56 protein-coding genes and 3 pseudogenes (1 of these 59 running past the window's edge) are annotated in these 57671 nt (G+C 43.1%); 37 read left to right on the top strand and 22 right to left on the bottom strand.

Features of this window, described 5'->3' with window-relative positions:
- Positions 1 to 101 precede the first annotated feature (101 nt).
- A pseudogene (locus HMPREF9145_RS14195) lies at positions 102 to 209 on the top strand (tetrahydrofolate synthase); the annotation flags it as partial.
- A gap of 75 nt (positions 210 to 284) precedes the next feature.
- Here the strand turns inward: HMPREF9145_RS14195 and HMPREF9145_RS13810 are convergent.
- Entirely contained in the window at positions 285 to 464 is a 180-nt protein-coding gene (locus tag HMPREF9145_RS13810; RefSeq protein WP_196809771.1) for a DNA-directed RNA polymerase, read from the bottom strand.
- Positions 465 to 579: 115 nt separating this feature from the next.
- On the opposite strand from HMPREF9145_RS13810, the gene HMPREF9145_RS13815 reads away from it, so the two are divergent.
- Positions 580 to 738 carry a hypothetical protein gene (locus tag HMPREF9145_RS13815; protein ID WP_196809772.1) on the top strand — a complete coding sequence of 53 codons (159 nt, stop codon included), beginning with the start codon at positions 580 to 582 and terminating at the stop codon, positions 736 to 738.
- Between the two features lie 77 nt (positions 739 to 815).
- Positions 816 to 938: a hypothetical protein gene (locus HMPREF9145_RS14200; RefSeq protein ID WP_021826370.1), complete on the top strand. Its 123-nt coding sequence runs from the start codon at positions 816 to 818 to the stop codon at positions 936 to 938.
- A 298-nt stretch (positions 939 to 1236) separates the two neighbouring features.
- On the opposite strand, the gene dusB is transcribed toward HMPREF9145_RS14200, so the two are convergent.
- The 4 genes from dusB to HMPREF9145_RS10180 are packed head-to-tail and all read right to left on the bottom strand — an operon-like array spanning position 1237 to position 5120.
- On the bottom strand, positions 1237 to 2244 hold the full coding sequence (gene dusB / locus HMPREF9145_RS10165) for a tRNA dihydrouridine synthase DusB (protein ID WP_021826366.1): 1008 nt from the start codon (positions 2242 to 2244) through the stop codon (positions 1237 to 1239).
- 26 nt (positions 2245 to 2270) lie between these two features.
- On the bottom strand, positions 2271 to 3398 hold the full coding sequence (dprA, locus tag HMPREF9145_RS10170; protein ID WP_036907405.1) for a DNA-processing protein DprA: 1128 nt from the start codon (positions 3396 to 3398) through the stop codon (positions 2271 to 2273).
- A gap of 13 nt (positions 3399 to 3411) precedes the next feature.
- A complete protein-coding gene (locus tag HMPREF9145_RS10175; RefSeq protein ID WP_007134892.1) occupies positions 3412 to 3825 on the bottom strand; it encodes an acyl-CoA thioesterase in 414 nt (137 codons plus the stop codon).
- The gene (locus HMPREF9145_RS10180) at positions 3822 to 5120 is read right to left on the bottom strand and encodes a DUF2851 family protein (protein WP_021826352.1); all 1299 of its coding nucleotides are present in this window, start codon (positions 5118 to 5120) and stop codon (positions 3822 to 3824) included. The genes HMPREF9145_RS10175 and HMPREF9145_RS10180 overlap by 4 nt, the downstream gene beginning before the upstream one ends.
- A gap of 316 nt (positions 5121 to 5436) precedes the next feature.
- On the opposite strand from HMPREF9145_RS10180, the gene dapB reads away from it, so the two are divergent.
- From dapB to HMPREF9145_RS10200, 4 genes are read left to right on the top strand one after another with little or no spacing between them, the layout of a single operon-like run.
- Complete coding sequence (dapB, locus tag HMPREF9145_RS10185; RefSeq protein WP_021826398.1) at positions 5437 to 6192, top strand: 4-hydroxy-tetrahydrodipicolinate reductase; 756 nt, start codon at positions 5437 to 5439, stop codon at positions 6190 to 6192.
- A 5-nt stretch (positions 6193 to 6197) separates the two neighbouring features.
- Positions 6198 to 7646 (top strand): signal peptidase I, encoded by a 1449-nt coding sequence (gene lepB, locus HMPREF9145_RS10190; RefSeq protein WP_021826315.1) that lies wholly within the window; start codon positions 6198 to 6200, stop codon positions 7644 to 7646.
- Between the two features lie 28 nt (positions 7647 to 7674).
- Positions 7675 to 8118, top strand: coding sequence for a S26 family signal peptidase (locus HMPREF9145_RS10195; RefSeq protein WP_021826388.1), 444 nt, complete (start codon positions 7675 to 7677; stop codon positions 8116 to 8118).
- A gap of 39 nt (positions 8119 to 8157) precedes the next feature.
- Positions 8158 to 8805, top strand: a complete 648-nt coding sequence (locus HMPREF9145_RS10200; RefSeq protein WP_021826321.1) for a WbqC family protein — start codon at positions 8158 to 8160, stop codon at positions 8803 to 8805.
- A 294-nt stretch (positions 8806 to 9099) separates the two neighbouring features.
- On the opposite strand, the gene HMPREF9145_RS13820 is transcribed toward HMPREF9145_RS10200, so the two are convergent.
- Both HMPREF9145_RS13820 and HMPREF9145_RS13550 read right to left on the bottom strand, forming a co-directional pair.
- The gene (locus tag HMPREF9145_RS13820) at positions 9100 to 9276 is read right to left on the bottom strand and encodes a hypothetical protein (RefSeq protein ID WP_081697757.1); all 177 of its coding nucleotides are present in this window, start codon (positions 9274 to 9276) and stop codon (positions 9100 to 9102) included.
- 485 nt (positions 9277 to 9761) lie between these two features.
- On the bottom strand, positions 9762 to 9998 hold the full coding sequence (locus HMPREF9145_RS13550) for a tetrahydrofolate synthase (RefSeq protein ID WP_155945307.1): 237 nt from the start codon (positions 9996 to 9998) through the stop codon (positions 9762 to 9764).
- A 1133-nt stretch (positions 9999 to 11131) separates the two neighbouring features.
- Between HMPREF9145_RS13550 and HMPREF9145_RS10205 the strand changes: the two genes are divergently transcribed.
- The 7 genes from HMPREF9145_RS10205 to HMPREF9145_RS10235 all read left to right on the top strand — a co-directional run bounded on the left by HMPREF9145_RS10205 (position 11132) and on the right by HMPREF9145_RS10235 (position 19790).
- The gene (locus HMPREF9145_RS10205) at positions 11132 to 11623 is read left to right on the top strand and encodes an MgtC/SapB family protein (RefSeq protein ID WP_007134880.1); all 492 of its coding nucleotides are present in this window, start codon (positions 11132 to 11134) and stop codon (positions 11621 to 11623) included.
- Positions 11620 to 12318 (top strand): M15 family metallopeptidase, encoded by a 699-nt coding sequence (locus HMPREF9145_RS10210; RefSeq protein WP_021826332.1) that lies wholly within the window; start codon positions 11620 to 11622, stop codon positions 12316 to 12318. Before HMPREF9145_RS10205 ends, HMPREF9145_RS10210 begins: the two co-directional genes overlap by 4 nt.
- Positions 12319 to 12387: 69 nt before the next feature.
- Positions 12388 to 13575: a THUMP-like domain-containing protein gene (locus HMPREF9145_RS10215; RefSeq protein WP_021826355.1), complete on the top strand. Its 1188-nt coding sequence runs from the start codon at positions 12388 to 12390 to the stop codon at positions 13573 to 13575.
- Between the two features lie 61 nt (positions 13576 to 13636).
- Entirely contained in the window at positions 13637 to 14785 is a 1149-nt protein-coding gene (locus HMPREF9145_RS10220; protein WP_036907409.1) for a hypothetical protein, read from the top strand.
- Between the two features lie 43 nt (positions 14786 to 14828).
- Positions 14829 to 16811: a DNA topoisomerase IV subunit B gene (locus HMPREF9145_RS10225; protein ID WP_021826379.1), complete on the top strand. Its 1983-nt coding sequence runs from the start codon at positions 14829 to 14831 to the stop codon at positions 16809 to 16811.
- A gap of 49 nt (positions 16812 to 16860) precedes the next feature.
- On the top strand, positions 16861 to 18477 hold the full coding sequence (locus HMPREF9145_RS10230; RefSeq protein ID WP_021826312.1) for a S41 family peptidase: 1617 nt from the start codon (positions 16861 to 16863) through the stop codon (positions 18475 to 18477).
- 38 nt (positions 18478 to 18515) lie between these two features.
- Entirely contained in the window at positions 18516 to 19790 is a 1275-nt protein-coding gene (locus HMPREF9145_RS10235) for a helix-turn-helix transcriptional regulator (RefSeq protein WP_021826392.1), read from the top strand.
- Between the two features lie 420 nt (positions 19791 to 20210).
- Here the strand turns inward: HMPREF9145_RS10235 and ybeY are convergent, their stop codons facing one another.
- From ybeY to HMPREF9145_RS13555, 5 genes are all read right to left on the bottom strand, one after another.
- Positions 20211 to 20642 carry an rRNA maturation RNase YbeY gene (gene ybeY / locus HMPREF9145_RS10240; RefSeq protein WP_021826368.1) on the bottom strand — a complete coding sequence of 144 codons (432 nt, stop codon included), beginning with the start codon at positions 20640 to 20642 and terminating at the stop codon, positions 20211 to 20213.
- Between the two features lie 29 nt (positions 20643 to 20671).
- Complete coding sequence (coaD, locus tag HMPREF9145_RS10245) at positions 20672 to 21136, bottom strand: pantetheine-phosphate adenylyltransferase (RefSeq protein ID WP_021826317.1); 465 nt, start codon at positions 21134 to 21136, stop codon at positions 20672 to 20674.
- 436 nt (positions 21137 to 21572) lie between these two features.
- A complete protein-coding gene (locus HMPREF9145_RS10250) occupies positions 21573 to 24203 on the bottom strand; it encodes a thiol protease/hemagglutinin PrtT (protein WP_021826313.1) in 2631 nt (876 codons plus the stop codon).
- 329 nt (positions 24204 to 24532) lie between these two features.
- Entirely contained in the window at positions 24533 to 24793 is a 261-nt protein-coding gene (locus HMPREF9145_RS10255) for a membrane protein (protein WP_007134868.1), read from the bottom strand.
- Positions 24794 to 25178: 385 nt separating this feature from the next.
- The gene (locus tag HMPREF9145_RS13555) at positions 25179 to 25322 is read right to left on the bottom strand and encodes a hypothetical protein (RefSeq protein ID WP_021826400.1); all 144 of its coding nucleotides are present in this window, start codon (positions 25320 to 25322) and stop codon (positions 25179 to 25181) included.
- 69 nt (positions 25323 to 25391) lie between these two features.
- On the opposite strand from HMPREF9145_RS13555, the gene HMPREF9145_RS10260 reads away from it, so the two are divergent.
- A complete protein-coding gene (locus HMPREF9145_RS10260; protein WP_036907413.1) occupies positions 25392 to 26678 on the top strand; it encodes a Gfo/Idh/MocA family protein in 1287 nt (428 codons plus the stop codon).
- A 407-nt stretch (positions 26679 to 27085) separates the two neighbouring features.
- On the opposite strand, the gene HMPREF9145_RS10265 is transcribed toward HMPREF9145_RS10260, so the two are convergent.
- Positions 27086 to 27592, bottom strand: coding sequence for a hypothetical protein (locus HMPREF9145_RS10265; protein ID WP_021826385.1), 507 nt, complete (start codon positions 27590 to 27592; stop codon positions 27086 to 27088).
- Positions 27593 to 27799: 207 nt separating this feature from the next.
- Here HMPREF9145_RS10265 and HMPREF9145_RS10270 point away from each other — a divergent pair, with 207 nt between their 5' ends.
- The 3 genes from HMPREF9145_RS10270 to HMPREF9145_RS10280 are packed head-to-tail and all read left to right on the top strand — an operon-like array spanning position 27800 to position 30683.
- Positions 27800 to 28699 (top strand): helix-turn-helix transcriptional regulator, encoded by a 900-nt coding sequence (locus HMPREF9145_RS10270; RefSeq protein ID WP_021826384.1) that lies wholly within the window; start codon positions 27800 to 27802, stop codon positions 28697 to 28699.
- A gap of 6 nt (positions 28700 to 28705) precedes the next feature.
- Complete coding sequence (locus HMPREF9145_RS10275) at positions 28706 to 29446, top strand: hypothetical protein (protein WP_036907415.1); 741 nt, start codon at positions 28706 to 28708, stop codon at positions 29444 to 29446.
- On the top strand, positions 29427 to 30683 hold the full coding sequence (locus HMPREF9145_RS10280) for an MBL fold metallo-hydrolase RNA specificity domain-containing protein (RefSeq protein ID WP_021826353.1): 1257 nt from the start codon (positions 29427 to 29429) through the stop codon (positions 30681 to 30683). The genes HMPREF9145_RS10275 and HMPREF9145_RS10280 overlap by 20 nt, the downstream gene beginning before the upstream one ends.
- Before the next feature lie 216 nt (positions 30684 to 30899).
- Here the strand turns inward: HMPREF9145_RS10280 and istB (HMPREF9145_RS14275) are convergent.
- The 3 genes and pseudogenes from istB (HMPREF9145_RS14275) to HMPREF9145_RS14320 form a co-directional block, all read right to left on the bottom strand.
- Positions 30900 to 31633, bottom strand: a pseudogene (gene istB, locus HMPREF9145_RS14275) (IS21-like element helper ATPase IstB).
- Positions 31634 to 31637: 4 nt separating this feature from the next.
- Positions 31638 to 32222 carry a Mu transposase domain-containing protein gene (locus HMPREF9145_RS13825; protein WP_021826284.1) on the bottom strand — a complete coding sequence of 195 codons (585 nt, stop codon included), beginning with the start codon at positions 32220 to 32222 and terminating at the stop codon, positions 31638 to 31640.
- Complete coding sequence (locus tag HMPREF9145_RS14320; protein WP_021826319.1) at positions 32176 to 32859, bottom strand: hypothetical protein; 684 nt, start codon at positions 32857 to 32859, stop codon at positions 32176 to 32178. Before HMPREF9145_RS14320 ends, HMPREF9145_RS13825 begins: the two co-directional genes overlap by 47 nt.
- A gap of 285 nt (positions 32860 to 33144) precedes the next feature.
- Between HMPREF9145_RS14320 and HMPREF9145_RS14020 the strand changes: the two genes are divergently transcribed.
- Both HMPREF9145_RS14020 and HMPREF9145_RS10305 read left to right on the top strand, forming a co-directional pair.
- The gene (locus tag HMPREF9145_RS14020) at positions 33145 to 33354 is read left to right on the top strand and encodes a hypothetical protein (RefSeq protein WP_231369791.1); all 210 of its coding nucleotides are present in this window, start codon (positions 33145 to 33147) and stop codon (positions 33352 to 33354) included.
- A 133-nt stretch (positions 33355 to 33487) separates the two neighbouring features.
- Positions 33488 to 34294 carry a BRO family protein gene (locus HMPREF9145_RS10305; protein ID WP_021826294.1) on the top strand — a complete coding sequence of 269 codons (807 nt, stop codon included), beginning with the start codon at positions 33488 to 33490 and terminating at the stop codon, positions 34292 to 34294.
- A gap of 194 nt (positions 34295 to 34488) precedes the next feature.
- Here HMPREF9145_RS10305 and HMPREF9145_RS10310 read toward each other — a convergent pair whose 3' ends face one another.
- On the bottom strand, positions 34489 to 35631 hold the full coding sequence (locus HMPREF9145_RS10310) for a phage head morphogenesis protein (protein ID WP_231369792.1): 1143 nt from the start codon (positions 35629 to 35631) through the stop codon (positions 34489 to 34491).
- A 378-nt stretch (positions 35632 to 36009) separates the two neighbouring features.
- On the opposite strand from HMPREF9145_RS10310, the gene HMPREF9145_RS10315 reads away from it, so the two are divergent.
- From HMPREF9145_RS10315 to HMPREF9145_RS10390, 17 genes and pseudogenes are all read left to right on the top strand, one after another.
- Positions 36010 to 36249, top strand: coding sequence for a DUF4248 domain-containing protein (locus HMPREF9145_RS10315; protein WP_021826346.1), 240 nt, complete (start codon positions 36010 to 36012; stop codon positions 36247 to 36249).
- Positions 36250 to 36392: 143 nt separating this feature from the next.
- On the top strand, positions 36393 to 37703 hold the full coding sequence (locus HMPREF9145_RS10320; protein WP_036907420.1) for an AAA family ATPase: 1311 nt from the start codon (positions 36393 to 36395) through the stop codon (positions 37701 to 37703).
- A 6-nt stretch (positions 37704 to 37709) separates the two neighbouring features.
- Positions 37710 to 38507, top strand: coding sequence for an RloB family protein (locus HMPREF9145_RS13200; protein ID WP_021826339.1), 798 nt, complete (start codon positions 37710 to 37712; stop codon positions 38505 to 38507).
- Positions 38508 to 38746: 239 nt separating this feature from the next.
- Complete coding sequence (locus HMPREF9145_RS10330; RefSeq protein WP_021826325.1) at positions 38747 to 39187, top strand: HU family DNA-binding protein; 441 nt, start codon at positions 38747 to 38749, stop codon at positions 39185 to 39187.
- A gap of 131 nt (positions 39188 to 39318) precedes the next feature.
- Complete coding sequence (locus tag HMPREF9145_RS10335) at positions 39319 to 39789, top strand: N-acetylmuramoyl-L-alanine amidase (protein WP_021826347.1); 471 nt, start codon at positions 39319 to 39321, stop codon at positions 39787 to 39789.
- An 18-nt stretch (positions 39790 to 39807) separates the two neighbouring features.
- Positions 39808 to 40272, top strand: coding sequence for a hypothetical protein (locus HMPREF9145_RS10340; RefSeq protein WP_021826341.1), 465 nt, complete (start codon positions 39808 to 39810; stop codon positions 40270 to 40272).
- Positions 40265 to 40621 carry a hypothetical protein gene (locus HMPREF9145_RS14025; protein ID WP_231369793.1) on the top strand — a complete coding sequence of 119 codons (357 nt, stop codon included), beginning with the start codon at positions 40265 to 40267 and terminating at the stop codon, positions 40619 to 40621. The genes HMPREF9145_RS10340 and HMPREF9145_RS14025 overlap by 8 nt, the downstream gene beginning before the upstream one ends.
- 395 nt (positions 40622 to 41016) lie before the next feature.
- Positions 41017 to 41382, top strand: a complete 366-nt coding sequence (locus HMPREF9145_RS12510) for a hypothetical protein (protein WP_021826343.1) — start codon at positions 41017 to 41019, stop codon at positions 41380 to 41382.
- Positions 41330 to 41806 carry a hypothetical protein gene (locus HMPREF9145_RS13560; protein ID WP_155945308.1) on the top strand — a complete coding sequence of 159 codons (477 nt, stop codon included), beginning with the start codon at positions 41330 to 41332 and terminating at the stop codon, positions 41804 to 41806. Before HMPREF9145_RS12510 ends, HMPREF9145_RS13560 begins: the two co-directional genes overlap by 53 nt.
- Entirely contained in the window at positions 41739 to 42431 is a 693-nt protein-coding gene (istB, locus tag HMPREF9145_RS10355) for an IS21-like element helper ATPase IstB (RefSeq protein ID WP_021826305.1), read from the top strand. The genes HMPREF9145_RS13560 and istB (HMPREF9145_RS10355) overlap by 68 nt, the downstream gene beginning before the upstream one ends.
- A 734-nt stretch (positions 42432 to 43165) precedes the next feature.
- On the top strand, positions 43166 to 44644 hold the full coding sequence (locus tag HMPREF9145_RS10360) for a phage integrase SAM-like domain-containing protein (protein ID WP_021826367.1): 1479 nt from the start codon (positions 43166 to 43168) through the stop codon (positions 44642 to 44644).
- An 84-nt stretch (positions 44645 to 44728) separates the two neighbouring features.
- Complete coding sequence (locus HMPREF9145_RS10365; RefSeq protein WP_036907426.1) at positions 44729 to 46327, top strand: RNA-binding domain-containing protein; 1599 nt, start codon at positions 44729 to 44731, stop codon at positions 46325 to 46327.
- Entirely contained in the window at positions 46327 to 47223 is an 897-nt protein-coding gene (locus HMPREF9145_RS10370; protein WP_021826354.1) for a hypothetical protein, read from the top strand. The genes HMPREF9145_RS10365 and HMPREF9145_RS10370 overlap by 1 nt, the downstream gene beginning before the upstream one ends.
- A 279-nt stretch (positions 47224 to 47502) precedes the next feature.
- Positions 47503 to 47799: a helix-turn-helix transcriptional regulator gene (locus HMPREF9145_RS10375; protein ID WP_021826331.1), complete on the top strand. Its 297-nt coding sequence runs from the start codon at positions 47503 to 47505 to the stop codon at positions 47797 to 47799.
- Positions 47800 to 47808: 9 nt separating this feature from the next.
- Positions 47809 to 48783, top strand: coding sequence for an AAA family ATPase (locus HMPREF9145_RS10380; RefSeq protein ID WP_036907429.1), 975 nt, complete (start codon positions 47809 to 47811; stop codon positions 48781 to 48783).
- A 27-nt stretch (positions 48784 to 48810) separates the two neighbouring features.
- Positions 48811 to 49522 (top strand): annotated as a pseudogene (locus tag HMPREF9145_RS10385) (DUF6371 domain-containing protein).
- A gap of 257 nt (positions 49523 to 49779) precedes the next feature.
- Positions 49780 to 51201 carry a hypothetical protein gene (locus tag HMPREF9145_RS10390; RefSeq protein WP_021826304.1) on the top strand — a complete coding sequence of 474 codons (1422 nt, stop codon included), beginning with the start codon at positions 49780 to 49782 and terminating at the stop codon, positions 51199 to 51201.
- A 502-nt stretch (positions 51202 to 51703) separates the two neighbouring features.
- Here HMPREF9145_RS10390 and HMPREF9145_RS10395 read toward each other — a convergent pair.
- The 5 genes from HMPREF9145_RS10395 to HMPREF9145_RS10415 all read right to left on the bottom strand — a co-directional run.
- Positions 51704 to 52171: a Fic family protein gene (locus HMPREF9145_RS10395; RefSeq protein WP_021826396.1), complete on the bottom strand. Its 468-nt coding sequence runs from the start codon at positions 52169 to 52171 to the stop codon at positions 51704 to 51706.
- A gap of 5 nt (positions 52172 to 52176) precedes the next feature.
- Positions 52177 to 53187, bottom strand: coding sequence for a hypothetical protein (locus HMPREF9145_RS10400; RefSeq protein WP_021826337.1), 1011 nt, complete (start codon positions 53185 to 53187; stop codon positions 52177 to 52179).
- Between the two features lie 102 nt (positions 53188 to 53289).
- Positions 53290 to 55863 (bottom strand): AlwI family type II restriction endonuclease, encoded by a 2574-nt coding sequence (locus tag HMPREF9145_RS10405; protein ID WP_081697759.1) that lies wholly within the window; start codon positions 55861 to 55863, stop codon positions 53290 to 53292.
- Between the two features lie 12 nt (positions 55864 to 55875).
- Positions 55876 to 56805, bottom strand: a complete 930-nt coding sequence (locus HMPREF9145_RS10410; protein ID WP_021826350.1) for a DNA adenine methylase — start codon at positions 56803 to 56805, stop codon at positions 55876 to 55878.
- Positions 56787 to 57671, bottom strand: partial view of a DNA adenine methylase gene (locus tag HMPREF9145_RS10415; protein ID WP_021826402.1) — the 3' portion only. The gene runs 141 nt beyond the window's last position; 885 of the gene's 1026 nt are visible here — the last part of the coding sequence; its start codon lies off the right edge, out of view — the gene reads right to left on this strand; its stop codon occupies positions 56787 to 56789. Before HMPREF9145_RS10415 ends, HMPREF9145_RS10410 begins: the two co-directional genes overlap by 19 nt.

Raw genomic sequence — 57671 nt, forward strand, 5'->3', positions numbered from 1 at the left:
ACGGCGTTGAAACGTTCATTTTATAATACAATTAATACCAACATATGAATAAATAAATAGCAAAATGCGCCAATATCCTAATGAACACATCGCTCATGGTGAATGTTACAACCACGCAACTCGGTACGAGTTGTTCTTTTGATAGCCCGGGGTTGGCGAGGAACGAGCCTACCCCGGGTAAACATTCGCAAGGAGATTCAACGCCATAGGTGTTGAGCTTTTTCTGTAAAGGCATGCGTATAATGAGACATTTTATGGCAAATTAATCAAAAAAAGCGCAACACCTACGGCGTTGTTCCATACAAACCATGCATTAACCCAGGGTAGCCTGCACTATCGTTTGGCAACCCTGGGCTATCAAAAACGCAACACCTACGGCGTTGAAACACGCATTTTGTAACACCATTTCTGTTGTTTGATATGGTAAAATACGGAAAATCATCATATGAAATGTCCCAACTCATTTTACGCTTTATTATCAACATCATCAATGTTTTCAATTACCTCTCAAATAACTCCCTTCATTTTCATGGCTAACTACTCCCCCTCTCTCTTCGGAGAGGGGCTGGGGGTGAGGCTTTGTATGCCTTACACTATTTTACCTTTTATTATCAACCACGCCACGTCCACAATTGTTTCACCACGCAACTCGGTACGAGTTGTTCCTTTGATAGCCCGGGGTTGGCGAGGAACGAGCCTACCCCGGGTAAACATTCGCAAGGAGATTCAACGCCGTAGGTGTTGAGCTTTTTCTATGAAGGCACGCTTACAATGGAACCTTTCATGGCGAATTAATCAAAAAAAGCACAACACCGATGGCGTTGTTCCATACAAACCATACGCTACCCCAGGGTAGCCTGCACTATCGTTTGGCAACCCTGGGCTATCAAAAGCGCAACACCTACGGCGTTGAAACGTGTGTTTCATGGTGTGATTAACGTCTATACACATATGGATTAATGGCGGATTACGCTTAGAAAGCGTAACACCTACGGCGTTGAAACATTCATATCATAGCGTGATTGACGGCAATATACGCATGAATAAATGTTGGATTACGCTTAAAAAGCGTAACACCTATGGCGTTGAAAGGAATCATTTACAAAATAAGATGGGAGGAAACACGGCGTGATATGTGTGGAAACACAACGCAATATTTATTATTTTAAGAGGTAATTCACGGCAAATCGTGCGATGAAATGATGCAAACGAGGTTGGGGGTGAGGCTTTCCCGCTCTATTGTTTATTGCAAGTGGCGTCGTGATTAAGGTTCCCATTCCTCCTACATTCCTCCAATATCTCTATTAATTCATCAACTTTCGTGGCACGAAGCATGGCAATGCGTGTTGACTTAAAGTCGGGAATGCCTTTGAAAATGGGGCTGGAGGCGAGGTGACGGCGCGTGTGAATGATGCCCCGATACTCATCAATGCGCTCAACATTAATGCGGAGTTGCTCTTCAAGAATATCGATTTTATCATCAAGAGTAAGGGCAGTTGACGGCGTGTTATCAATGTAATCACGCATCTCTTTGAATACCCATGGGCGACCAAAGGTGGCACGTCCCACCATGACGGCATCGACTCCATAGTCATCAAAGGCGCGTTTGGCCTCCTCAGGTGTGGTGATGTCGCCATTACCAATTATGGGAATATGGATTCGTGGATTGCGTTTCACCTCACCAATCAAGCGCCAATCGGCTTCACCTGTATACATTTGGGCTCGTGTGCGGCCATGAATCGTGAGGGCTTTAATACCACAATCCTGTAGTTGTTCGGCCAGTTCGGTGATAACAAGACTATCATTATCCCACCCCAAACGCGTCTTTACAGTCACTGGAGTACTAACAGCTTGCACCACGTTTCGAGTGATATCAAGTAATAAAGGGATGTTGCGCAACATACCAGAACCAGCCCCTTTACCGGCTACTTTCTTAACAGGACAGCCGAAATTCAAGTCAATCAAGTCGGGGTTTACACGTTCAACGATGCGCGCAGCCTCAACCATTGACTCCACATCTCGGCCGTAAATCTGAACTCCAACGGGTCGTTCGGCGTCGTTGATTGACATCTTATCAAGGGTTGATTTGATGCTTCTTATGATGGCATCTGCCGATACAAATTCGGTATATACCATGGCTGCACCATAGCGTTTGCATAGCATTCGGAAGCCAATATCCGTCACATCTTCCATCGGAGCGAGGAAAAGTGGACGCTCACCAAAGTCTAATTTGCCTATCTTCATACGCCGGCAAAGTTACAAAATATATTCTATCCCAGCAAATGATAGCTGCCTCCGGCCAATGCTTTGACTACACCTTTCATCTCAAGGGTAAAGAGAAGGGCAGTGAGTCGGGCGATAGGAAGATTGGTTTTGACGGCAAGAAGATTGATTTGTTGGTCATTCTCTTGTTGGAGTGCAGTCACAACAAGTTGTTCTTCATTGCTAAGTTCGGGGAAAAGTTGGCGTTCTATGCCTTCGTTTCGGGCGCGGTTGAGCATATTATCCTGCCATCCCATGGCATTGACAAAGTCGAAAGCCGACGTGATGAGCATGGCTTTATTGTCACGAATGAGGTGATTACAGCCCTCACTTGCAGTCGCTCCGACGGCTCCGGGAAAGGCAAACACGTCACGATTATATTCATTTGACAGACGAGCGGTTATCAAAGCACCACCATGCGAGGCACTTTCCACGACAACACAAGCGTCACTCATGCCAGCAACGATACGGTTTCGGCGCACAAAATTCTGTTTATCGGCGTTAGTATTTGTGGCATATTCAGTGAGTAATCCACCTTGAATGAGCATCTGTTTTGCCGTGTCTCGGTGGGCATTAGGATAGAGTGTATCGAGTCCATGGGCTAAAACAGCGATGGTTTCAAAGCCATTTTCGAGTGCCATTCGATGGGCATTGATGTCTATACCATAAGCAAGTCCGCTCACAATCAATGTGTCTGGGCAGAGGGTTCGTAGGTCGTTCATGAACCGGCGGATAAGATCTTGGCCATAGAGGGTGGCTCTTCGCGTGCCAACAACACTGACAACGTGGGCTGCATTGAGGTTGGCTGTGCCCTGATAGAATAGCACAAGCGGTGCGTCGCAGCACTCGCTGAGGCGTCGTGGATATCGTTCATCGCCTAAACAAAGCACATCTATGCCATGCGTTTCAGCCCAATCAAGTTCGGCATCGGCCCATTTCTGCAAGCCACTAAGGTCTTGAAAGGCTTCAACAAGACGCTGTGAAGCATCCGGGATGAGTGTACGTATGTTGCGATGTTGTGCGATGATGGGAGTCGCTTCACCCACTCGGCGATACACTTCGAGGATTCCCGCAAGATGATAGAAGCCAATGCGTGAGAGCATTAGCATGTTTCGTTGTTCTGTTCTGTCAATCATGGTAAAGGCTTTTCTATTCTTCGGATTGCAGGAAAGGTGCAAATGCTCGGTCATAGTCTTCGCTATTGCCGAGTCGTCCGTTGATTAAACAAACAAGTTCTACGTCAGCATGGAAGCAAAGTCGCTCGTCGTTAGCTCGGAAAATGTCATGTGTGAAGATGTAACGCACGCCTTGTTTGCGCAAGTTCATACGTGAGATGAACTCGTCATCACAGCGTAGTGGCGTCTTATAAGCTAACTGCATGCGAGCCACAACGGCATCAACGCCCTTCTCATGCATCTCTACAAAGCTCAAGCCGGCATGCTTTAAGAAGCGGTGTCTGGTATGTTCCGTGTAGTGAAGATAGTTGGCATTGTTGACAATTCCTTCGATATCACACTCATAATCGCGTACTTCCATGCGCGTTTCAAAGATGTATTTGCTCATTGTTTTCGTTTTAAGTATTCATAACCAATCCTGCATCTCAGGCAATTCTTCCTGTCGCAGTATTCATTTTTCAGTTGTATCAGCGCCTGAGAGTCGCCTGCATGTGCCACCTCTAAACTGCAATCACGCCACATTCTGACAATATGATTGTTCTCAGGACGCAGTTGTTCGAGGAAGTCGAAAGCCCTTTCGCAGAGTGACTCCTTGCAGATGTGGCGACCATAGGCAAACAACATTGGGATAACGGTATTGATAACCAACAGTTGAAGCGAAGCCGTTGACAGCTGTTTCTCGCTAACTTCGCTCGTAACCCCAAAGCTATAATGCGTTTGCCAATAAAGCGTTACGCAACTTTTCAAGCACTTCATGGCCTCCTTTACAGTCTGACAATCGAGCACATGGCTTAAACTGATTTGCCCAGTAGCATAGAGTCGCGCCAACTGTACTATGCGAATATGGGGAAAGTTCTGTGGTCTGAGCCGCAAAAAACGCCATAAATGGTGGTCAATAGGATTCAAACCGAACTTATGTTTCAGGTAAAGATACTCGTGTTGCAACTTAGAAAAGTATCCGTCGGCAAGCACTTCGTCTCGGTGACACGCTGAAACGGCATCAAGATTAAGTAGTCCTGCCTGCCCCAAGAACATTGCTTCAACCTGAAAAAGATTGTCCCTATGGTGCGCAACCGCTTGAAGTGGCAGACACATTGCCCATTGTTCGAAGGCATCTCCATTGATTCCAAACCCATAATTGCGTGCCAACGTAACGAAAAACGCTGCTTCCCACGAGCCATCGCAAGCCTCAGCACGTTGTGCAATGGCTTTAGTCTTCTGCTCAAGTCGCTCGGTTTGCAAGGCTGAAAGCCATGAAGTCACTGTCAAACGACTTAGTCCTGGGATAATCTTATGACATGGAGGATAGGCATCAGAGGCCAATAACTCCTCGTAATGTTGCATGACATGAGGCGGTACTTCGAGTTCTATTTGGGGCAAGATGTCACCTTTTTGCGTCGCCACTACAGTGTCAATGCAACCACATACGTGTAGAATGACGTTATTGTAACGGGCATCTTGTTCATGTTTATGAACGTACCAATCACTCGCTTTATTGTGAATCTCGACGTTACCAACCCATAATGTGCCTCCAATCTTTACCTTGGCATTGAAAAAATCGGGGCCAGCATTGTGGTTATGCAAGCCAGAATCAATTACTTCTACAGCCTCTCCGTCGGCTGTTTTTAGTGGTTTTAGCGGGAACATCTTGTGTTTCCATACGTAATGCAGGAGTTGTTCCATGATACTTTCAGGTTAATGGTTTGCTAAAATGCCTGTGAAGAGGAGCAAAAGTGAATGAATCCACAAGCTCATACACACCATTTATTTTTCCACAAAAATACAAAAAAACTAATAAAACCATAGACTTTTTCAGAGATTATGCGTCAAATAACTATAAAATCAGCAGATAAATTATTAACTTTGCCGCATATATAACAATGTGAAAAGAATCCCTTCGTCTTACTTTGCAGTGGGAATCATCAAATTCTTTGCCCTGTATTGACGAAAAAGGATAGGCTTTTTGCATCAATAAAAGAAACATTTAACACAGTAAAACATGAGAATAGCATTGATTGGTTACGGCAAAATGGGACACATGATCGAGGAGATTGCCCTACAACGTGGCCACGAAATTGTATGTAAAATCGATGCCGACAACCAACAAGACTTTGATTCTGACGCCTTCGCTTCAGCCGATGTAGCCATCGAATTCACTAATCCCACGGCAGCATACGGCAATTATCTCAAGGCGTTTAGTCACAATGTAAAGGTTGTCAGCGGTTCAACGGGGTGGTTGAAAGACCATAAAGCCGACGTTGAAGCATTGACAAAAGATGGTAAGCAAACGCTCTTTTGGGCCAGTAACTTCTCGATTGGTGTGGCGATCTTTAGCGCAGTAAACCGCTATTTGGCTAAGATTATGAACCAATTTCCCCAATATGACGTTACGATGGAGGAGGTTCACCACGTGCATAAACTTGATGCACCCTCTGGAACGGCTATAACTTTGGCCGAAGAGATTATTGATCATCTTGACAGAAAGGACAAATGGGTGAAAGGATTGCAGCATCATGCCGACGGAACTGAAGAGGGAAGCAATGCCGTTGCAGTCAATGAACTTCCTATTTCAAGTATACGTCGCGATGAAGTACCAGGCATTCACAGCATCAGTTACGACAGTGAAGCCGATAAAATCACAATAACACACGATGCACACAGCCGAAAAGGATTCGCACTTGGAGCGGTCTTAGCGGCTGAATACACAAAAAATCACTCGGGATTGCTCACCACAAGCGACCTCTTTAAATTCTAAAAACGATGATAGATAAGGAAAAAGCCAAGATCAACCCACGCGTACAGTGGGCTAAGTTTATTGCTGTGATGGTCTGCTATCTGCTGTTTCTCTTTTGGGTTGGCAGCTGGTGGGGACTAATTATAGTGCCTTTCATTTACGATGTCTATATATCTAAGAAGATCAAATGGCAGTGGTGGAAAGATGCCGAGGGTCCAACACGCTTCATCATGGGCTGGGTTGACGCTCTCGTTTTTGCCTTAGTAGCCGTTTATTTCATTAACTTATTCTTCTTCCAGAACTTTGTTATCCCATCAAGTTCACTCGAAAAGAGTCTCCTAACGGGTGATTATCTCTTCGTAAGTAAGTTAAGTTATGGCCCACGTATCCCCGAAACACCGCTCACAATGCCACTAACCCAGCACACACTCCCCGTGGTTAACACGAAGAGTTACCTCGATTGGCCGCATTGGGACTATCGACGTGTGAAGGGATTAGGCAATGTTAAGCTCAACGATATAGTCGTTTTCAACTATCCTGCGGGTGATTCTCTCTGCTCAGCTGACGCATATCAGGAGCAAGATTATTATGCTCTTTGCTCGTATATCGGTAAGAGTTTGATGACGGCTCAAGGCTTTCAACAACCCGATCTCAAAGCAATGAACCCCATAGAACAGCGAAATTATCTTGAGAAAGTTATCGCTATGGGACGCAAATACATTAGAAACAATCCCGGAGAATATGGCGAAGTCATTACCCGACCAACCGATCGTAGAGAGAATTATGTAAAGCGTTGCGTGGGACTCCCTGGCCAAACGCTGCAAATCAAGAATCGAATCGTCTACTTAGATGGCAAGCCCAACAAAGAGCCTGATAACGTTCAATACACCTATTACGTTAAACTCAAGAGCCAAATGCCTACAGAACTCATGGACGAATTAGGCATATCGAATGAGGATATGGCCAGCTTGAACCAGAATGGCTACCTCCCTTTGACAAAGAAGGCTGCCCAAGCACTTGCTAAACACAAAGAACTTGTGGCAAGCATACGCCTTAACACCGACGCGCAAACAGGCGACTTGTATCCTCTCGACGCTTATACGGGTTGGACACGCGACAACTATGGTCCGATATGGATACCGAAAAAGGGAGCTACTGTGCAACTAAACATGAAGAATATCGCTATCTATGAGCGACCAATTCAAGTCTATGAGCACAACGATTTGAAGGTAAAGAACGGACAAATCTATATCAATGGACGACTCGCTCACACGTATACTTTCAAGATGAACTACTACTGGATGATGGGCGATAACCGTCATAACAGCGCCGATTCTCGCTATTGGGGCTTCGTGCCTGAAGACCATGTGGTCGGCAAACCAATCTTCATCTGGTGGAGTCACAACCCTGATCATCCGGGCTTTAGTGGCATCCGTTGGCATCGTCTCTTTAATATTGTCGATCATATCAAATAAAATCAAATCATAAAAAACCCCTTTTCGCATGATGCCGGCCTTGCAGTCGGCCTTGCAGAAAGGGGCTTTTAACATGCGGCAACTACGTGCTTGGTTCATAACGCTTGGGGTTGCGCTGCTTATAGTGATAGCCGTGCGCACCTATGTCTTTGCCATCTATCGTGTCCCGGCAGCCTCAGTGCTGCGTCAAGGCGACCGAATCATGGTGAACATGCTGGCACATGGCGATTATAAACGGGGCGAATTGGTGGTCTTTGGCAAGCAGATGAAGCGGTTAGGACGCATCAAAGCTGTGCCCGGAGACACTATAATCGTGAGCAAAAAGCAATTTGTTATCCCTCTGGTTTGTTGCAAAAAATGTCGCTGTGAGCATTGTTTTGCCTATCTTGTAAACACGGGTGACGGACAAATGCTTGTGCCTTATCACGACATTATCGGCCCCGCCATGCGCTTGTTCTACCTCCCTTTCTGACAAACGCCCCACACATTAACGCTCAAAAGCACTCTAATAGTGAAAACAGCCCTACTTTCTTCTACATATTTCGGACCCATTCAATGGTATCAAAAGCTGCATCGTTATGACGAATGTCTTATTGAATGCCACGATAACTTTGTCAAACAAACTTATCGTAACCGCTGTGTCATCCCAACAACCAATGGTGTTCAGGCGCTCTCTATCCCTGTAACTTGTCCTGATGGCTATCAACTTTCAAAGACACCAATGCAAGATATCCGCATCTCTGACCATGGAAACTGGCGCCATGTGCATTGGAATGCACTCTGCTCTGCCTATGGAGAGAGTCCGTTTTTTATGTATTATGAAGATGATCTGCGCCCTTTCTTTGAACAAAAATGGACGTATCTCATCGACTTTAATATGGCTATCACGGAAAAAATGATTGAGTTGTTGGATATTCAACCCACAATCCGCCTGACCGATTCTTTTGTTCCGCTGGCTCCTTCCACTGACATTAGCGCAGCTTCCCACGTCTTCGACGACTTCCGCGATGTCATCCGACCGAAGCATCCCGGTCCCGATACCCACTTTTCTCCCCGTCCTTACTATCAAGTTTACCAGCAAAAGCATGGCTTTCAAGCCAATATGAGCATCCTCGACCTGCTATTTAATGAAGGCAATGAGGCCGTGTTGTGGTTGTAGGAAGGGGGAAGTAGGAGGGAATAAAGCCTCAACCACGACGCCACTTGCGAAGGAAGATAGGGAAAAAAAGCCTCACCCCCGGCCCCGTTTGCGTCATTTTACTGCACGATTTGCCGTGAATTACCTCTTAAAATAATAAATATTGCGTTGTGTTTCCACACATATCACGCCGTGTTTCCTCCCATCTTATTTTATAAATGATTCCTTTCAACGCCATAGGTGTTACGCTTTTTAAGCGTAATCCGCTAATAATCTCCTCGCTATAACTATGCCTTCTCGGAAAAAGCTCAACACCTATGGCGTTGAATCTCCTTGCGAATGTTTACCCGGGGTAGGCTCGTTCCTCGCCAACCCCGGGCTATCAAAAACACAACTCGTACCGAGTTGCGTAGTGAGAACATTCATCATGGTAGATATATCCATTGAAGTATTAGCATTAAATATACGGCGTTGCATCGTTATAACATTCATTATGAGCGATGTGTTCATTAGGATATTGGCGCATTTTGCTATTTATTTATTCATATGTTGGTATTAATTGTATTATAAAATGAACGTATCAACGCCGTAGGTGTTGCGTTTTTGATAGCCCAGGGTTGCCAAACGATAGTGCAGGCTACCCTGGGTTAGCGTATGGTTTGTGGGAAACAACGCCGTAGGTGTTGCGCTTTTTTTGATTAATCCGCCATAAAAAGATTCATTATAAGCATGCCTTCACAGAAAAAGCTCAACACCTATGGCGTTGAATCTCCTTGCGAATGTTTACCCGGGGTAGGCTCGTTCCTCGTCAACCCCGGGCTATCAAAAACACAACTCGTACCGAGTTGCACCATGAGGGCATTTATATTGCAAAATTCATTAATTGGAATAATAGCACAATACCAATGTAGTTACGTGTTGGAAACATGCATAATGGCAAATACGTTCATTAGAAGATTGACATAATGCCTACGACATTACGTCGTTACAATATTCATAATGGCAGATACATTCATTAGGATATTGGCATAATACCTACGGCATTGCGTGGTGAGAACATTCACCATGGGTGACGCATCCATTGGAATATTCACATAACATATACGGCGATACACAATTACAAAATTCATAATTGCGGATATATCCATTGGGATATTGGTATAACAACCACATTGTTGCGTGGTTGCAACATTCGCAATGGCGGATAAATTCATTGAACTACTGGCATAACACCTATGTCATTTTGCGCTATAACACTATTCATTGGCATAAAATTTTTATTGCGTGACTATTTCAAATCATTTTTATTATTCATTCGTCGATAATCAATGATAAAATAATTTGGTGCAAATGATTGAACAATCTGCGTCATTTCACTGTACAAAATACATCAAATTACACGATAATTTGGCTCAAATCATTTTACCTTCTAAAATTAACTGCGTGGGCACTTCTAATGAAATACAATATCATCACAAAACATGCACGTTAGATTCACCGATAAACAGCATGGGTACTTCTAATGAAATCCAATATCATCCCCTTTATTTATGGGGGCAGCTGCCATCCTCCCTCTTCGGGAAATCATAGGTTGCTGTTTGTGAAATCTATGAAACGGAGAGCGCAAGGGGCAGGAAACGGGAGGAGAAAAGGCGAAGAATCCAGCACGAAATGGGGGTGGGCGCGGTTGCTTTTTCCACAAAAAACAAGGACATCTGTTACAAACAGATGTCCTTATACGCTTCAAATATATGTGTTATGGTAGCTAATACAGTGTCAAATTGTTATAAAAGACGATGCAGCGGATCACTCCGCTGCTCATCACTCATAATGTTGTAAGAGCCGACTTTGGCTGAATTATACTAATATAGTCCAAATGTTATTGAGTATCAAGGCGCTCCTTTCTTACTCCTTTCACTTGATGTTTATCGTGAAAGACATTGCAAAGATAGAAAATCTCTATCTCTTTAGCAATCGAAAAAATATATTAAATCATTGATAAAAACTATAACTACAAGATAAAGTGTTGTAAATCAGTTGGTAATCATGATTGATATAGTGGTATATTTCTATGAAAACTTTGGTTTTTCTTGATTACTTCAACTTGTTGTTTGCGATTTATTCCCTGTTGAATGAGGCTGACTTCTCTCGTTTAATGTGTCAAAACAGCAGGTAAAGAGTGAAGGTTGAGGCTTATGAGCGTATGCTTATGCGAGCATTTTCCCTTCGTTTTAGCTCATGAAGAGAGGTAGTTTATGCGCAGAAGGATGAGCGAAAAACCAGAAGAAAGCATGGGAATGTTACAATTTTTGTGTAAGTTTGCAACACGATATCATTTTTCTCACTTATGATGACATTAGAGTTTATCTTACGAATCTTTGTTGCTGCCGTGTTAGGAGGACTCATTGGACTCGAACGCGAGTATCGGGAGAAGGCGGCAGGACTACGTACTCATTTCTTAGTTGCACTCGGATCGGCCCTCTTTATGATTATATCGGCCCATGGTTTTGACGGCATATTGAAGGATCCCAACATGCGTCTTGACGTGTCACGCATAGCTGCCCAGGTGGTGTCGGGCATTGGTTTTATTGGTGCCGGGACGATAATCTTTCAGAAAAATGCAGTGCGTGGACTGACCACGGCAGCCGGAGTGTGGGTTACTGCGGCAATAGGCTTGGGCTGTGGAGCCGGACTTTACGTGCTCTCGGCAGTGGCAACGGTGCTTGTTCTCATGGGAATGGAAGCGTTCAACTATGTGCTTCGTCATCTCGAACACCATCATGCGAAGAATGAAGACAAGGCGTTGGCAGACGAAACGCCACAAAACAATAAACAATGAAAATGAAAAGACACCGACTTGTGAGTCGCCTTGCATGCCTGTTGCTATTGTCATGCAGTGTGATTTCAGTCGAAGCTGCGCAGAAAGAAAATCAGACGGCGCGGAAATTAGCGCGCGAAGGCTATGTGAACATCCGTGAGGTTGATCCGTCAATCCATGTGAGTTTGATGTATGGAAGGGCTGATAACTTCTGCGGAGTAGTGCTATATGACGACCTCAAAGAAGCCTTTTTGCATCCCGAAGCCATGGCTGCATTGAAGAAAGCACAGGCTTATTTGAAGCAGTTACGCCCCGATTTGAGTTTGAAAGTCTATGATGCGGCTCGCCCGATGCATATCCAACAGAAGATGTGGGATAAGGTGAAACACACCGAAAAGGATATCTATGTGTCGAATCCAGCCCATGGTGGTGGCATGCATAATTACGGAATGGCAGTTGACATCACGCTTTGTACGCTGAAAGGTGACACACTCGACATGGGAACAAAAATCGATTATATGGGCCGTGCGGCCCACATCGACCATGAAGACCGCTTGGTTGAGGAGAAGAAAATCAGCAAGAAAGCGCGTGAAAACCGCCAGTTGTTGCGCAAAGTCATGCGATATGGCGGATTCATTCCACTCAGAACAGAGTGGTGGCACTTTAATAAATGTTCGCGTGCAACGGCAAAGAAGTATTATAAAGTCATCCCATAAGTTTATGATGCACGACAAAAGGCAGCACAAAGCAGTTTGCCTTGTGTCGCGGAATGTTATCGCTTAGCAATGAATACAGCCACGTTTATACGCCAACACCGCACAGACGATGTGCGCACCTTAGCCCTTCAAGCTCGTCGATGGCCTGAAGTTGACATGGCTTTTGCCCTTTCTCAGATACAGGGATGGCAGACAGCGCGTCAGAAACTGCCTGAATGGGCAAGGCGAGATGACGTGTGGTTTCCTCCTCATTTGTCGTTGGAACAATGCTCAAGTGAAGCCACTGCGCGTTATAAATGTAAGGTAGTGGAGCGGTTGTTAGCATCAGATGAGCGGCAGAAAGGCACGTTAGTAGACCTCACTGGAGGCTTCGGCGTGGACTTTTCTTACATGGCTCGGCTGTTTGAAAAGGCTGTATATGTGGAGCAACAAGAGCGCCTTTGTGAGGTGATGCGCCACAACGCAGCGTGTTTCGGACTACAGCAGGCGGAGATAGTAGAGGGTGATGGTGTTGCCTATCTTCGCGAACAGCAAAACCAAGTCGCACTCGTTTACTTGGATCCTGCGCGTCGTGATGCGCACGGAAGTAAGACTTATGCCATTAAAGACTGCTCGCCCGATGTGGCAACACTTAGTGATGAACTTGTGGAAAAGGCACAATGGGTTATGATTAAGCTATCGCCGATGCTCGATTGGCATGCAGCTGTGGAGGAAATGAAATATGTTTCAGAGGTTCATATCGTGAGTGTTGGAGGCGAATGTAAGGAACTTTTGCTCATTCTACGACAGAAAGCATGTGATGAAAAGCGCCTGTATTGTGTGAATGATGACGATGTTTTTGCGTGTGCTTTCAATCAAATTGCTATTCCAGTAAACATGGTTGACAACCTCAGTTCGGCTCGTTGGCTCTATGAACCCCATGCTTCACTGATGAAAGGAGGCTGTTTTGGCGAGCTGGCTGAACGCTATGGAGTGAAAGGAGTGGGGCAGAACTCCCATCTGTTTGTGTCGGATAAGCGCGTGGAAGGCTTTCCAGGACGTAGTTTTGAGATTCAAAGCATCATGTCGATGAACCGAAAAGAGGTGAAAACAAAGCTTGGCGGACTAACAAAAGCCAATGTGGCGGTGAGGAATTTTCCGTTGACAGTTGTCGAACTTCGGCGGCGTTTGCACTTGAAAGAAGGGGGAAATGATTATTTATTTGCCACGACTGTGGGGACAACACATACCTTAATATTATGCAAAAAACAAATGTAAATTTGGAATTATGACCAATTTTGGCTAATTTTGCATGTTTAGAAATAAAATGATAGATACAATGTCATCAGTTGAAATAAAGAAGGTAGAGAACAAAAAAGACTTAAAAACCTTCATCGATTTCCATTATGATCTTTACGAAGGAAATGAATATGATGCACCGACACTATTTAGTGACGATATGCATGTGCTTGATCCAAAGAAGAATGCGGCCTTTGAGTTCTGTGAAGCAGAGTTATATTTAGCTTATAAAGAAGGCAAATTGGTGGGCCGTGTGGCTGCCATCATTAACCACAAAGCAAACAAACAGTGGGATACAAAGGCTGTAAGGTTTGGCTGGATTGACTTTATTGACGACATAGAAGTGAGCCGTGCATTGCTTGATGCGGTAGGAAACTATGGCAAAGCCCATGGTATGGACAACATCATTGGGCCGCTTGGGTTTACTGATATGGACCCAGAGGGAATGTTGACAGATGGTTTTGACCAGCTCGGAACTATGGCAACCCTCTATAACTACCCTTATTATCCGCGCCACATGCAGGAACTTGGCGGCTGGGAAAAGGACAATGATTATGTAGAATACAAGCTCATTGTGCCGAAAGAAATGCCAGAAAAGTATATGAAAGTGGCTCAGATGATTGAAAAACGCTATGATCTTCATGTGCGAGCAATGACAAGACGTGAGATCTTTAAGGACGGATATGGTCATAAAGTGTTTGAAGTCATCAACGAAACATTTAAGCATCTCTATGGCTATTCAGAGCTTTCAGATCGTCAGATAGACCAATATGTGAAGATGTATCTGCCCTTTGTTGATTTAAACTGGGTGCCGATAGTTGAAGATTGGAGTGTAACGCCCCATAAATTAGTGGGAGTTGGCATCACGATTCCTTCGTTGTCACGTGCATTACAGAAGCTACACAGAGGCAGATTGTGGCCGTTTGGTTGGTGGGATATGCTTCGTGTGTTGAAGTTTCATAAGACAAAGATAGTCGATTTGTTGCTGATAGGCGTTCTTCCTGAGTATCGTGTGAAAGGCGCTAATGCCCTTTTGTTCTCTCATCTCATTCCTATTTACCAGAAATATGGAATAGAATGGGGCGAAACCCATGTGGAAATGGAAACCAATGGTAAAGTACAATCGCAGTGGCAATACTTAGAAACCGTGCAACATAAGCGTCGTCGATGCTATAAAAAGCTGATTTAAGTGTCGCTGAGCCAGCCCTTTTATGAAATAAAGAAAGACAAATATGCCTGAAAACGAAACGATAAATGAAGCTCAAAGCCGTCAACAAGAGCCGACGGTAGCCTATACAGACGATAATATCCGACATCTTTCGGATATGGAACACGTGCGAACACGCCCGGGAATGTATATCGGTCGTCTCGGCGATGGTAATCTTCCGGAAGATGGAATCTATGTACTGTTGAAGGAAGTTGTTGATAATTCAATCGACGAATTTAAGATGAAAGCCGGCGATCGCATTGAGATTGAGGTGGAAGATAACTTGCGTGTGACTGTGCGTGACTACGGACGAGGCATTCCTCAAGGGAAGTTGGTTGAGGCAGTAAGCATGCTTAACACTGGTGGTAAGTATGATTCGAAGGCTTTTAAGAAAAGCGTTGGTCTGAATGGTGTAGGTATAAAGGCGGTGAACGCATTGAGTTCACACTTTGAAGTAAAGTCATTTCGTGATGGGAAAGTACGTGAGTTGACCTTTGAAAAAGGCGTGAAACTCAATGATGTTACACTCGAAACAGACGACGAAAACGGTACTTTTATCTACTTCGAACCCGACAAATCACTCTTTAAAGACTATAGTTTCCACAACGATATTGTTGAGACTATGCTGCGTAATTACACCTATTTGAACAGTGGATTAACCATCATGTACAACGGACATCGCATCAAAAGTCGGAATGGTTTGGCTGATTTGTTGAACGATACGATGACGAACGACGGCCTGTATCCTATTGTTCATATCGTGGGAGAAGATATAGAAATCGCCTTCACTCATACCAATCAATATGGTGAAGAGTATCATAGTTTCGTGAATGGTCAGCACACTACACAAGGTGGAACGCATCAAAGCGCATTCAAAGAACATATAGCTAAGACGATAAAGGAGTTCTATAATAAGAACTATGAGTATACCGATGTGCGCAATGGACTTGTTGCTGCCATCGCCATTAATGTCGAAGAACCCGTATTTGAAAGCCAAACGAAGATTAAACTTGGTTCAACTCAGATGGCTCCTGATGGCGAAAGTATCAATAAATATGTAGGAGATTTCGTCAAGCAGAATGTCGATAACTATCTTCATATCCATCCAGATGTGGCGGAAGTCATTGAGAACAAGATCAAAGAAAGCGAGAAAGAGCGCAAAGCAATGGCTGGAGTTACGAAGTTAGCACGCGAGAGAGCGAAGAAAGCTAACCTTCATAATAGGAAGTTAAGAGACTGCCGTATCCATTTCTGTGATGCCAAAAACGATCGTAAAGAGGATAGTTCAATCTTCATTACTGAGGGAGATTCGGCCAGCGGAAGCATTACAAAGAGTCGTGATGTGAATACACAAGCGGTGTTCTCTCTACGTGGTAAGCCGCTGAATTCATTCGGATTAACGAAGAAAGTGGTTTATGAGAACGAAGAGTTCAACTTGCTTCAGGCCGCACTTGATATCGAAGATGGACTTGATAGCCTTAGATATAATAAGGTGATTGTAGCTACTGATGCCGACGTTGATGGCATGCATATCCGTTTATTGATAATAACTTTCTTCTTACAATTCTTTCCTGAGCTCATAAAGAAAGGCCATGTATACGTACTTCAAACGCCACTTTTCCGCGTAAGGAATAAGAGAACAAAGATTAAAAATAAACAAGTGATAGCCGAAGCTGACGCGCGTATGGATAAGAAAGAAAAGAAATCAGACTTTATTACGCTGTATTGCTATACGGAAGAAGAACGACTAAAGGCTATCAAAGACCTCGGCCCAGACCCTGAGATTACGCGTTTCAAGGGATTGGGAGAGATTAGTCCCGATGAGTTTGCTCATTTTATAGGGCCTGATATGCGTTTAGAGCAAGTGACTTTGCATAAGAACGATCAGGTGGGAAAACTCTTAGAGTATTACATGGGCAAGAATACGATGGAGCGACAGAACTTTATCATCGACAATCTTGTTATTGAAGAAGATCTTCCCGACATTGATTCTGAACCCTTGGAATAAAGTTCTTGTGTCGTAAAAAGCCATGAAGTAGAATAAAAAATAAATCATAATGAAGAAAGAACTATATAAAACCGACCGCACTCATGCATTCCTTTATGGAATGACATGGGTGATTTTGTTTTTACTTTTATCGTTTCCTCAAGCGATAAAGGCACAGCAATTGAATTTTGGATACAATTCACCGATGCGCAAAATGGTGCTTGCCGAGATGGCCATTACAAACCTTTATGTCGACAGTGTCGATGAAAAGAAGCTTGCAGAAGATGGTATCCGTGGCATGATTGAGCAGTTAGACCCTCATTCTTCCTATTCAACGGCGAAAGAAACTAAGGAAATGAACGAGCCACTTCAAGGGTCGTTTGAAGGTATTGGCGTGCAGTTTAATATGGTGAAAGACACGCTTTTAGTCATTCAACCCGTAGTAAATGGCCCGTCAGAACGTGTCGGAATCTTGGCCGGCGACCGCATTGTGAGTGTCAACGACACTGCCATTGCAGGTGTAAAGATGTCAAAAGAAGAAATCATGAAACGCCTTCGTGGGGCTAAGGGGTCAAAAGTCAGACTGGGAGTTGTACGCCGTGGTATTGCCGGCATACTCAAATTTACCGTTGTTCGCGATAAGATTCCAGTGAAAACTCTTGATGCTGCTTACATGATTCGCCCTCATGTGGGCTATATCCGCATAGGAAGTTTCGGCGTAACCACGTATAATGAGTTTATGAAAGCAGTCGAAACATTGAAGGCTTCAGGCATGAGAGATCTCATTCTTGACCTTCAAGAGAATGGCGGAGGCTATCTGATGGCAGCCGTACAGATTGCAAACGAGTTCCTGCATAATAGCGATTTGATTGTCTATACGCAAGGACGTAAGGTGCCAAGACAGGACTATTGTGCCGATGGTAGTGGCAGATTACTTGATGGAAAGGTGTTTGTTCTTATCAATGAATATACTGCTTCAGCGGCTGAAATCGTTACGGGTGCAATACAAGATCAAGATCGTGGCACTGTGGTTGGCCGCCGTTCGTTTGGTAAAGGCCTTGTACAGCGTCCCATAGACCTCCCTGATGGCAGCATGATTCGACTCACCATTGCGCATTATTTCACTCCTTCTGGCCGCTGCATACAAAAGCCTTACAAGAAAGGAGATGCCATTGACTACGCTATGGACATTGAAAAACGCTTCGAACATGGCGAACTTTATAGTGCCGACAGCATCCACTTTGCTGATTCTTTGAAGTATTACACGTTGCGAAAGCATCGCGTTGTTTATGGCGGTGGAGGCATTATGCCAGATGTTTTCGTGCCACTTGACACAACGCAATATACGAAATTCTTGCGCCAGATGGCTGCACGCAGCTATATCATCAACGCTAATCTCAAATACATTGATGTCAATCGGAAACAACTGAAGAAGCAGTTTGCAACTTTTAATGACTTTAATGCACGCTTTGAAGTACCCCAGTCGTTGATTGACGACGTAGTCCAGGCGGCAGAAAAAGACAAGATTAAGCCTAAGGATCAGCAGGAGTTGCAGGCCACATTGCCTCAACTTCGACGGCAACTCAAGGCACTTATCGCCCGAGATTTATGGGATATGAGTGAATATTTCCAGGTAATCAATGAAACAAACCCTATCGTGGTAAAGGCTGTCGGACTGCTAAAATAAACATGATTCAATATTTATAACGCTCTATTTCTATAGCAATGAAGCTCAAATTCAAGTTTTATCATCTGCTGTTCATTACCGCTCTTTCGGTAACGATATTCTCTTCGTGTCACTCAGGGCAGCAGAACGCACGGCAAACTGCCGATGCTATCGAGGACACGGCATCGAGTAAGGAAGCTTATTTCCGTACGATGACCAAGATAGCTTACGCAAAATACCTTAAAGGTGAGACACAATCGAGCTTGGAATATGCCTATATTGCCCTCGGACGTTCTATCGAAGAGCGATTCCAAAACTATGAAGCGACGTTGGCTTTCCTTATTGGTATCAACAAAGCTAACATTGGAGAATACGACGATGCCATGCCATATTTCCGCAGAGCTATAAGCATTTTCAACTCTATGCCCACACCAAAGAACCAATGGAATGGCTTATATCAGAAGGTGTACACACTGCTCAATACGGAGCTTGTGATGCAAAACGCGGGCAAATATGATGAGGCTTTGCGCATGCTTCCCGACTTAAACCGTTCTTTTCGGCTATTGGCGGAGTGCCCGGATACGGCATCTGTAAAGGCCGGGGCTAACAGTACTTTCGGTTTTATGCCTCGTTCGGCGTTCAAATTAGCTAAATCCAGTGAGACAACTATCCTTGAATTGCAACAACGACAGCAGCAAGCCGAGCTGAAAACCATGCGTATTGCCCTCATCATGGGTGTCGTTATCTTGTTGCTTCTCATCTTTATTGTGTTCAGAATTGCACGTTATAACCGCATCATCACACGTAAGAATGAGTCGGCAGTAGATACAATCAACCGACTGCTTCAATATCGACAGGCATTGATAACTGAACGTAGTCAGCACGAACAAAAGGTCGAAACACAGGCCGAAGTGAAAGAAGAAACTGACACAGCGCAGCCAGTTGAGGAGAAAGAAGAACCCGAAATAGATGCTGACCGCGAGCTTTTCAGTCGCATTTCTAATGTCATCATGAGTCGCAAACTGTTCCTGAAACCGAAACTAACTCGTGAAGATATCATCAACGAAGTATATGTTCCACACAATAAGTTCGCTCAACTCTTTACCCGATATGCCGGAATGAGCTTCACGAAGTTCATCAATGATCTTCGTTTGGAGTATGCCGCGCAGTTGCTTCGAGATAGTCCCGACTACACGATTGAAGCCATTGGAGAAGAGTGTGGCATGCCTATTGCCCAAACGTTCTATAGAAATTTCTCTGATAAATTTGGTGTAACACCATCTGATTTCCGTACGCTTTCACAGAAAAAAGATAGGGAAAACCAAGAGAAATGAAAAATTGTGAGAACAAAAAACCCTCTAAACAAAGGGAAAATGAAGATTTGTGAGAACATGTGAACATTTGTGATACTTTATAGTTGCAGTTATTTATACCTTTGCATCGAAGGTTTAAGTTTTAGACTATTAAGTACTCAACTTTGTAAATTGCAACAACCCGTGAGGGCAAATGTTATTTCATTTTTCGCATTCAAAAATTATTTGTTTAGAGAGTTATAATGAATCAGGTTCCATCATGATGATTTTGGTTTCAAAACCAAAAACTTCTGAAAGAGCAACATGATGGACATTATAAAAAATATGCGGCCTGTTGAAGGTCGCATATTTTTTGTTTTTAATGCTTGGTTGTGCTGAATGATAAGATGACAAGCCACAACACGCAGGCTCACTTCATTCAAACAAAAGTGTGTTTTCTTCTTATTGTTTTTCTTCTAAGGCTTTCAACATTGCCAAAGCTTTGTTTTCATTGGCCTCCATTATTTCGCGTTCACCCGGTCCTTTGTCGTTAATGCCACAAAGATGTAATATGCCATGGATGATGACACGATGGAGTTCGTCTTCATATTCCTTTCCAAACAATTCGGCATTCGACTTCACTGTGTCTATGCTTATCACGAGATCGCCACTCACAATGTCGTCTTCGTCATAGTCAAATGTAATGATGTCGGTGTAATAATCGTGGCCAAGATACTCGTTGTTCACCTGTAGTATCTTTGCATCGTCAACGAACATATAGCCTATATCGCCTACTTTTCGCCCATAGGTTGCTGCAACCTGCTTTATCCATCGGTTGATAATGCGTTTCTTTAGCTTAGGCATTGCGACGCCATCTGTGTTGTATGTAATCATAACATTGAACTTGTTTATCCTTATTTACCTTATTTTCGTTTTGGTTTTGCCACCCATTCGTCGGCATCTTTGCCAAAGAAGCGTAGCTCTCTCACCAAGGAACTGCTGATGCTTGATAGCGAAGGGTCGGCAAACAACAGTATGGTTTCAACACCACTCAACTGCCGATTGACGTCCGCTTGCTCGCGTTCATACTCATAATCCTTTACCGATCGCACGCCACGCACAATGAAATGTGCGCCTTCTCTGCGTGCCATGTCAACCGTAAGGTCGTCGTATGACTTCACCGTGACGCGCTCTTCGTCGGCATAAACGGCTTTAATGGCTGCCACACGTGCCTCAATTTCTTCACTCGTATGCTTGAGTTTGCTGACTGCAACGGCAATAACGAGGTGGTCGAATAGGGGGAGTGCTCGGTCAACAATGTTCTGATGACCGATTGTAAAGGGGTTAAATGTGCCCGTAAAGAGTGCTATCCGCTTTTCTTTTTCCATCATTTGCAAAATTAATATATTCTTACTTCAAATGCAAATGTTTTGGTTTGGAAATGAAAAGAAAGGCGAAGCCCCGGCCCTATAGCGAAAGAAGGAGAGGAAAACAAAGCCTCACCCCCGGCCCCTCTCCAAGGAGAGGGGAGTAGAATGCTTAGGAAATGGAGGGCAAAAAGGGCGCAACTTGGGGGCAAGCGTTGAGAAGGTGTGAAGCCATTCCATGGCTTCGATGCCATGATTTGCGCCAAATGGCGTGCTAATCTCCTTTATTTTACGCCGTGATTTGCGTCATTTTGTGCGATGAAATGCCGCAAATGGCGGTGATGTTCATAAGGAACAGGATAACACCTTGAAAGACAACAGCTTGCCGACAGGCTGACAACGGCGTTTGCTCTGCTTTTTCTTAGGTCACAAGACTGCCTTAGCGATGCCACGCCTGCTATCGAACCACCTTCGTAAAGCTGCCTTCCTGAGTCGTTATTTTCACGATATAGAGGCCACGCGGAAGGGCAATGGCAACGTGGTTTTGGCCTTTTATGACTTTGTTTGCTACCAGAATGCCGCTCGGATGATATACAGCGACGCGCTGCAATCCCTCTTGGCTCACCTCAAGCAGTCCGCCATTGAAGCGCACATCGGCTGCCTGCACCACCTCATCAATACCGTCTGGCCCATTATCAGGATATTGATTGTAAGGGCCATTGACGATAGACACGATGAAAGGCGCTACGTCTTCGGGCCAGAGGTCAATGACCTTATCGCCTTGTTTGCCTGTCAATGTAAGCCGATAGTCACGATTATTGATGATTTTTAGGTCGCTTGCACGCAACCATCCGCTCATGATTTGCAAGGTGTTTGCCTCATGGTTGAGGCTGATTGCATCCGGAATGGTCTTGAGATTGATGCTCCGTTTCCCCTCGTCATCTACAAGTTGCAGCATGATGGGGCCGGTATATTCGGCTTGTTCACGGCTGAAAGCGATACATCCAATCTTGAACAGCGGCGTTGTTCTCTGGTCAATTCTGTCTGCCGGAATACTTTCTCCCGAGTTATCCTGCACAATTCCCAAGACATTGCTAAACAAAATGTTGCGCTGGTCGCGTTGTTCTACGTTCACATGCGTAGGTGCTTGCATGTTGACGGAACGCACTATGCAAGTCTCTTGGGTATAGTCTTTGATGACACTAAGGCGCAATTCATAATCCCCCGGCGTGAGATGTTCAGGCAACGACAAAGGAAGCGTTATGCGCGTTGTGGCAAACATCTCAAAGTCTACACTCTTTTCGGTGGTGAAAGTGGCAGCCGGCTGGCCATCGCTACCGATAAATTCGAGGCTCACCACACCATCAAAAGGCAGTGCATTGAGTTTGCGCAGCATGACATGGGCCGTGTTCTTCGCACCCGAATAAAGGGGCTTGTCAAACGTTGGGGCAGCCATGAGCTGGAAAGTCGGGGCAGTTGACGGCATTTCGAGATAGGAAATGTGACCCGCTTCAACCTTAAACACGATGCGTGGTGCCTTTTTCAGCTTTGTCCATGAACCGAAATCACCCGACGCGTGGCGTTCGCAGGCAACGGCAGAAAGCGTATATTGTCCGTCGGCAAGACCCGAAAGTTTGAGTGGAATCGTCACATCCCCGTTGATAAGTGCGCTGGGTGACATCTTGCCTCCATAGTCGGCAAAGCGCGAAACGGTGTATCCGCCAGCCTCATGAAAGGTTGATGGGCAGATGCGCACAGGCGAATCGTCGGCCGAGAAAATGCCAATGCCGAGGTCACCACAAAAGGGTTGGCTGCTTTGATTTGTGAAATGATTAATCGTAATATGGGCTTCGGTGCCCGTAGTTGTGGGAGGTGTCTCCGTGAAGTGCATGTCTCCTTCGATGGTAAAGGCTAAGTTTGGCGCATTTTCACGCAGTTGTTCGTCAATGGGAGGTGTGCCTTGACGATTTGGATGCACTGCCATGACCATGAGTTGTCTGTTGAACGCCAATGGTCTCCCATTGAATTCTTTTCCTGAAGTGCTGAGGCTGAGCGCCGAAAGTGAATAAAATCCGTCGGCCTGTCCATCCCAACCGAAGTTCATGTGCACCATTCCGTTGCGGTCAAAGCCGTCTGCTACCCACGCGTGTCCAGCTGCATTATTCTTTGAATTGCCAGAGATATAGAGCGGAAAGCCTTTCCGTAGCTCGCTCTGTACAATCTCCAAGAAGTGTGAAGTGCCTTCATCCTGCTTCGTAATCATGGCTACATCATAGTCGAAATGATTGCGAAAGGCTTGCGCTGCAGCATAGTTTGAGGCACTGCTTGCACCAGAGGTGTATTGCATAAATACCGAAATGCCGACATCACTCATGAGTTTTGCAACGGCATTGGCCTGTTGTTGTGTGTAAGACACGTGCAGATAGTCGGGCAACATCTGTTTCCAAGCATATTCAGACGCCGCAAAGTTGGCCGTGCGTTGCGTGTGATCAAAGGCCACAGTATAAGAGTTCTCCCCCTGACCGCGCTTAGGCCATTGATGAAAATACATGAGTTGAGCCATTGCAGTGGCTACACATCCCGTGACATATTGGGTCTGTTGGTTGTAGGGTTCACCCTGTCCCCAGTGTGATTTCAGCAGTGGCGCAACTTCATCTGTTTGAGATGAGGCGACGAGGGCACGCGACTTTGTTTGTGGATATTGTTGAAGGGCGCGATAGACTTCGCGATATTGTTGTAACAAAAACCGCGCTTCAGGATTCAGTTTGGTGGTATCGAGCGAACCTTTTGTGCTGTAAGCTAACACCTCGCCCATAACATCATCGGCCGAAACGATGACAAAGCCCTGCCCACGCTTGTCGTTATAGAGATAAAAAGGGGTGGAAGCAGCCGCAGAGGTAGCGCGAGTTGCGCGTGACTTTTGCGCCACAACAGCGGGAGTAATGTATCGTTTGGCAATCTCCAATGCCTTGTTTGGCGTAATTTCTTTGGCGAAACCATAGGCAGAAGAGCATAGCAATGCAAATAAAAGAGCCGTGAAACGAGGCGTTTGTCGAGGCTCAACGAAGGCTTTCAAGCGTCTTAGCATGATGTGTTGTTATATTTTTTTTCGTCCGTTATAATGAAGTATCACTGCAAAGATAGGTCTTTCTTTTGACAAAGCCTCATGTAAACGTTTGTTTTTCAGTCTCTTTTAGAAGATAACCGAAAGGAAATGGTCAGAAAACGGCTCGTTTTGACTGAGTGGATAGGGCCGAATAGCACAACAGCCACACTGACTGAGCAGCGGCGAGTGGGCGAGATGAGCCTGTAAACTCATTCAAACAAATGTCCCTCAACAAAGCAGTCATTGTGCCTGTCGAGGGACTTCGTACATAGATTTTATGCTATTTTTCGTCTAATTTCTTTCCGCTTGGCTTACAAAGAGGTGAAAGCGGTGATCAAACCAAAGATAATACCCGGTGCATTTGCTAAGGCAAGAGCCCAATCGCGCTTCTCTTTGAAGAGACCATATCCAACCCACAATGTGCAGTTTATGGCCGCCATAAATGGTTGAATGAAGGCACCTTTCTGACCATGGAGGTTGTTATCAATCTGGGCGATATAGAAAATATACATCAAAACCGATGTCGCCATACCCACCCAACCTAAGTTTGTGAAGAACTTTTCTTTTGTCATAGTCTTTAAACTTTAATGAATTATTCGGCAACGGGTTATTGCTAACACCGCAGCCCTTGTGCTTATAAAAATAAAAATGTTATCAATTTCTCCCGAATATATCCTTTGCTGCTGATAGAAACGAACGCATTGTTGCTGCATTCTGTTTTGCGTTAGCAGTCGACAACCTACTCTTTGCGTGATGTGGTGCGTTGCTTGTGCATCTCTTCAAACTTGAATCTGTTTGCGCTTAGAATTGAAGCTCGTTAATCAGCGATGCGGAGTGCGCGCCTTTCAGCTTGTGGCTGAATGTTGATTCCATTGAAATTGCGTATAAATCAACTCATCTTCACATCGCAAAATTACGAAATATATCTTGAATACTGCAAACGATGAGCGATATATTTCATATTAATCTTTGTCGGCTTACTTTTACTTTACGTTTCACATCGTGGCTTGTCGTTCGGCCATTGCCAATCTTCTCTTTCTTGTTCTCCTCTCCCTTTCTCCCTCTTTCAATAGGCAGAATCGCAGCCTTTTCGGCATTCATTTCATCCGTTCGCCTTTCTTCTTCTCACTTTTTTGGGTATATTTGCACAGCAATTAAAACAAAATCACAATCGAAATGACATCTACGGTACAACCAATAGAGACTTTCACCCCAGTTCGCGCAGCTAATCAGCGCGATGTTCTCTCGCTAACGCTTCCGCCATTGCGCCTGTTGCGTGTGGCCTTTGTGGGCGTTGGCGCTCGTGGTCGGCAAGCGGTGATGCGCTGGTGTCACATCCCCGGCGTTGAAATCGTGGCAGTTTGCGACAGCGTTAAGTCTACTGCAGAGGAAGTTTCGAGGCAAGTTGCACAATTAGGCAAGCCGCGCCCCGCTGTCTTTAGTGGCGAATCAGCCTACATCAAATTGTGCCAACTGCCCGCCGTTAATCTCATCTATATCTGCACAGACTGGCTTTCGCATGCGCCGATTGCCGTCCATGCCATGCAAAACAGAAAGAATGTGGCCGTTGAAGTGCCTGCTGCGCTCTCCTTAAAAGATATCTGGCAGCTGATAGACACAGCCGAACGCACGCAACAACATTGTATGATGTTGGAAAACACCGTGTATGATGATTTTGAAATGGCGGTCGAGAAAATGGCTAAAAAAGGCCTGTTTGGTGAACTGATTCATGCGGAAGGCGGCTACGCGCACCCCATTGGAGACCGTTGGACGCCGTGGCGCATGGCTTATGCCCAGCAAAATAGTGGCGATGTTTATCCCACACACAGCATCGGACCAGCTTGTAAACTTCTAAACATGCATAAAACCGACCGCATGCACTATCTTACATCGATGCAGACGGATGCCTTCATAGGAACACAAATTTATCAAAAGGTGATGCAGACACCTTGCAGTTTCTTTGCCAATGGTGACCAAACGTCAACGACGATACGCACATTGAAAGGAAAAACTATTCTTATCCAGCACAATGTGATGAGCCCACGCCCATATAACCGTATGTTCCAGGTTATCGGAACGCAGGGTTACGCAGCCAAATATCCAACTCCGGAAATTATGCTCAGTCGCGAATCGGCCGCTAAAGTGGGCATAGACATTGATGAGAATAGTGTGTTGTTGAGTGCTTCGCAGATAGAAACGTTGCTCCATAGCTACGCTCCCGACTTTCGTCCCGAGACAATAAACTTAGCCAAGCAACTTGATCCACGTGGGGGCATGTCTTATTTCATGGATTTGCGATTGGCTCATTGTCTGCAACAGGGACTTCCCTTAGATATGGATGTTTATGATTTGGCGGAATGGTGTAGCATCGCAGAACTCTCAAAACTTTCTATCGAACACGGCTCAATGCCTGTATTGATTCCCGATTTCACGCGTGGCGCAAGCTTCGTCAGATAAAAACCACGCATTTAAAACTTATCCTCCCGTAAACAATTAAAACGACTTTACGTTTGCATTAGTAGCGCAAGCTGAGCCTCTCTATCGTTATTTTTAACTCTTTCGGCCGTGGCCGAAACTCAGAATTGCGCGATATTTATATTTTCGGCCATGGCCGAAACTCTCTTTTTAGCGTTTTTCTTTCTTCGGCCGCGGCCGAAATTCCCTTTCATGCACATTTCACCTTTTCGGCCACAGCCGAAACTTCTTTTTCAGCTTATTCCCATCTTCGGCCATGGCCGAAAATGATTTTCCCTCGAAATGCGAACATCCGTCGAAGCATATCATTGTCAAGAAGAATCTCAGGCTCAACCATCGCTGGAAACGATAAGGCGAGCATTCGCCTAGCCTTCTCTCAGCTATTTTGTCTACGTGCGTGTTCTTTCTATGATTATAAATAACCGTTTGAACTTGACCACAGGTCGGCCAAGGTAGGTGGAAGTATTATAGTCGTTAGCTTTTGCCCATTCAGCCACTGCGTTTCGAGATTCCTCTGGATAATAAAGTGTCAGAAGCTTCTTGTTGATTTGATCTTGCCAGTTCACAACAGGCATCTGCATATCATCCAATACAGGTATCTTGGAAATGCCGAGGGCTATTGCTACTATGCTGGTACAGAAGTCGCCTTTTTCCAATGCTGGCTCTACATTCAGCTCTTTTCTTACACCTTCTACAAGATTTTTTATGCCAAGGATATCATCGGTGAGATCTAATTCTTCAATAACATTTATTTCTGCATCTGCAAGCCGATGGAACATATCGGTATCCTTACACCCTATTTGTTTGAGTCCAATGTGTGTTTGAAATCTGATAGACTCAACGGCTCCCTTCTTAGAAAGCTCATTCTTGCGATTCTGTTTTCTTTTCTTTGTCATAACTTATCTATTTTAGAATTTGGATATAAAATTATCATCAGAGTATGCAAAAGCGCTGCATAGAATAAAAGAAATAATAGGTTTTATAAAAATTTTAAGAGGTATGCAGTGATGTTGCAGATACGATGAGTATCTTTGCATTGTAGTCTACGGACAAAGTTCCACTACTCATCATACTATATAATACGAATAAGGAATGAAATAAAGATGATCAGCAAGACATTTAACCGATACATCTGGCTTCTTAATACGTTGCTGCAACAGCGACGACTTACCTTTGAAGAGATAAGCTATCGATGGAAAGACAGTTATCTTGGCGATGGAAAGCCCCTTGCTCTGCGTACATTTCATGTACACAGGGAGGCAATAGCGGAATTATTTGGGGTTGAGGTGAAATGTGATTCCGCTACATACGAATATTACATCTCATCACCGAATGAGTTGCGAAGTGACAGAACCCGCCAGTGGTTGCTCAACTCCTTCACTATATCTAATATGATTGAGGCTGGTCGCAATATGAAAGACAGGATTCTGTTTGAGGATATCCCTCATGGAACAGAATACCTCCAGACGGTCATTGATGCTATGCAGCGAGGAAAAGAATTGCAGATAATCTATCAGCCTTTTGACGGGCAGCGTGTAACCTACCATCTTCAACCTTATGCTATGAAGGTCTATAACCAAAGATGGTACATTACCGGCTATCTGAACGAGCACGAAGGCCTCCGTAACGTTGCTCTTGACCGAACGGTCGAAATGGAACTGACGGATAAATCCTTTGTGGTGACAAAGGATTTTGACGCAGAGGAATACTATGCCAATACGGTTGGCATCTTTGTGAATGAAGACCTGAAGCCTCAGAAAGTTGTTCTGCGAGTATACGGAGTGCATGTTGAATATATACGCTCGCTTCCACTTCATTCCTCTCAAGAGGAAATCAAGACCAGCGATGGGGAGTATAGTGACTTCCAGTATTGGCTTTGTCTTACGTCAGAACTGGCCACAAAGATATTGTCAATGAGTGAAAAGGTGGAGGTGCTCAAACCTCATGGTTTGCGGGTTGAGATAAAAAGAAGATTAGAAGAATGTTTAACAAGATATAGATAATTGAACATGGAAATTATTGGTTATTCAGAAAGAGGGGCAATGAATGCTCTGTTCTATGGTATTGCTTTGAATAGGGACGAGAAGGCAGTAAATGCAGCAATGAATGTATTTCTGAGAATGGCAGGCGAAACAGAAACATTTCATAACTTCAAACTGTATTCTGAATTCTCTTTGTCAGGATTCGGTAACCTAGATTTTGTCATCACGGCCGAGAACCAATTGGGTGAGACCATTGTCTTTTTCATTGAAGCAAAAGCAAGTGCCCGTAAACGTTACAATCTAAAAGAAGAAGAATGTCGCCATGAAGAATACATCAAAGATCATACGAAATATGCTGTTGGTCATTCCTCAAATTTGTTCTTTCAACTCAAAGAAAAGTTTCTTTTGTTGAAGTATGGCCCGAACAATAATTCAAGAATAAAAATCATTGACCGCCGAAGAAAACTTGGAGGCAATGAAATTGTGTGCAAGTTTTACAAAGACATAAAGTCTGATTGGCAGAACAGCAGATACATTGCTGTCATCCCAAAGCAAGAGGATTACCAAGAAAACCCGGTGTCTATGGCATTCAAAAATGGAGATGACAGCTGTGAATTTGATATACATCTTATATATTGGGAAGACATTAAGGAAAATGATATTCTGAAGGGCTATGTTGTACCTACACTTGATTATAATGAAGCAAAGAAATCACAAATCTTAAACAACCATAGGAAAGGAGATAAACGTGAACATCAAAGTGCATAGAGGTCTTAATCAGATTGGTGGTTGCATCACTGAAATATGGACAAATACATCCAGAGTCTTCATCGATTTTGGGCAGAATCTTCCAGGTAATGGTGAATCAACAACTTCAGAGCAAGACTTTAGCATGGTCACTGGTATTATTGATAAAAACATGAAAGAACACGAAGCTGTGTTCTACACCCATGCCCACGAAGATCATGTTGGCTTGTTCTGGTATATCCCTATTGATCAGTATATTGGAGAAGGAAGCAAAGAATTGCTACTGATTAAGTACAAGATACTCGAAGAGGCCATTAAAAAAGAGAAAGAACAGTACAGCCAGCAGCCAGAACGTGATTTTCACAAGGGAATCATGCTTGAAATGAAATATGTCTCTGCAGTTGCTCATGCAGATGAAGTGAAGGAATTTAAAACATGGACGCGAGCAGAAGCAAAGAAGGTTCCTGCATCCATAACAATAGGTGACATAAAGGTTACTCCGTTCTATAATTGTCATAGCATTTATGATTCCTACATGTTTCTTATAGAGGCTGATGGCAAACGCATCTGGCACACAGGAGACTATCGCGAGCACGGCTATCTGGGCAAAGGACTTTTCCCGACACTGAAGAAATATGCCACAAATATCGACGTGCTAATCACTGAAGGCACGATGCTGAAGCGTGAGGGCAGATGTATCCATGAACGTGAGGTGTCAAGGAAGATGGCAAGCGTGATGCAGGCATTCAAATACGTCTTTGTCTTGGCATCAGCTACAGATATAGAACGACTGGCAGCAATAAAAGGAGCAGCAATAAGCGCACAGAAGCCTTTGTGCATCTGGTCTTTGTTCATGAAAAGAACGATGGAACTCTTTACGGAAAGGGAAGCAAAACGCTCGCGAGGTTTGTTTTCCTTTAACCCTCTGTTTTATAGTGAAAGACTTTACGGCAAGTTGAAGCGCAGGGGCTTTACCATGATTGTTGGAACATCACAAATAGATAGAGTCAAAGGCCTTATCGGCAAACTTCCGCAGGAGGAGACCTTGTTGATATTCTCATCTTGGGATGGATATTACAAGATTCCTGAACAAGTGAAAGCCAACCCGAAATACAAGGAGTTTCGTGAACTGTTCCGCAATGTTGTGGATATTCACACCTCTGGTCATGCGGACAAAACAACAATAAAGAAGGTTATAGAAACTATCAAACCCAAGAAGCTTATCTGCATTCATAAAGAGGCAGGTGCTAAACTATAAGTATATATTGGAAAAAATCATTGAAACTTTCCCCATGTAATCTTCGAAACTAACCCTATGTAGTTATTTTATAACTTTTGTTATTAGCGTTCATCTTTTCTGGCTTCTCAATCGTATCTTCTTTTGCCAGTTATTACTATTGTTTATTTTGCAAAAATAGATATAATATATTTACATTGCAAGTGATTTCTCACTTTCTTTTGTTTTCCTTTTCTTTCATATATTTTTTCTTTTCCTCATAGATTCTCCTTTCAATTGAATTTTAATTGCCCCATGTATGATTCTGTCCATGATGGCATCAGCTACGGTTTGGTCTGCTATGGCTTCGTACTATGCTCCTATAGGTATTTGTGATGCGATGATGGTTGATTTCTTCCCATGTCTGTCTTCTATTATATCCATGAGCAGATTTCTTGCTGCAGTATCTAAAGGTTGTAGTCCGAAATCATCGAGAATGAGTAGTTCTGTACGTTCTATTTTCTTGAGTTCCTGCAAGATGCTACCCTTGGCTTTTGCTACTTTTAATTTTGCCATTAGCTTTGCTGTATTTGCATACAGCACCTTGTGCTCTTTCTGGCATGCCCTATATCCAAGTGCTGTAGCAATGTAGCTTTTCCCTGTTCCTGTACTGCCCACTATGAACAGATTTCTCCCTTCGCTCATGAAACCAAGGTCAGCCAATCGTTGCATCAAGTTGCGATCCAACTCTCTCTACATCGGTAATCTATATGCTCCAAGGAAGCTTCATATCTAAAGCCTGCAGCCTTGACAAGTCTTTCGATAGTTCGGTTGCATCTACCGTCCCACTCATTGGTAATAAGCCATGAGGTAAACTCATCGTTGGTCATTTTATCAAGTGTAAAATTCTCTTGTGAAGCCTTGAAGGCCGCATGCATTCCCAGCAGGCGCATATGCTGCATCCGACAGAGTGTTTCTTCATTCATTGACATTATCTTATCTGTTTAATTCTTGTTCGTAATACTCTTTCCTTCTTATGTTCTCATGTTGAGGAGTTAGTTCTAACTCTCTTTCTTCCACCAACTCTATCCTGTCAAGTCCTTTGGTAAGAATATTGGCCATTGACAGATAGTTGTATACACCAAGTTTATGGGCATATTTACAGGGAGCAATGAGTCTGTCTTTTCCAACTTTATTCTCAAATGATAATATACCTTTACAAGACTTGCAAGCTGCAAGCAAGGATTTCTTTCGTTCTATAACGATTTGGAGGAAATCTTCTACAACAGGATCTATCTCCTTGGCTCGTTTGAGATAAGGCGTAGGATCTTCCTCCAAATATAGCCGATGAGCTGCCGGAAGATGCTCCTTGATAGTTGTAAATCCAAAACCCTGATAATTTCTTATATGCTGAGCTATGAGTCTGTAGTATTGATATATCTCAACATGTTGGGAGGTGTAAAACACGGTTACTTTCTTTCCCACATAAGTGTGGGGTACGCTATAATAATGTCCCAGCAGACGTACATGCCCATTACTCTGAACCGTTAATTTCCATATCTTTGCAACAACTAATTCCAAACCATTCGGGAAATAACTTTCGCCATGCGCGGAAACTCCAAACCATTTGGGACATGACTTTCGCCATGCGCGGAAACTCCAAACCATTCGGGAAACGACTTTCGCCATGCGCGGAAACTCCAAACCATTTGGGAAACGACTTTCGCCATGCGCGGAAATGCCAAACCTTTTGCGGAATGATTTGCGGGAAGCCCGCAAGCATCAAGACCTTTAAAAAGTTATTTGCGGGAGGCCCGCAAGCAACAAAACCTTTAAAAAGTGATTTGTGGGAGGCCATATAGGCGCGCAAGAAACGATTGAAACTATAATAGGAATACCCTTGTGGATAACATTTAATATACTCCGAGTAGAGTGTTTTTCTTGTTACACCACGCTTTCGGAGGCGTTTGGCATAGTCGGGAAGTAGAGCCGAGAGCGCATCTAATCGGGGACTGTGATGAGCTGTTGGAGCAAGTCCAAAGAAATCAAAAAGCATGGTATCATCCTTACAAAGAAGTTCTTTTAAGGATAAACTATTTTCATTAAAAATACGAAGATACTTCCTGATAGTTGTACGGGAAATACCAAGTGTGGTAGATATGGAACGTGAGCCATATCCTGAGCCGTAAAGGCCGAATACTTGACGAAGTTTAATCATCTTAATGGAATGGTTAGGTATAGTTATCTGCGAATTATTTAGTTAAAAACAAATTACAGATAAAGATACTACTTTTACACCAAAAAGATAAACTCAAAAACAAAATAAAACAAGACCACATTAAATGATTCTATAGGACCACTTTGCACGATTACAACAGGGTGGAACCATAACGTGGAGTTCATTGAGCAGGAGGACAGTTGGGCACGTCCTGCCGCGTTCGTCGAGTTTGGCCCGATTACGTGGCAACCCTACGTGGGTGGTGGCTATCGTGGTGAAAGCAGCGTGCGGCTACACTTCGTAACCGACGACTGGTTGGAGGGTGGACAAGAAGTCGCGTGGGCTTTGATTGCCCAAATTCGCACAGCCATGGACGGCGTAGAGAGTGACAGCTTCCACGGCCTGCGGCTCACAGAAACCATCACCAACCACAACCACGAGGATATCCTTGAGAGTATCGAGGTGTTTTCAGTGAAGATAGTAAGTCATTATTGATTGCATGACTCTTAATAGGTAGAAAGTCGAAACCCCTTGTGGTTTCGACTTTTTTTTATCCTTATATCTAAAAACTTGCTACATTTCCAAAAACTTACTATATTTGTAGGCGTTCAATAAATAAACAATGGATATGGAAAATTTACCCAAAATAACAGACTTGTCTTTTGAAGACTTCAAAAATCAAAATGGAATCACCTATTGGTGGGCATCTGAATTCATGCTTATGCTTGGTTATTCCGAGATGAGCTCATTCAAGAAAGTATTAGACCGCGCAACTAAGGCTTTCATTTCTTTGAATATTGAACATCTTGACAACATCATTCGGGTAACTCGGGAGATAAATGGACTGCCTCAAATAGATTATAAACTAACTCGGTTTGCCTGCTATCTAATAGCTATGAATGGTGACCCTAAGAAACCAGAAGTGGCTATGGTTCAGGCGTATTTTGCCACACAAACACGTCAGTTTGAACTTTATATCGAAAAGCAATCAGATATTGAACGGCTTCTGATGCGCGACGAGATAAAAGAAGGTAACAAATCTTTGAGTTCTGTGGCGCATCAAGCTGGTGTGAAAGACTATGCTAAGTTCACAAATGCAGGCTATCGTGGTATGTATAATATGCTGAATGTGCAACTGGCGCGCAAGCGTGGCGTTGATAAAAGCAAACTCTTTGAGACGATGGGCAGAACAGAATTGGCAGCAAACCTGTTTAGAATTACTCAGACCGAGGAGCGTATAAAGTCACAATCCATTCATGGGCAGGCTGAGTTGGAAGGAACTCATTTCGAAGTTGGTCGGGAGGTACGCGATATTATTATAAAGAATACAGGTAGAAAGCCGGAACAACTTCCTCAAGAACGGCAAATACCAGAGGTAAAGAAAGTATTGAAATCGGAGTTCAGAGAAATGAAGAAGATAGATAAAAAGAAATAGTCAATAAAAAGCGAAAATAATCCGTTACTTCTGTTGGAGGTAACGGATTTCTTTTGTATATTTGCAGCAGATAAAGCACTGACGGAATGGCACCCTGGCATTTGAGTCCTAACCGCCGCCCTCGGTAAAACCATACAGACGCATTGGGAATGATGACCTGGCATTTGAGTCCTAACTATCGCCCAATGCGCTTTTTATATATCATTTATGGAATATAGGAAATATGTTGTACGGACAAAGCCATTGTCTTTCCTATCAGCTTTTCTTGCCACGTTTAGCCTTATTTTCTTACCTCTTATCTCTCCTTCGAAATAATAAAAATGGTCAACGCCATCAGTTCTCTTATGTGTCAAAGGTGAGGAGCCTATAAAGGTAGCTTGGTGCAACACCTTATCCAATGAGGCTAAATCCTCTTTCTCCAGTACCTTTGACCTGCCGAACGTGTCGGAGAAGAGGTGCTTGTTGCCGTAGGTAGAGAAACCTACTTTAATTGTTCCACCTTCTATCGGCTTTTCATGCTTCACCTTAAGCAGCGGTTCCATTTCGTGCAAGTAATGTATGCGCTCAATGGCCCGCTCCAATTTTGTCTTATCCCCATAGCATTGTCTTACCAACCGGCACGTAGCACACAACTCATTATCGGGCACAAAGGCGAGAGTTGCTTTCCCCTTGGCAAGATCGCAGTCGTTGCAACGGCGTATGCTGTAGGGATTATAGTCAGGCATGGCCTTGCGCTGCTTGCCAGGATTGAAGCGGAACATGCCGCGCGTGTCGTTAGCCAAAGCCTCGGCCCCACGCCTGTAGGCTTCCTCGTGTGGTGTCTCGGGATATTTTGTCTTGCGCACCTGCACCACCGTGCAACGGCAGTTCCACCCGTTGGGCAGATAGTAGCTGTCCCAAAACGCATCGCTGAAAGGCAGCGTCGTGCCGTTGAGGGCAGCATGCTCGGGGCGCACATGATCGTCGCCCACCGTGCGGTATTGCAGGTTGTAACGGTCGCCGTCCTCGGCAAACGCCTCCCACTTCGCCGCCATCCCGGCCGAAGCATGTGCGAAGTTATATTCCGCCCGCAGGTAGTGCTCATTATAGGTTTTGTCCACCTTTTGAACGTCATTCAAGAAGCGTTCAAACGGTTTTTTATTACCCTGTTCATCGACCAAGGAAGGAAAGGCCTCATTCAGTTCATGAAAGGTTTTGAGCCCCGAGAAAACATAGGTGGAATGCTCCAAGCTATCGCGCATGGTGGCCGACATCTTCATTTGCTCAAAAGCACTGTTCAACACGTCGGCATGCGTTTCAATAAACGCCTGCGCCTCCTTGGAGGTGATGCTGTTCACACGCCGTTGTGCACACTTTGCAGCATATACTGCACGGCGTTCGCAGAAACTTGCAGGCAGCCTGTTTTTTGACTATTATTGCAACGCACGGCAAAACCTTGCCACTTAGCCCTCAAAAGTGGCCCACTTAGCCCTCGAAAGTGGCAAGTTTACGCCTCAAAAGTGGCAAGGTAACAGTTGACAAGTAGGCAACTTGTTTTTGCTAATTGTTTTTAATGGCATAGATAGAATAAATGATAATCCGAAAGAAAAAGAACAGATTTAATTACGAATTTTGGCAACATGGCAAATGGGTAGACGTGTAAAGCGAGTGACATGACGGACAAGCATCTTGTCAACCTGTTACCCCGTTGACCCGTCAGTTAAAACAGAACGAATATGGCAGCAACAACACCCCTCAACACCCCCTTCAATCTCCGTGCTTATGGTCGCACGGAGCTGGCACAGGCCTACTGCCCGCAGCTCTCGCCAGGTGCAGCGTGGCAGAAACTCTCAATGTGGATAAACCTCTATCCCGGCCTGCCAGCGCGTCTTAAAGCAATCGGCTACTCGCCCCGCCAGCGCGTCTTCACACCGCGGCAAGTAGCCATGATTGTCGAGGCGTTGGGAGAACCGTAGCAGGTTTGAGAATTTTGTATGCAATTAATTTGCGTGAAAATTTCACGGAATATATTTTTTTTGTATATTTGCACCTACTATAAATAGATACATTTAGAAGCTATCTTTATTTATTCATTTATGATTATTTAAATTTGTACGTTATGTTACTCAGAGTAATACTAAAGAATTTCCTGTCTTTTGAAGATGAGGTTCAATTTGATATGTTCCCTAATATGAGAAAGGAGTCTCTTCCCAATCATGTTACCATGGCTGCAAAAGTTTTGCCAACACTGAGAATGGCTGCTATATACGGTGCCAATGGTGCCGGCAAATCCAATATGCTGAAAGGTGTTGACTTTGTCCGGTTATTAGTGTGCAATAAAGATTTTTTAAATCAATCTAAAGTTTCCAGATATTTTTATGCTTTAAGGGATGATCCTGCTTCACAACCAATAACTCTGACGATTGAGTTTGTTACAAAGGCAGGAAAAGCATTTATCTATTCTGTTGAAATTGGTGAAGATGGTATTAAATCTGAAATCCTGCAAGAATCTGGACTTGGTACAGAAGAGAATAAAAATGTATTTACAAGAGAAGGCTACACTTTGTCTTTTGCAGTAAAACCATCAGATGAGGTGCAACAAATGATAATAGCATGGTTAGAAAAAAATCCTTTTGCCAGTTTGCTGACCATTAATGATGATATGCCTGTTTTATCAGATGAGAACATTGATATTGTCAAACATTGGTTTCAAGAAGAATTAGTATTAATCAATTTTCATTCACTTAACCCCGCTCTAATAGAACTTCTCAGAAGGAATAAAAAAATCACTGCGTTCACTTCGGCTCTTTTCAAGGCTGTTGATTTAGGAATCAATACAGTCAAAGTCCAAACAGAGGATTTTGATGAATGGATTCGCTCTCACAATGAAGAACAATTACTCATAGAGGAATTAAACAAAATGCAATCTGGCGGAATATCTGAAATAACTAGGAATAAGATTACACGAAATTTCACTGTTGAGGATGGGGTTAGAAAGATTAGCCAGATGATGTTTGAACAGTTTGGGCAAAACGGCTTTTCAAAAGATATGGACATTGTGGCACAGTCAGATGGAACTGTTCGCCTACTCAATCTCGTTCCTGCTTTTTATGATGCGATAAGGGAAGGCAAAACCGTCTTGATTGATGAAATTGAGCATAGTATCCATCCATATCTTATAAGAGAATTAGTAAAATTCTTTTCTCAACAGAAAACAACGGGTCAGCTGATATTTACTACTCACGAGACATGTTTGTTGAATCAGGAATTTATCCGCACAGATGAGGTTTGGATGGTTGAGAAGAAGGATGGTAACACCCACATGTACTCATTAAACGATTTTAAGATTCATAATACTATCAATATTGCAAACGGGTATATGGAAGGGCGTTATGGTGCCATTCCCTTTATTGGAGAGCTAAAGATGTAGTGCTTTATGGACTTTTCAAAGTTATCATATAAAAAAGGTGACTCCGAACAGGAGCCAGAAATGTCTATTTGGCATCGAGAAAATGAAGAGCAGACTGATGCAAAGGATAGGCAGACAAACGTAGGGGATAGTGAAGCTAACAATGTCATCATAGCTTCTAATGTCTCCCCAAACTACCAAAAAGGGGATAGTTTTCGTGAACCATCACTTATTTTTATTATCTCAGGTGGAGAAAAAAGAGAAAAAGATTTCCTGAAAGAACTTATTATTGGTAAGAAATCTTCTGTCTTAAGAGTGTTATTTCTGTCAGAAGATAAACAGGGATTACTTCCTTTTCAAATGCAAGAAAAATGGCAGAAGATTCGAAAGGAGGGTAAATTTATAATTGATGACCAGACTTATTATTTAGAAAAAATAGATGAGGTTTTCTTATTGTCTGATGTCGATGAATTTTACGCTAAGTTGCAGGTAATTCTTTCTTCTAAGTCAAATGATGATACTGGAAGATGGATAATAAGTAATCCCTGCTTTGAGATATGGTTATACTATTGTTACAAGAATAATCCTGATGGGGATTTAGCTTGTGTAAAATCATGTTCTCCCGATAAACTAAGTCAAGAACTCAAACGACATTGCAACGAAGTTGTAAAAGGAGGACTAAATGGTATTAAGGCTTTCGGGTATATGAACAATGGTATAAAAAACAGCAAAGAACATTATGCCGTGGATGATAATGGCATTCCTGTTCTCTTTGCTACACAAATGCACGAAATGGCGCAGTGCATAATAGATAAACTAAAATAAAAGTAGCTATCATGTAACTTTACAGTGGCTTGCACTTCAAAGTGCAAGCCACTATTGTTTTTTTACTCTTTGCAAGACAATCGCCCGCAAAGACCACATCTAATACTTAATAACCCCTGCTAACCCCTGCTAACCGCTGAAAACCTCTACCCACTCTCACCCTCTTCCTATCTTTGCAACGTGATCACACAGAGAAAACAAAATGTTGAATTAACAAGTAAAGAAAGGAAAAAACAATTATGATTCGTTACAAGATTTACGAAAACAAGAACAAGAAGAGTGCGGGCTACAAAAAGTTTTATGCACGTGCCGTTTGTGAAGAGACGATGGGGCTGAAAACTTTGGCGGCCTACATGGCTGCTCACAATGTGCCCTTTTCTGAGGGCTGCATCTATGGTGTGCTGCGCGACATGGTGGCCTGCATCAAAGAGGTTATCACCGATGGTAAGAATGTCAAGCTCGACGACTTGGCCATCTTCTCAGTGGGGCTGCAAACAAAGCCTGCTGCATCGGCAGCCGAGTTCAATGCCACGACGCATATCCGTGCCGTGCGTCTGCGCAGCCGTGCCACGGGCATTTTGCGCACGCCCGTGCTCACCAACGATGCCCGCGTGCGCGAGTTTGGTACCTATGTGGTGAATAAGAAGAAGCCATCGGGCGGTGGTGGCGGCAGTGCATAACCCATCATGCATAACGATTGAACGGGAGGCAGAAACGTGTTTCCCTCCATGGCCGCCAGCTTCTCCATTGGGAGAAGTCACGCTGCACGGGAGAGCCGTTCTGCCTCCTTTTTCTTTAGCGACGAGCAAGGATGAAAACAGCCATGCAATATCTCGTTATCCACTGCACGGCCACCCCCGAGGGGCGTGAGGTGAGCGCGGCGGAGATACGCCGCTGGCACACTGCGCCCGTCAGTCAGGGTGGCCGTGGCTGGAAGCAGGTGGGCTATACGGACATGGTGCACTTGGACGGACGCGTGGAGCGATTGGCGGATAACAACGAGGATGCACAGGTTGACCCGTGGGAAGTGACCAATGGTGCAGCAGGCTATAACAACGTGAGCCGGCATATTGTGTATGTGGGTGGCTGTGACAAAGCAGGGAAACCGAAAGACACGCGCACCGAGGCGCAGCGCGAGGCGTTGAAACGCTATGTGGAAGACTTCCACGCGCGGTTCCCGCAGGTGAAGATTGTGGGGCATCATGAGCTGAATCCCGGCAAAGCCTGCCCGAGTTTCGATGTGGAGAAGTGGCTGCGCTCGATAGGCATCCGACAAGTTTAACGATAAAAACCAACGACAATGGCTGAGACAATATTCCAAATCCTGCAATGGGCTATCCCTTCGGGCGGTATCGGTGTTGCCATTGCCTGGATTGCGAACCGCCGTTTAAGGACGGTGGAAGAGAAGAAGAAAGTGGAAGACACCTACAAGCAGATGTACGACATGGTGAGTGCTGAGCTTGTAGGACTTCATAAACAAAACCGCATCAATTATGAGAAAATGGAAGAACTGCGTGGCGAGAACGACAAGACACGCCGCGCCCTCAACCGCCTCTCGCGGGCTATCGAGGCCATTCAGCTGTGCCCTCATCGCGTTAACTGTCCTGTCAGCAGTGAGCTGTCGCTCAGTGAAGACGGCGACAAGGGAAAGCCACACCGCGGAAAGCCACGCACAGAAGGAAACGACACGGCAGATGGCCAGCATCGCACGGTGGCAGCAGCAGGTAATGGTGCCCGAGTCGCGGGTGACGCTAAGCGTGGCTGAAGACAGCCTTGCCCTCCTGCCCGCAGGCGCAGATTATACGGTCCGCAAAGGGCGGGCGCACGTGAAAGTGAGCCGTCGGCCCTCGGCAGACAAGGAAAGCCCTGCACGGATTATCATCGAAGCGGGATGTGACAGTTTGGAGGTGCAGTGCGCACGCTATGAGCAGCGCATCGAAACGTTGCAACAGCAGATTCAGACGCAGCACAAGCGGCGTTCAAACATTGCTCAAATGCAAAAAGAAACGCATTTCAATGACCTGAGAATGCTCTTCTTCGCCTATGTGGCTGGGGTGGCGACCGGCATAGTATTAATTTTAATCATAAAGAAAAAATGGCAAAAAGTGTTTTAGACGGAACCAACGTTTTCGATAATCCAAATGAGCTATGTCAAACTTGTTTGGACATAGCCTTAGTGGAAATACTCACCTAAAGTGGTCCCTCTTGGCTCATTTAAGCTGGCCCTGTTGTAATCGTGCAAAGTGGCCTATAGAATCATTTAGAGTGGTCCTGTTTTATTTTGTTTTTGAGTTTATCTTTTTGGTGTAAAAGTAGTATCTTTATCTGTAAATTGTTTTTAACCAAATAATTCGCAGATAACTATGCCTAACCATTCCATTAAGATGATTAAACTTCGTCAAGTATTCGGCCTTACGTCTCTGGATATGGCTCACGCTCCATATCTACCACACTTGGTATTTCCCATACAACCATCAGGAAGTATCTTCGTATTTTTAATGAAAGTAATTTGTCCTTAAAAGAACTTCTTTGTAAGGATGATGCCACACTTTTTGATTTCCTTGGACTTGCTCCAACAACTCATCACAGTCCCCGATTAGATGCGCTCTCGGCTCTACTTCCCGACTATGCCAAACGTCTCCGAAAGCGTGGTGTAACAAGAAAAACACTCTACTCAGAGTATATTAAATGTTATCCACAAGAGTATTCCTATTGTAGTTTCAATCGTTTCTTGCGCGCCTATATGGCCTCCCGCAAATCACTTTTTAAAGGTTTTGATGCTTGCGGGCTTCCCGTAAACCACTTTTTAAAGGATTTGAAGCTTGCGGGCCTCCCGCAAACCATTCCGCAAAAGGTTTGGAGTTTCCGCGCATAGCGAAAGTCATTTCCCGAATGGTTTGGAATTAGTTGTTGCAAAGATATGGAAATACTCATCTAAAGTGGTAATGCCAGCCCGTGTAAGAAAGCCAAAAGACAAAGCCTTGGTGGAAGATGCTGTAAAACTGACCTATGCACGTATCTATCCCAAACTCAAGAAGGAAGATAGAGGCTCTCTTGAAATGTTAAACCAAACTATTCGTAGTGCTTTAGAGAAGCATAACAACATGATTCTTACAGGAAGATCCTACTCCAGACGGGAACAGTTTGAGGATATTGAGCAGTCACAACTAAAGTCTTTACCCACAGTTCCTTTTGAGTTACATAACAGAAAGATGCTAACGGTTCAGCGTAATGGGCATGTACGGTCTGCTGGGAATGTATGTGGCCTTCAAAGCTTCACAAGAGAATTTTACACTTGATAAAATGACCAACGATGAGTTTACCTCATGGCTTATTACCAATGAGTGGGATGACAGATGCAACCGAACTATCGAAAGGCTTGTCAAGGCTGCAGGCTTTAGATATGAAGCTTCCTTGGAGCATATAGATTACGATGTAGACAGAAGGTTGGATCGCAACTTGATGCAACGATTGGCTGATTTTGGTTTTATGAGCGAAGGTAGAAATCTTTTCATAGTGGGCAGTACAGGAACAGGAAAGAGCTACATTGCTACAGCACTTGGATATAGGGCATGCCAAAAAGGGCACAGGGTGCTATATGCAAATACAGCAAGGCTAATGGCACAATTAAAAGTAGCAAAAGCCAAGGGGAGCATCCTGAAGGAACTCAAGAAGATAGAATGTACAGAACTGCTCATTCTCGATGATTTCGGACTACAACCTTTAGATACTACGGCAAGAAATCTGCTCATGGATATTATAGAAGACAGACTAACCATCATCGCATCACAAATACCTGTAGGAGCATGGTATGAAGCCATAGCAGATCAAACCGTAGCTGATGCAATCATGGATAGAATCATACATGGAGCAATTAAAATTCAATTGAAAGGAGAATCTATGAGGAAAAGAATAAATATATGAAAGAAAAGAAAAACAAAAGAAAGTGAGAAATCACTTGCAATGTAAAGATATTATATCTATTTTTGCAAAATAAATAATAGTAATAACTGGCAAAAGAAGATACGATTGAGAATCCAGAAAAGATGAACGCTAACAACAAAAGTTATAAAATAACTACATAGGGTTAGTTTCGAAGATTACATGGGGAAAGTTTCAATGATTTTTTCCACTTTACGTGCTTACCTTTGGTAAATCGGATTTTTACATTGTAAGTACTATCTTGCCTTAACTTGTCTCTCTGAACTTCTGCTTTAATTGTTAGCATAATCTCTCATTTGGGGACAACTATAGGTCAACCAATGAATAAATTGGCCGATATTTTGCTCAAAATAGAATCAGGTGTGCAACAAAATTAAGGAGAGGAAAGAGATTTTTATCCCATATGAAACATTAGAATCATAGTAATTTATGCGTATAACTACTTGATTATAAACGAAAAGAGCCTTACGATGATGCGTAAAGCTCTTTATTCTATTTGTGGACCAGATAGGGCTTGAACCTATGACCTCCAGATTATGAGGCTATTTGATGTATATTCCATGAAATTATAAATAATATTAAACACTTGAAAAAAAATAAGTTATATTATTCATTTGTTCCAAGAAATATCTTAAATTTGCAGCAGTTTTTATTCAGAAAGTTCACCAAAAGTTCACGGAGGATTTCGATAATAGCCTATAAACAGGAGGATTATAATGGAAAATACTAAAGTAAAGTTCACGGAAACAGGAAATGTATCCCAAAAGTATAGAAAGAGAGGAGAAACCTCACTTGCAAAGTTCGTATCTTCCAACGGAAAAGTTACAGGTACACTTATGTTGGATCCCAGAAGAATGGATGGCGATTATTCCCAAATTTCCCCTGTCGCTATTCGTATAGCGCATGCCGGTAAGAAAGTTTTTCTGCGGATAGGGAAATCATATATAGGAACAGATTGGATAGAACTATGTGAATGTGAGAAATTATCACGAAACAAGAAAGCCTCAGAACGAAAGGAATTAAAAAAACAGATGGAGAAAGTGGCTACTCTTGTAAATCAACTCATCGATGAGGGAAACTTTTCTTTGAGAAAACTCCAGGAACGACATCAAGGGAGGAAAGATGACGATAGTACAATCTACTCCATTTGGGAATCTTTTATTGTATCCAAGCGCGACGATGGCAAGGCAGGAACAGCTCGGTGTAGTGAGGATATATTAAAGAGGTTTGTACGGGATATGGGAAAAGATGTATCTTTAAGTGATATAAGTCACAACTTTATTCTGGATTGGGTAAAGGTAATGAAGAAAAATGAGCTTAGTACAACATCCATTGGAATATCATTGCGTACATTCCGCACCATTGTAAATATCTGCATTGACCGTGGCTTGATTAAAGGAAGCACCAAAGAAATGTTCAAAGAGACGGGCTACAATAAGGTGTGTAGTCGTAAGCATGAGTTCCTTGATGTTCCTACCATGAAGATGCTTTATGACTTTTGGGAAAGAGACGAAGCCAAAGACGAAAAAGGCAAGGAGTTATTCTTTCCAAAAGAGAAACACGCCGTCTTTCGTGATTTAGGGCTGTTCCTATTTATGTATCTGGGTGACGGACAAAATTTGGCTGACACCTTGCGACTGACTTATGATGGTTGGTATTTTGCTACACATGGAAAGCAACTCCGATTCTTGCGTCATAAAACGAGAGACAGAAACGAGAGTGCTAGCGAGGTCATCTTTCCCATTACTCCAGAACTACAAAAGATTATAGACAAGTATGGCAATGAGCCTAAACTTGACAAGCGTGTGTTCCCGATTATGAGTGAGTGGATAACTCCAGAACAAGAAGTATGGGTAATCCAACGATATAATCGCTATATTCGTGAGCATATGGCGAAGGTGGTAGAGTTGCTTGGCATAGAACAAAGACCTTCATCTACCTGGGCTCGATATAGTTTTGCCACTAATCTGAATAACTCGGGAACAGTGCCATATAAATATATTAGCGACAGCATGGGGCACAGTGGCAATGGAGATATAACTTCCAATTATATAGGGGCCTATCCCTTGGAGAGAATGCTGCAATATAATTGGTATTTACTGAATGACAAACCGCAAGATGGCAAAGAGGCTCTTATCGCTCTACTCAAGAAGATGACCGATGAAGAGCGCAAGCAATTATTAGCTTCGTTGTAAATAAGTTTATTCTAAACAGAAACAAATAAGATTTGTTTAATTTATAAATAATCTATATATTTGTAGTCATTAACAAGAATGAAGATGGAAGAGAACCTTTATAACATGCAAGAAATCAGCTCATACAGGGAGGGAAACCGACTGGAAGCAAAGAAGGCAAAAGGAGGCATACCTAACTCTATGTGGGAGACATATTCTTCTTTTGCAAATACAGATGGTGGTATCATACTGCTTGGTGTTGATGAAAAGAAAGATGGTTCTTTTGAAGTGTTGGGGGTACAGAATGCAGACCAGATGCTGAAGGATTTTTGGAATATGGTAAACAATCGCCAGAAAGTCAATGTCAATCTTTTAGTTGAAAAGGATGTTACAGTAGAGGATTACGAAGGTAAGAAAGTAATCTTTATTCGTGTGCCTCGTGCCGACAGATATCTTCGTCCTGTCTATGTCGGTCAAGACCCAATGTCTGGTTCATACCGACGCAATGGTGAAGGCGATTACCATTGTTCGCACGAGGAAGTGTCAGCTATGTATCGGGATGCTTATCAACTGACCCAAGACCGCAAATTACTCAAACATCGCGATATGAAAGTGTTCTGCATGGACACAGTGCATAGTTATCGCAATATTTTCAACATTTCTCATATCAATCACGTTTGGTCAAAACTGGGTGACGAAGAGTTCCTTGGGAAAATTGGAGCTATTGGTTACGATGCGGAGGAAAGTAAATTTTATCCCACTACGGCAGGCTTATTGATGTTTGGATATGAATATGAGATTCTTTCGGAATACCCTCAATACTTCCTTGACTATCAAGACCATCGAGATCCGAGTATCCGTTGGGTAGATAGGCTGGTTTCCTCATCGGGTGACTGGAGTGGCAATGTATTTGATTTTTTCTTTGCCGTTGCTAATAAGTTAAGCCATGATCTCCCTCGTCCATTCAAATTGGAGGGAATGATGCGAGTGGACGACACTCCGCTTCATAAGGCCGTACGCGAAGCATTATTGAATACATTGGTTAATGCCGATTATTATGGCAGACGTGGGGTGGTCATCAAGAAATATCCTGATGGTTTCACCTTTGAGAACCCGGGTGATTTCCGAATAGGTATGAAAGAGGCCATGAGTGGTGGCGTTTCAGACCCTCGCAATGCAATTCTCTTTAAGATGTTCGCCCTCATCGACCTTGGAGAACGTGCCGGTAGTGGCATCCTAACCATCATCGATGGCTGGAAATCGGCATACGGTGAACAGCCGACGTGGGAAGACACGCACAACCCTGACCGAACTATTTTGAGACTACATTGCACAAATCTTTCGGAAGTGTTGTTTGAAAAGGCTTCCGATGATGGGGTGGAAAAAGAGTTAGGTGGCGGTAAAGACCATAACAATACGGCGATAAACTCGAAAACTGGCGATAAACCGGCGATAAATATAAGATCCGGCGATAAAACACCTAATAAACCGGCGATAAAATCAGAAACTGGCGATAACACCGGCGATAAAATGCAAGTGATATTGGATTATATTGCGAATAATGGAGAAGTTAAGACATCAGATATAATGCAAGCATTTGGATTGAAGTCATCGCAATCTCGTTATTATCTCAGTACCTTGGTTGAGCAAGGGCGAATTGAGGCATGTGGAAGTAATAAGAACCGAACCTATAAAGCAATATAATGACACCATACGATTTCTTTCAGGAGAAAATCCTTCCATGGTTTAAGGGTGATTACCAAGAATTCAGTTCCAAAACTGTTGATGGATATTTCCTCTATATTGCCATATGGGATAAGGAACCGAGACAAGCCATGATTACCACCAATGCGCTGGCTCTGTTACAGCGCATCTTTGATAGGCATTCAGAATCCACAGGAAACAAAGAAGCTGGCCTACTAAGCTCACAAGTAAGTCGCTGGTACGTGAATGGTTTCACATCTGCCTACAATTACTGTCGTAGATATGACCTTGACCATCCCTTTAAGCATACGGACTTTGCTCAGTGGAGTGTAAAATTGAATTCGTCAGACGATTTGGAGCGTGGTGAATGGAACTTAGATATGTTCCGCAGATATACAATTAACCTTGGACGACGTGAGGGTACATTGTTTTATGTTGCTGAGAAGGAAAGCTGTAATGGACAAATGGTAATGGGGCATAAAGACCAGCCCAAAGATAAAGCTAACAAACTATCACCAATTGTACCTGAAGCAGAAGATGATTATCATTTCCCTGATGGCTTGTTGGAAGAACTTTATAAGAGATTCAACGGAGAATTATTCAAAGACTTAGTCTCACCAGATGAATTCAAAAGTATCATTACCCGCAAATCGCATACAAGCCACCTTGCCGCATGTTCGCAGAAGAAAATGCTCATGTATAAAATTCTACATGATCTATCTCTCTTGTTGCCTGAGGATATTCGTACCACTTGGTTCGAAGATATAGCCAAAGAATGTGGCTATAAAGTTGAAAATATTAACAAGAAGTACAAAGGGAGCGATAGCGTGACGGAAGTGTACCACAAAAAGATGGAACAGATTGACCATATTTTCAGCAAATATAGTCGTACATAACGATTTTCAATATCTATCCTATACAACAAATGGCGTATCTCCACTTCGGAAATACGCCATTTGTGCGTTTCATACGATACCATGTGATTCCCAAACACGCCCACCTATCCCCACCTTTGAAAAATCAACAAAATTCTACTAAAATATTTTTAAAACTAAATCATTGATTATCAATGTATTACTATCAAACTTTATCATTAGTCATAAAATTCTTTAGGTGCCACTTGCAGCCACTTTTCCACCTGTGATATTTGCAGCATAACTTTTTAACTCCATGTTATGCAAGGTAATTTCATTATGCTGCAAAAAGAAGATCTCAAGGAGGTCATTGCAGAAGTATTAGAGACAGTGGTGGGCAAGAATCTGCTGAAAGAACCAGTTTTGACAGTACCCACCGAGTATTACACCTGTGACGAGCTTTGTGCACGCCTACACATTACCTATACTACGCTCTGGCGCATGGAGAAGCGTGGGGACATTCAGGCGCATAAGATTGGTAGGCGCAACCTATATTCCAAGCAGGAGGTGGACGCATTGATTTCCAATGGGCTTCCTGCAAATACAAACAATCAATAGGGCAATGCTATGGATGAACAGATCAAAACTATTCCCAAACCGCTTGAAATGGATTACATCCTGTCCTCCTTTCATGAGTTGCAGGAACAGAGAGCCATTGATGCCGGTGGCTTTCATGTGTCTTCCATGAATGACTGCATAAGGAGGGGCAAGTCGTTTCCTCCTGTCGTCGTCCTATATCCCAATATTGTCCTCGAAGGTGACCTTTGCATCATCTTCGGACAATCGGGTATCGGCAAGACCATTTTTGCCATGCAGGTAGCACGGGATATTGCCGCCAAAGGAAAGCGTGTCCTGTACGCCGACTTCGAAATGACGCTGCGTCAGCTGTCTCTCCGTTATGAATCCCCAGATTTCCCTCCCACGTTCTTTCGTGCGGAGATGGACGGGGACCATCCCGCCGGTGACGTACTGAAGGGAATAGAAACGGCAGCCGTGGCGAATCTGGCGGAGGTGGTGTTCATTGACAATATTACCGCCCTAAGTCAGTCGCTTGACAAAGGTGCCGATGCAGGCTCTCTCATGGCATCGCTCAATGCCCTCAAGAAGAAATACAATTGGACACTGATAGTCCTCAATCATGTTCCCAAGATGTTTTCGGGTGCCGTGCCGCTTTCCCTATCGGCTATTCAAGGCTCTGCCAAGCTCAACCAGCTTATTGATGATGCCGTAGGATTAAGTCAATCACATAAGGACGGCTCATTGGTTTATGTGAAGCAATGCAAGTGGCGCAACGGCGAAGTTTTGCTCGATGCCGACAATGTGGCTCTGTATGAGCGGGCCAAGAACAAGGACGGCAATCTTTGCTTTACCTTTCGTGGCTATGACACGGAGACCGCCCATCTGGAAACAACATCTGCCAGCAGACGGGAGGAGCTGAAAGCGAAGGTCAGGGAATTGTCCTCACAGGGCATGAAGCAGCAGGACATAGCCAGGGAATGCGGTATCACCCAGAGCAAGGTGTCAAGGCTCTTGAACCGTTGATTATTCACTTTATGCAGTTTATGCAATATGCATAAGTGCATAAAACGCATAGCAAAAATGGGAAATCAGGACTTGAAGAGAATATCGGCGACTAAGGCTGCGCCCAATGATCGGATGTTGATAGAGATACCCAAGCAGGATATAGGATGCCATTATTCTTCTCTTACGGATTATCTGGATAAGGCAACTTGGTTATGATTCCAAGATATTGTCGGCTATTGATAGTTTAATTATGAGATTTCATCTGGAAGCCGTTACCAAACTTGTGAACGGACATTATGGCACGGTGCTGCCTCGGATTAACCGGAATAACAAGGTTGTAGGAGGAAGAGTGCAGTACTTTGATACGGAGAGTGGGGCAGTTCTACAAAGAGAACCCTTAGTAGAGCATCTTTATAGCTGGTATTGCTTCGATTATTATACGGATGATGAGGTCTTCTTTGGCGAGCATCTGCTTTCAAATAAGCCTGTCGCCATTGTGCAGGAGGAAAAGACAGCCTTGCTGGGTACGCTGGCGGAACCGGCCGTTGACTGGTTGGCGGTTGGAGAAGGCTACAATCTCACCAATAACATGATGAGTAAACTGGCTGGCAAGCGGGTGGTCCTTTTCCCTGATGATATAAGCTGTGATTATTGGGAAGAGCAGTTCGGGGCAAGGTTCAAGGTGGACCGTGGCTTTGTCCATCGGGACATTAACCGATACCTGATTGACAGAATCAGAGGTTGTGGCAGTCCTTGAACTCGGGGGGGGGAGAACAGGGCTCTGCCCTTGTTATAGCCCACTATAACTACCCGCTGCGCTTTCGTAGTTGTGGGCCCAAGGCCAGCCTTGGAGAACCGGCGGGGATGACTCTCCCCCTGCACCCTCCACTCGGTGGCATCTGCCCCCAAGACCCCTGACCAGAGCGTGACCCTCTCTCTGGACTCTCCGCTTAGGGAGCCTCCCTAAGAACCTTATGAAAAGAAAAACCAACAATCATTTAATTCCCTTTTGTTATGACACAAATGACATCAGTACACATCAAGCCCTGCAATATCGGGCAAAGTGAGGCACACAACCAACGGACAAAGGCATATCTCGACCACATCAATGCAGAGAAACTTTATATCAGGAAAGACCTGATACCTGAGAACCAATCGTGGACATCGGAACTGCAAGGCGATATGACCTTGCGGCAGTATTACGATGCCATTGGCAGAATGGTGAAGGAAAAGACGGGTAGGGGCATGCAGACCAAGGAATGGGAGCGAATCAACAAGAAGACGGGCAAGGTAACCAAGATAGCCGGCTGTACTCCCTTGCGTGAGGGCGTCGTGGTGTGCAAGGCAGACACCACCATGGAGCAGTTGCAACATTTCGCCGACCTTTGCCGACAGCGTTTCGGTATCACTGCCATACAGATACATCTCCATCGTGACGAGGGGCATTGTCTTGATCCGAATAACAATTCTACATGGAAGCCTAACTATCACGCCCATGTCATCTGGGACTGGATGAACCATGAGACGGGTAAGTCCTACAAGCTGGACAATGAGGACATCAGCCTCGTGCAGGACATGGCGGCCGAGGCATTGGGAATGGAGCGCGGCGTTTCCAAGTTGGAGACGGGCAAGCGGCATCTTGAACGGAATGACTATATCGTGGCAAAACAGAAGCGCGAGTTGGAGGAAAGCAAGAAACAAGCGGAGAAACTGGCAAAGGAGAACGAGCAGAAAGCTCTCGCCTGTGAAAAGTTGGATAAGGAAATCCACGACAAGCAGGCGAAAGCCAATCGGGAGAACGGTAGCGCCATCCTGTCGGGCTTGGCCAACCTTGCAGGAAAGGGCAAGTATGCACAATTGGAGGCGGAGAACATCGCCATGAAGCAACAGGTGGCATTATTACCCGAGAAGATAGCGCAGGGAGTGGCAGAGCGGACGGCTGAACTTGAAAAGGCCTATGAAAGGGAAAGGCGGATTGCGGAGTTGCGTTTGGATGAATACAACAAACTCACCCAAAGTTACAACAGGCTATTGAAGAAGTCGCAAAACGATAAGAAATCGTATGAGACGGCTCTCTCGCAGAAGAATTACATCATAGCCAGCCTTATATCCGCTTTTCAGAAGGCAATAGACTTGTTGGATGTTGTATGTCGCAAGGCTTTGAAAGCCGTCATCGACTTTGCCAAGAAGCCGATTGCCAGACGATTCACATATGAGCAAGCCTGTGCCGTTAATGATTTTCTTGATATGGGTTCTGACAGGCAGGGGACGGCCGATACGCTGATAACGCTTTCCCGGCCATTTCTCACTGAAAACGAATACACCAAGGGAAGGCTGGAGGTACAGAATGTGACAAGCAACTTTTCAGAGTACGAAAGTATTGAAAAAGAAAAGCAAAGATGGTATATCCGCCCATCAAGAGGAATGAAAATATAAAAAAGGGAGGGCAACGCACAAATTGTCCTCCCAATGTTATGGTCTATCACCATTTATTGTATTATTGAGTAGATAATGTGTCCAGAAAAGAACCAACGGTTCCTAATGTATTTGCGAGGCCATTATATTTTGACAGTGTATATGAAGATATGCGTAAATAATTAAAAGAATACTTCTGGAGGGCACTTCATGATGACACTCCCTTCTGCTATTTCTTATTACTCTACGCTTTGCCCTCGGGAGCAAACTCGCGCGGTTTTTCCAATCGACCACTATGCTATTATAGAATAACTCCGTGACGTTTACATTCTTGACGAACTAGAAAGAAATTCTTTCGAGTTCCGTCTTCACTCAGTTCCTAACCTTGGTATATGTTGCAGACATGAAGGCTAATTTCCTGAAGTGTGGTCGCATAGCTCTATCCAATCATCAAACCCTTTCTCTTGGGTAATACATTGGGTATCATTTGGACCCACTCTTTGCCGGCCTCATAAATAACGTTTTACTCATCGTCTTTCTCGGAGAACAGAGGACTTTTTTCCATTGCATGGATAACTTCCAGCTTGGTACCTTCGTCAAGTTCTTCTCGATTGATGACCGAATAAATGATTTTTGCGAGAAGTTCCTTATCTATATTCCCAGTTGCTACATGCCAGATGTATGCTTCCATATATGGCAAGAAATGGAACCCAGCCCATCCTCTTTTGTTCTTGATAAGGAAATGAGCACCTATCACCAGTGATATACGCTTATTACCATCCGCAAAATAATGACCTGTGCAGAAAGCAAACACCATGTACGTCAATTTATCTTCTAAGGTCGGGTAGTATAAATCGTTTTGAACGAAATCAAGAACTTTCTCAATCTCTGCTTGTTCTCGTATGCCAGACATTCCACCACCACTTTGCTCAATGGTTTCCCGGTAATATCCAAGAACATCTTCAAAACGAAGATAAATGAAATTCTCCATTGCCTTTATTTTTTTAGACGTTCAAGAACATTTTTGTTTTCATCGTTATCCAGAAGTTTTTCTAGATCTACGGAATCTGCGCCGATGAAACGCTCGAATTCTTCAGGAGAAACTGCTCGCAAATATCCAGCAATACCATCATGATAGACATCACGAAGCCCAAGGTCCAAAGAAGCCATCTTCTGACGAGCGTCATATAGGAAGGGTGACATGGCAGGGCTTTCTGCCTGTTCATTGATTAGTGTCTGAACCTCTTGTATGCTTATTTTTCTATGCAGCCTAACAGACAGATCACGAATGGCACTTCCTACTCCATTCTCAAAAGAACTGATAACACGAAGAACCTCTGCGTACATTGTTGCTTTGGCATTATCCTTTGGGTCTAGTTTTAGTAGCTCTTTATATTGTTTAGCATTTTCATGGAAAACTGCCTTATAAATCATATCCGTAATGGAAGCATATTTATAAGTCGGATGCCCATCTACATAATCATTAATCGGTACAGTTAAATTCTTTCTGTAATTTTCTTCCTGAATTGCTGCAGGAAGGAAATCCCTATCGCGCCAGTTGATATATTTTGTTCCGCCACCAGCTTTCTCATTGATAGTAGAAATGACAATGTCCAAAATAAGGCTACGAACACGTTTGGCTTTTTCACTTTCAGCGAGCATCATACCGATGTTCAAAAATGCACGAAAGTCGAAAAGACCTAACTGAGTGATTTTGCTCACGAAATTATTTTCGTGACCAAATTGTAACTTAAAGTCTCTCAGTCGCTTACCTTTACATAAAAAGTAACCATTGTGCTTCAATTCATCCTCATGTGAAGATAGATAATTGTCAATGGTTCGAGAATCCACCTCATAGAAATCTGCCACCATTTGTTTGGTAAGATAATACTTTCCTTCAAAATGATATGCTTCAATATCCAAAGCATTTTGGATACGAGGTATTGCCAAATTATTATTCAGAACATTCTGGCGTTCTATAGCTGATGTTGTTAAATCTTTTGCCATATATTTAATGATTCTTGTTTTGTTAACTTCATACGGATGTCAACCGGTGTCTGTTTCTTCATCAGAAAGTTGGCATAAATAAAGTGTACCTAGTTGTTCATACTACGGTTCTATAAATACTGGTGTACCCTTTTCGTTTTCTGGGTTTATCTCTATCAGTTTTTCTATTAAACGGTGATTAACAAGAAGACTAAAATCCATATCAAGTGCCTCGATAGTGAAGGTCATGTAACTCTTGCGCGGATTTTTGTTAGGATAGCCTAATGCCTTCAGCTCTTCTTTGTTCATTTCCCTATGATCAACAATAGTATATCCAGTCAACTTGTCTGGTTTGCCAAATTCATAGAGGACCAAGATGGACGTTCGACTAAACATCTCCCTATGTTCTTCCATCGAGCCCTTTGTTTTTCCTAATCTTATATTATATATGTTATGCGAGAGAATCCACTCTTTCTGTTTCTTGTTCTTAACACATCCAACAAGAATGGTCTTATCACCACCAAAGAAGTCAATAATACTTTGGTGAAACCGATTCCATTTATAGCATTCAAAAGGCTCTGCAGCCATCATCATCCTGTCTTCCTCTTCGTATTGAGGATACATCGAAACAACTTTTGGCTTTTCTGCCATTTTATAATATAAGTTAGAATTCTCAATGGAAACAAATTCATCATACCACTTTTGAGGATGCATTTCTTGTGAGTCATAAGCTTCGCAGAAATGTTTGTACAACTTTGCGTATGGAATTTGATGCTCAATTATGCATCTCAAATCATTGGTGCGAAGAGGCATAATTTTCATTCCCTCAATGTACTTGTTTGAATCTTGAGGGTCACAATACATGACCATTTTTCTCATTCTGAAATCACCTATAACATTGATATGAAGAAAACTTGTTGCAAAAACACAATAACTGTTTTTATTTCCTGTCCGTAGAAGATGATTACCGAGATGTCTTGATACTGGTTCCATCTCCATTCTTCTTTGGTTTGTGCTATCTGCAAGAGTTGCTTCCAAAAGCAGATTGTGTTCAGGATAGTCTAATGTTTTACCATATTCATACACTATATCAGCTTCACCACCTGCGGCATGGGTAATAGGAAGAAGGCTTGAATCAAGTGATAGTTTCAAATAATCAAGTACCTTTCCCCTACGACCACTTGCTTTATACCATATAATTCCAAGAACATACTCAAATATAGTTGGTACATCAGCGTTGTCTGTTACCATTTGGCTTATTTCACCATCTGTTCTGTTGTCAAAGTTATCAAGCAATTGTAACAACTTGTCATCAGTAAATTTGTCATCGACAAGTTTGTTGAATCGATCATATCTAACTTTGTCAACCTCATCATATGCATCATCAATACTATCTATATGAGTACCAAGCTCTTTATTGATACCTTCTATAATTTTTGTTTCATTAAAAGTAAGTGCAGGACATATACTATCCATAGTACAACTTTTAAATAGCAAATCACACTCCTCGTATGCTTGCTGATACAATTCTTCAATTGCAGCATTGAAAAATTGTTTTGGCACTATATCAAGTTTCACCTGTTCATCATCAAAAATGAAACAATTGGTCAGCCCTAAATAGCGCCTGTTTAAGTCAAGGTAATCTTCCAGCATTGATTTTGCTTTATTTAAATGCATAGTCAAATAGAAAAAACGCTTGAAAGCAGTCTCCGATTGGATGGCTTCTTCTGGTAAAGGCAAAAGGCTCCCTTCAGGGTCTTTTTTGACAGCAGATGTAAGGCTTGTGTTAAACATCATTGTCTTCCACTTAATTGATGTGGTAAGTTTACTCACTGCCAAAAATAAAGGATAAATTCTCGAAAGGTCATGCTGTATGTAAACAGCGTACATTTCAAGATAAACAGGGATGTACGCCTTATCATATTCAGCACTCTTTCGATTCATACCAACAGACAGAAGGAGGTCTCCAGAGAAAGGATGAGTGACAAAGCGGTTCAGACCTTCTTGATAATTACTCTTGTTCAAAAGGAATTCTTTTATAATTTCATCAATACTCCCCCCATTTTGGCGATATTCTTTTATGCTATCCAAAATGTATTCTGTATTGAATTGGGAAGTACATAGTGGCATAAGATACCTAAACTCATCATAGGTTAAATAATCAAGTTCTGACAATAAGAAAAGCACTACGATGAATGGTCGTACTGTATTCCCTGCGTCATCAGCACTTAGCTTAAGTAGCTGTTCAAGATAAACTTGTGAGTCCTTAGATATGTTTAACTGATTTTTCTGAAGGAATGCATTTTCATTTTTTGAGAGTTCAAGAAGATCGCGACCAACATCAGTCAGTCTATGGTTCTCATCAATAAGCCCCATATCATATAGACCACTGGTCTTTTCTCTGGCAGCTTTATATTTCACCTTGTCATCTCCTTTTGTGAAACCATTCTCTACGAGCCAGTCGTAATATCTATTTTTAATTTCATAAATATCCTTTTGCCAAGGAGCCATGTATTTCTTTTCCCAACCTTGATTCTTATTTTCTGGTTTCTTCCAAAAGTCATCTAACAATTGAAGCTGCCATTCGGTCATCCTATTAAATTCTCTTGTCCTAAAGGATGTTGTTCCGAATTTCCACACAAATGAATTGTATGGTATTCGTTCGTAATTTCCTATAAATCTATTATATTCTGCCATAGTCAAAATATTTTAATAGTTTGTGATAAGTACCTCTTGCGATTCTGCCTTTTTGGATTTTTTCTGGTAGTTACTATAATGATAATCCATGAAAAGCTCATGAACATTATAGTTATGAAGTTCTATCCACTCTTTAAGGAGTGTGTTTTCCTTTCCCTCATGCTGGAGGACATTGCTAAGCGCGAATCTTATTTCTCTTCTGCTTAAATTGTCAAGAATATCCAGCAAATCACGTTCGTCCTGTTCATTCCAACCATCCTTCTCATTATACGTTGCAGTAGTAATCAAATAAGGAGGGTCACAGTAAACCAAACTATTCTGTGTTAGCCCATTAAAATCAAATTTTCTAAAATCCTTTGTTTGAAATTCACAATCTTGAAGTCGTAAAGCATCCAAGAATTTTACAAGTTTGGCTTCAATGGCAGTATTGAAATCTCGCTTACCTACAGGTAGGTTAAATTCACCATTATCATTAAAACGCAACTGATTATTAAATCCGAACAAAATTAGAGTATATAACAATATATAGTATTGGTTATCCTTTCTGGGGTAGTTATTAAACCTATCCCTAAGACGCAGAAACTTTTCTCTATTATAGGCTGATACACCTTTGTTAGCATCCCCTCCATAATACTTGAAATTATGGTCACGGGTACGACTAAATTCAAACTCATCAATCAATTCATTGATTCTTTTGATGATTGTTTCATTCTTCATTCTTTTCAAAGCCTTTATAAGGCTAATCAAAGGTTTGGAAGTGTCATTATAAATGGTGTAGCCAGCAGACACATTCATACCAACATTGCATCCCCCACAAAACAAATCTACGAATATATCAATGTCAGTGGGCATAAAAGGCAACATTTGGTCAAGAATACGTGCCTTACCTCCGATATAATTCAGCGGAGAAGATGTATAATTCTTTATCTGTTTACGCTGCATAAGAAAAGTCTTTCCTGATTATCTTTATTTTTAGCTTCATATCCAGCCTCAAAGCCCTTGTATTCAGTTGTAAATACTTGGACATCACCTCTAATTGAAAGTATTCTAACAATCTCTTCATCTGTCAGTTTTGCATTACTCCGACATTGAAGTTTCTTGCCATTATTATTATAACTAAACAAAATATAGCGACAGCGCAATTTCCTTACAAGGTCTTCAAGTGCAATTGCTGCTTGAATACTCTTGCAATACTTACTTTTCATTTTTGTCCTGTCCATCTTCTTAGCCACACCAAAAACTTTAGGTTTAGTCCATAAAGCAACATTTTCTAATAAATGATATGCGTCACAATACTGACGGCTATTATATGGAGGGTCTAAATAAGCAATGTCAACTTCGTCTAAACCAGCGATGTCATTACTATCTGTGCAGTAAATATGATTCCCTTCATTTAGTGGATAATCATTCTCTGGCATACGTAATTCCAAAACACCATCATATTTTCCATCTCTTATGAACGAATCATAATGACCACATGTATGACTTATTCGATCCATTGCGTAAAACAATGATGTAATAACACAAGCATGTTCCCTTGTATTAACATGACCTATGGAGAGCTGTTGCTCTATATCATCTCTAATAAATCCTATTTTCTGACATGTTCTTTTGTCAAAATATGTGTCAGAAAAGTTTTGCGACATATAATTGTCCTCATTTGATGTATCATAAGCATTATAGTATTCCATAAGTTGAGTAAGTTTCTCTCTGTCAATATTTTCAGGTGAAAACCAACAGAGTGCTGCATAATAATTACTTCTCATCATATCACAGACAACCAGACGCTTATCTTGGAATGCTGAAGC

Origin of the sequence: Segatella salivae F0493, assembly GCF_000477535.1 — a bacterium.
Lineage (GTDB): Bacteria > Bacteroidota > Bacteroidia > Bacteroidales > Bacteroidaceae > Prevotella > Prevotella salivae.

Bases quoted from the DNA above. Each gene is read 5' to 3' on its own strand.
- HMPREF9145_RS10195 (WP_021826388.1), top strand. From the start codon at position 7,675: ATGATGCCGGCCTTGCAGTCGGCCTTGCAGAAAGGGGCTTTTAACATG.
- dusB (WP_021826366.1), bottom strand. From the start codon at position 2,244: ATGAAGATAGGCAAATTAGACTTTGGTGAGCGTCCACTTTTCCTCGCT.
- HMPREF9145_RS10370 (WP_021826354.1), top strand. From the start codon at position 46,327: ATGACACCATACGATTTCTTTCAGGAGAAAATCCTTCCATGGTTTAAG.
- HMPREF9145_RS10205 (WP_007134880.1), top strand. From the start codon at position 11,132: ATGATGACATTAGAGTTTATCTTACGAATCTTTGTTGCTGCCGTGTTA.
- HMPREF9145_RS10380 (WP_036907429.1), top strand. From the start codon at position 47,809: ATGGATGAACAGATCAAAACTATTCCCAAACCGCTTGAAATGGATTAC.
- HMPREF9145_RS10405 (WP_081697759.1), bottom strand. From the start codon at position 55,863: ATGGCAGAATATAATAGATTTATAGGAAATTACGAACGAATACCATAC.
- HMPREF9145_RS13555 (WP_021826400.1), bottom strand. From the start codon at position 25,322: ATGAATGCCGAAAAGGCTGCGATTCTGCCTATTGAAAGAGGGAGAAAG.
- HMPREF9145_RS10250 (WP_021826313.1), bottom strand. From the start codon at position 24,203: ATGCTAAGACGCTTGAAAGCCTTCGTTGAGCCTCGACAAACGCCTCGT.
- HMPREF9145_RS10230 (WP_021826312.1), top strand. From the start codon at position 16,861: ATGAAGAAAGAACTATATAAAACCGACCGCACTCATGCATTCCTTTAT.
- HMPREF9145_RS10180 (WP_021826352.1), bottom strand. From the start codon at position 5,120: ATGGAACAACTCCTGCATTACGTATGGAAACACAAGATGTTCCCGCTA.
- HMPREF9145_RS10175 (WP_007134892.1), bottom strand. From the start codon at position 3,825: ATGAGCAAATACATCTTTGAAACGCGCATGGAAGTACGCGATTATGAG.
- HMPREF9145_RS10330 (WP_021826325.1), top strand. From the start codon at position 38,747: ATGATTCGTTACAAGATTTACGAAAACAAGAACAAGAAGAGTGCGGGC.
- dapB (WP_021826398.1), top strand. From the start codon at position 5,437: ATGAGAATAGCATTGATTGGTTACGGCAAAATGGGACACATGATCGAG.
- HMPREF9145_RS10315 (WP_021826346.1), top strand. From the start codon at position 36,010: ATGGCAGCAACAACACCCCTCAACACCCCCTTCAATCTCCGTGCTTAT.
- HMPREF9145_RS10360 (WP_021826367.1), top strand. From the start codon at position 43,166: ATGGAAAATACTAAAGTAAAGTTCACGGAAACAGGAAATGTATCCCAA.
- HMPREF9145_RS10320 (WP_036907420.1), top strand. From the start codon at position 36,393: ATGTTACTCAGAGTAATACTAAAGAATTTCCTGTCTTTTGAAGATGAG.
- HMPREF9145_RS10215 (WP_021826355.1), top strand. From the start codon at position 12,388: ATGAATACAGCCACGTTTATACGCCAACACCGCACAGACGATGTGCGC.
- lepB (WP_021826315.1), top strand. From the start codon at position 6,198: ATGATAGATAAGGAAAAAGCCAAGATCAACCCACGCGTACAGTGGGCT.
- HMPREF9145_RS10390 (WP_021826304.1), top strand. From the start codon at position 49,780: ATGACACAAATGACATCAGTACACATCAAGCCCTGCAATATCGGGCAA.
- HMPREF9145_RS10275 (WP_036907415.1), top strand. From the start codon at position 28,706: ATGGAAATTATTGGTTATTCAGAAAGAGGGGCAATGAATGCTCTGTTC.
- istB (WP_021826305.1), top strand. From the start codon at position 41,739: ATGGGCATGTACGGTCTGCTGGGAATGTATGTGGCCTTCAAAGCTTCA.
- HMPREF9145_RS14320 (WP_021826319.1), bottom strand. From the start codon at position 32,859: ATGATTAAACTTCGTCAAGTATTCGGCCTTTACGGCTCAGGATATGGC.
- HMPREF9145_RS10255 (WP_007134868.1), bottom strand. From the start codon at position 24,793: ATGACAAAAGAAAAGTTCTTCACAAACTTAGGTTGGGTGGGTATGGCG.
- HMPREF9145_RS10395 (WP_021826396.1), bottom strand. From the start codon at position 52,171: ATGGAGAATTTCATTTATCTTCGTTTTGAAGATGTTCTTGGATATTAC.
- HMPREF9145_RS10400 (WP_021826337.1), bottom strand. From the start codon at position 53,187: ATGGCAAAAGATTTAACAACATCAGCTATAGAACGCCAGAATGTTCTG.
- HMPREF9145_RS10225 (WP_021826379.1), top strand. From the start codon at position 14,829: ATGCCTGAAAACGAAACGATAAATGAAGCTCAAAGCCGTCAACAAGAG.
- HMPREF9145_RS10210 (WP_021826332.1), top strand. From the start codon at position 11,620: ATGAAAATGAAAAGACACCGACTTGTGAGTCGCCTTGCATGCCTGTTG.
- HMPREF9145_RS14200 (WP_021826370.1), top strand. From the start codon at position 816: ATGGCGTTGTTCCATACAAACCATACGCTACCCCAGGGTAGCCTGCAC.
- HMPREF9145_RS13550 (WP_155945307.1), bottom strand. From the start codon at position 9,998: ATGAATTTATCCGCCATTGCGAATGTTGCAACCACGCAACAATGTGGT.
- HMPREF9145_RS10235 (WP_021826392.1), top strand. From the start codon at position 18,516: ATGAAGCTCAAATTCAAGTTTTATCATCTGCTGTTCATTACCGCTCTT.
- HMPREF9145_RS10365 (WP_036907426.1), top strand. From the start codon at position 44,729: ATGGAAGAGAACCTTTATAACATGCAAGAAATCAGCTCATACAGGGAG.
- HMPREF9145_RS10265 (WP_021826385.1), bottom strand. From the start codon at position 27,592: ATGACAAAGAAAAGAAAACAGAATCGCAAGAATGAGCTTTCTAAGAAG.
- HMPREF9145_RS13200 (WP_021826339.1), top strand. From the start codon at position 37,710: ATGGACTTTTCAAAGTTATCATATAAAAAAGGTGACTCCGAACAGGAG.
- HMPREF9145_RS10305 (WP_021826294.1), top strand. From the start codon at position 33,488: ATGGAAAATTTACCCAAAATAACAGACTTGTCTTTTGAAGACTTCAAA.
- HMPREF9145_RS10270 (WP_021826384.1), top strand. From the start codon at position 27,800: ATGATCAGCAAGACATTTAACCGATACATCTGGCTTCTTAATACGTTG.
- coaD (WP_021826317.1), bottom strand. From the start codon at position 21,136: ATGGAAAAAGAAAAGCGGATAGCACTCTTTACGGGCACATTTAACCCC.
- HMPREF9145_RS10410 (WP_021826350.1), bottom strand. From the start codon at position 56,805: ATGCAGCGTAAACAGATAAAGAATTATACATCTTCTCCGCTGAATTAT.
- ybeY (WP_021826368.1), bottom strand. From the start codon at position 20,642: ATGATTACATACAACACAGATGGCGTCGCAATGCCTAAGCTAAAGAAA.
- HMPREF9145_RS13820 (WP_081697757.1), bottom strand. From the start codon at position 9,276: ATGAATGTTATAACGATGCAACGCCGTATATTTAATGCTAATACTTCA.
- HMPREF9145_RS10375 (WP_021826331.1), top strand. From the start codon at position 47,503: ATGCAAGGTAATTTCATTATGCTGCAAAAAGAAGATCTCAAGGAGGTC.
- HMPREF9145_RS13810 (WP_196809771.1), bottom strand. From the start codon at position 464: ATGAGTTGGGACATTTCATATGATGATTTTCCGTATTTTACCATATCA.
- HMPREF9145_RS10335 (WP_021826347.1), top strand. From the start codon at position 39,319: ATGAAAACAGCCATGCAATATCTCGTTATCCACTGCACGGCCACCCCC.
- HMPREF9145_RS10220 (WP_036907409.1), top strand. From the start codon at position 13,637: ATGTCATCAGTTGAAATAAAGAAGGTAGAGAACAAAAAAGACTTAAAA.
- dprA (WP_036907405.1), bottom strand. From the start codon at position 3,398: ATGATTGACAGAACAGAACAACGAAACATGCTAATGCTCTCACGCATT.
- HMPREF9145_RS10340 (WP_021826341.1), top strand. From the start codon at position 39,808: ATGGCTGAGACAATATTCCAAATCCTGCAATGGGCTATCCCTTCGGGC.